Annotated in this window: 48 protein-coding genes and 7 pseudogenes (1 of these 55 running past the window's edge); 7 read left to right on the top strand and 48 right to left on the bottom strand. The window is 60.5% G+C overall.

Annotation, left to right across the window (positions count from 1 at the left end):
* Window positions 1-188, top strand: the final stretch of a protein-coding gene (locus tag DSM107133_RS23570; protein WP_243253569.1) for an IS630 family transposase. 388 nt of this gene lie to the left of the window's left edge; the window shows 188 of its 576 coding nt (coding positions 389-576); its start codon lies beyond the left edge, outside the window; its stop codon occupies window positions 186-188.
* Between the two features lie 249 nt (window positions 189-437).
* On the opposite strand, the gene DSM107133_RS23565 is transcribed toward DSM107133_RS23570, so the two are convergent.
* The 8 genes from DSM107133_RS23565 to mobC form a co-directional block, all read right to left on the bottom strand.
* Entirely contained in the window at window positions 438-776 is a 339-nt protein-coding gene (locus DSM107133_RS23565; protein WP_114293912.1) for a hypothetical protein, read from the bottom strand.
* A 102-nt stretch (window positions 777-878) separates the two neighbouring features.
* Window positions 879-1175, bottom strand: coding sequence for a hypothetical protein (locus DSM107133_RS23560; protein ID WP_114293541.1), 297 nt, complete (start codon window positions 1173-1175; stop codon window positions 879-881).
* Window positions 1175-2788: an IS66 family transposase gene (locus tag DSM107133_RS23555; protein WP_114293542.1), complete on the bottom strand. Its 1614-nt coding sequence runs from the start codon at window positions 2786-2788 to the stop codon at window positions 1175-1177. The genes DSM107133_RS23560 and DSM107133_RS23555 overlap by 1 nt, the downstream gene beginning before the upstream one ends.
* A gap of 62 nt (window positions 2789-2850) precedes the next feature.
* On the bottom strand, window positions 2851-3198 hold the full coding sequence (gene tnpB / locus DSM107133_RS23550) for an IS66 family insertion sequence element accessory protein TnpB (protein WP_108693086.1): 348 nt from the start codon (window positions 3196-3198) through the stop codon (window positions 2851-2853).
* Window positions 3195-3575 carry a transposase gene (locus DSM107133_RS23545; protein WP_114293543.1) on the bottom strand — a complete coding sequence of 127 codons (381 nt, stop codon included), beginning with the start codon at window positions 3573-3575 and terminating at the stop codon, window positions 3195-3197. The genes tnpB (DSM107133_RS23550) and DSM107133_RS23545 overlap by 4 nt, the downstream gene beginning before the upstream one ends.
* A gap of 308 nt (window positions 3576-3883) precedes the next feature.
* Window positions 3884-5866, bottom strand: a complete 1983-nt coding sequence (locus DSM107133_RS23540) for a type IV secretory system conjugative DNA transfer family protein (RefSeq protein WP_114293603.1) — start codon at window positions 5864-5866, stop codon at window positions 3884-3886.
* Complete coding sequence (locus DSM107133_RS23535; RefSeq protein ID WP_114293602.1) at window positions 5859-8210, bottom strand: relaxase/mobilization nuclease domain-containing protein; 2352 nt, start codon at window positions 8208-8210, stop codon at window positions 5859-5861. Before DSM107133_RS23535 ends, DSM107133_RS23540 begins: the two co-directional genes overlap by 8 nt.
* A complete protein-coding gene (gene mobC / locus DSM107133_RS23530) occupies window positions 8203-8787 on the bottom strand; it encodes a plasmid mobilization relaxosome protein MobC (RefSeq protein ID WP_114293601.1) in 585 nt (194 codons plus the stop codon). Before mobC ends, DSM107133_RS23535 begins: the two co-directional genes overlap by 8 nt.
* 563 nt (window positions 8788-9350) lie before the next feature.
* Here mobC and DSM107133_RS23525 point away from each other — a divergent pair.
* The 4 genes and pseudogenes from DSM107133_RS23525 to DSM107133_RS23510 form a co-directional block, all read left to right on the top strand.
* Window positions 9351-10070 (top strand): ParA family protein, encoded by a 720-nt coding sequence (locus tag DSM107133_RS23525; protein ID WP_114293599.1) that lies wholly within the window; start codon window positions 9351-9353, stop codon window positions 10068-10070.
* A gap of 10 nt (window positions 10071-10080) precedes the next feature.
* Window positions 10081-10737, top strand: a complete 657-nt coding sequence (locus DSM107133_RS23520) for a hypothetical protein (protein WP_114293598.1) — start codon at window positions 10081-10083, stop codon at window positions 10735-10737.
* A 148-nt stretch (window positions 10738-10885) separates the two neighbouring features.
* Window positions 10886-11056, top strand: coding sequence for a hypothetical protein (locus DSM107133_RS23515; RefSeq protein WP_156178428.1), 171 nt, complete (start codon window positions 10886-10888; stop codon window positions 11054-11056).
* Between the two features lie 148 nt (window positions 11057-11204).
* Window positions 11205-11445, top strand: a pseudogene (locus DSM107133_RS23510) (DUF4172 domain-containing protein); the annotation flags it as partial.
* 23 nt (window positions 11446-11468) lie between these two features.
* Here DSM107133_RS23510 and DSM107133_RS25025 read toward each other — a convergent pair.
* The 22 genes and pseudogenes from DSM107133_RS25025 to DSM107133_RS23400 all read right to left on the bottom strand — a co-directional run.
* Window positions 11469-11597: pseudogene (locus tag DSM107133_RS25025) on the bottom strand (helix-turn-helix domain-containing protein); the annotation flags it as partial.
* Window positions 11598-11723: 126 nt separating this feature from the next.
* Window positions 11724-12368: a hypothetical protein gene (locus tag DSM107133_RS23500; RefSeq protein WP_162792034.1), complete on the bottom strand. Its 645-nt coding sequence runs from the start codon at window positions 12366-12368 to the stop codon at window positions 11724-11726.
* A gap of 52 nt (window positions 12369-12420) precedes the next feature.
* Window positions 12421-13500: a PIN-like domain-containing protein gene (locus DSM107133_RS23495; RefSeq protein WP_114293596.1), complete on the bottom strand. Its 1080-nt coding sequence runs from the start codon at window positions 13498-13500 to the stop codon at window positions 12421-12423.
* Window positions 13501-13503: 3 nt separating this feature from the next.
* Window positions 13504-14031: a hypothetical protein gene (locus DSM107133_RS23490; RefSeq protein ID WP_114293595.1), complete on the bottom strand. Its 528-nt coding sequence runs from the start codon at window positions 14029-14031 to the stop codon at window positions 13504-13506.
* Entirely contained in the window at window positions 14028-15701 is a 1674-nt protein-coding gene (locus DSM107133_RS23485) for a DEAD/DEAH box helicase family protein (protein ID WP_114293594.1), read from the bottom strand. The genes DSM107133_RS23490 and DSM107133_RS23485 overlap by 4 nt, the downstream gene beginning before the upstream one ends.
* A 148-nt stretch (window positions 15702-15849) precedes the next feature.
* Window positions 15850-16979 (bottom strand): IS3 family transposase gene (locus DSM107133_RS23480; RefSeq protein ID WP_114293116.1). Its coding sequence is split into 2 segments (ribosomal slippage): window positions 15850-16736 and window positions 16736-16979, totalling 1131 coding nucleotides; the frame shifts between segments, so codons are not numbered across the junction.
* 30 nt (window positions 16980-17009) lie between these two features.
* Complete coding sequence (locus tag DSM107133_RS23475; RefSeq protein ID WP_114293589.1) at window positions 17010-19262, bottom strand: ATP-binding protein; 2253 nt, start codon at window positions 19260-19262, stop codon at window positions 17010-17012.
* Window positions 19263-19553: 291 nt separating this feature from the next.
* The gene (gene istB, locus DSM107133_RS23470) at window positions 19554-20318 is read right to left on the bottom strand and encodes an IS21-like element helper ATPase IstB (protein ID WP_114293590.1); all 765 of its coding nucleotides are present in this window, start codon (window positions 20316-20318) and stop codon (window positions 19554-19556) included.
* A 14-nt stretch (window positions 20319-20332) separates the two neighbouring features.
* Window positions 20333-21871, bottom strand: a pseudogene (gene istA, locus DSM107133_RS23465) (IS21 family transposase).
* A gap of 95 nt (window positions 21872-21966) precedes the next feature.
* The gene (locus DSM107133_RS23460) at window positions 21967-23526 is read right to left on the bottom strand and encodes an IS66 family transposase (protein WP_114294069.1); all 1560 of its coding nucleotides are present in this window, start codon (window positions 23524-23526) and stop codon (window positions 21967-21969) included.
* 54 nt (window positions 23527-23580) lie between these two features.
* A complete protein-coding gene (gene tnpB, locus DSM107133_RS23455; protein ID WP_067629907.1) occupies window positions 23581-23934 on the bottom strand; it encodes an IS66 family insertion sequence element accessory protein TnpB in 354 nt (117 codons plus the stop codon).
* Window positions 23931-24362 (bottom strand): transposase, encoded by a 432-nt coding sequence (locus tag DSM107133_RS23450; protein ID WP_114294068.1) that lies wholly within the window; start codon window positions 24360-24362, stop codon window positions 23931-23933. The genes tnpB (DSM107133_RS23455) and DSM107133_RS23450 overlap by 4 nt, the downstream gene beginning before the upstream one ends.
* A gap of 168 nt (window positions 24363-24530) precedes the next feature.
* The gene (locus tag DSM107133_RS23445; RefSeq protein ID WP_243253654.1) at window positions 24531-24764 is read right to left on the bottom strand and encodes a hypothetical protein; all 234 of its coding nucleotides are present in this window, start codon (window positions 24762-24764) and stop codon (window positions 24531-24533) included.
* Window positions 24765-24936: 172 nt separating this feature from the next.
* Window positions 24937-25812, bottom strand: coding sequence for an Eco29kI family restriction endonuclease (locus DSM107133_RS23440; RefSeq protein WP_205387840.1), 876 nt, complete (start codon window positions 25810-25812; stop codon window positions 24937-24939).
* 2 nt (window positions 25813-25814) lie between these two features.
* Window positions 25815-27032 carry a DNA cytosine methyltransferase gene (locus DSM107133_RS23435; protein WP_114293917.1) on the bottom strand — a complete coding sequence of 406 codons (1218 nt, stop codon included), beginning with the start codon at window positions 27030-27032 and terminating at the stop codon, window positions 25815-25817.
* A 270-nt stretch (window positions 27033-27302) separates the two neighbouring features.
* Window positions 27303-28235: a DUF2493 domain-containing protein gene (locus DSM107133_RS23430; RefSeq protein WP_243253653.1), complete on the bottom strand. Its 933-nt coding sequence runs from the start codon at window positions 28233-28235 to the stop codon at window positions 27303-27305.
* Between the two features lie 371 nt (window positions 28236-28606).
* Window positions 28607-29638 (bottom strand): toprim domain-containing protein, encoded by a 1032-nt coding sequence (locus DSM107133_RS23425; protein WP_243253652.1) that lies wholly within the window; start codon window positions 29636-29638, stop codon window positions 28607-28609.
* 3 nt (window positions 29639-29641) lie between these two features.
* Window positions 29642-31744: pseudogene (locus tag DSM107133_RS23420) on the bottom strand (strawberry notch C-terminal domain-containing protein); the annotation flags it as partial.
* Between the two features lie 100 nt (window positions 31745-31844).
* Window positions 31845-32849: a tyrosine-type recombinase/integrase gene (locus DSM107133_RS23415; protein ID WP_114293633.1), complete on the bottom strand. Its 1005-nt coding sequence runs from the start codon at window positions 32847-32849 to the stop codon at window positions 31845-31847.
* On the bottom strand, window positions 32846-34201 hold the full coding sequence (locus DSM107133_RS23410; RefSeq protein ID WP_114293634.1) for a tyrosine-type recombinase/integrase: 1356 nt from the start codon (window positions 34199-34201) through the stop codon (window positions 32846-32848). The genes DSM107133_RS23415 and DSM107133_RS23410 overlap by 4 nt, the downstream gene beginning before the upstream one ends.
* A complete protein-coding gene (locus DSM107133_RS23405) occupies window positions 34198-35427 on the bottom strand; it encodes a site-specific integrase (RefSeq protein ID WP_114293635.1) in 1230 nt (409 codons plus the stop codon). The genes DSM107133_RS23410 and DSM107133_RS23405 overlap by 4 nt, the downstream gene beginning before the upstream one ends.
* Window positions 35428-35599: 172 nt before the next feature.
* Window positions 35600-37876, bottom strand: a pseudogene (locus DSM107133_RS23400) (strawberry notch-like NTP hydrolase domain-containing protein); the annotation flags it as partial.
* A 175-nt stretch (window positions 37877-38051) separates the two neighbouring features.
* On the opposite strand from DSM107133_RS23400, the gene DSM107133_RS23395 reads away from it, so the two are divergent.
* Window positions 38052-38345 carry a hypothetical protein gene (locus DSM107133_RS23395; RefSeq protein WP_243253651.1) on the top strand — a complete coding sequence of 98 codons (294 nt, stop codon included), beginning with the start codon at window positions 38052-38054 and terminating at the stop codon, window positions 38343-38345.
* A 24-nt stretch (window positions 38346-38369) separates the two neighbouring features.
* Here the strand turns inward: DSM107133_RS23395 and DSM107133_RS23390 are convergent, their stop codons facing one another.
* The 11 genes and pseudogenes from DSM107133_RS23390 to DSM107133_RS23340 all read right to left on the bottom strand — a co-directional run bounded on the left by DSM107133_RS23390 (window position 38370) and on the right by DSM107133_RS23340 (window position 47311).
* Window positions 38370-39392 (bottom strand): nucleotidyl transferase AbiEii/AbiGii toxin family protein, encoded by a 1023-nt coding sequence (locus DSM107133_RS23390; protein ID WP_114294335.1) that lies wholly within the window; start codon window positions 39390-39392, stop codon window positions 38370-38372.
* The gene (locus DSM107133_RS23385) at window positions 39385-39978 is read right to left on the bottom strand and encodes an AbiEi antitoxin N-terminal domain-containing protein (protein ID WP_114294337.1); all 594 of its coding nucleotides are present in this window, start codon (window positions 39976-39978) and stop codon (window positions 39385-39387) included. The genes DSM107133_RS23390 and DSM107133_RS23385 overlap by 8 nt, the downstream gene beginning before the upstream one ends.
* A gap of 57 nt (window positions 39979-40035) precedes the next feature.
* Window positions 40036-40680: pseudogene (locus DSM107133_RS23380) on the bottom strand (antitoxin of toxin-antitoxin stability system).
* Entirely contained in the window at window positions 40673-41092 is a 420-nt protein-coding gene (locus DSM107133_RS23375) for a hypothetical protein (RefSeq protein WP_114294339.1), read from the bottom strand. The pseudogene DSM107133_RS23380 and the gene DSM107133_RS23375 overlap by 8 nt, the downstream one beginning before the upstream one ends.
* Window positions 41093-41188: 96 nt before the next feature.
* Complete coding sequence (locus DSM107133_RS23370) at window positions 41189-41386, bottom strand: hypothetical protein (RefSeq protein WP_114294340.1); 198 nt, start codon at window positions 41384-41386, stop codon at window positions 41189-41191.
* Entirely contained in the window at window positions 41386-41859 is a 474-nt protein-coding gene (locus tag DSM107133_RS23365) for a DUF6878 family protein (protein ID WP_114294342.1), read from the bottom strand. The genes DSM107133_RS23370 and DSM107133_RS23365 overlap by 1 nt, the downstream gene beginning before the upstream one ends.
* A 108-nt stretch (window positions 41860-41967) precedes the next feature.
* Window positions 41968-42486: a DNA repair protein RadC gene (locus tag DSM107133_RS23360; protein ID WP_114294344.1), complete on the bottom strand. Its 519-nt coding sequence runs from the start codon at window positions 42484-42486 to the stop codon at window positions 41968-41970.
* Between the two features lie 109 nt (window positions 42487-42595).
* Window positions 42596-43036 carry a DNA repair protein RadC gene (radC, locus tag DSM107133_RS23355; protein ID WP_114294346.1) on the bottom strand — a complete coding sequence of 147 codons (441 nt, stop codon included), beginning with the start codon at window positions 43034-43036 and terminating at the stop codon, window positions 42596-42598.
* Window positions 43037-43162: 126 nt separating this feature from the next.
* Window positions 43163-44362 (bottom strand): DUF932 domain-containing protein, encoded by a 1200-nt coding sequence (locus DSM107133_RS23350; RefSeq protein WP_114294348.1) that lies wholly within the window; start codon window positions 44360-44362, stop codon window positions 43163-43165.
* A 176-nt stretch (window positions 44363-44538) separates the two neighbouring features.
* Complete coding sequence (locus tag DSM107133_RS23345; protein ID WP_240310585.1) at window positions 44539-46602, bottom strand: AAA family ATPase; 2064 nt, start codon at window positions 46600-46602, stop codon at window positions 44539-44541.
* Between the two features lie 295 nt (window positions 46603-46897).
* Window positions 46898-47311: a single-stranded DNA-binding protein gene (locus DSM107133_RS23340; RefSeq protein ID WP_243253650.1), complete on the bottom strand. Its 414-nt coding sequence runs from the start codon at window positions 47309-47311 to the stop codon at window positions 46898-46900.
* A 429-nt stretch (window positions 47312-47740) separates the two neighbouring features.
* On the opposite strand from DSM107133_RS23340, the gene DSM107133_RS23335 reads away from it, so the two are divergent.
* Entirely contained in the window at window positions 47741-48061 is a 321-nt protein-coding gene (locus DSM107133_RS23335) for an H-NS histone family protein (RefSeq protein ID WP_114294384.1), read from the top strand.
* Window positions 48062-48113: 52 nt separating this feature from the next.
* Here the strand turns inward: DSM107133_RS23335 and DSM107133_RS23330 are convergent, their stop codons facing one another.
* The 7 genes and pseudogenes from DSM107133_RS23330 to repA all read right to left on the bottom strand — a co-directional run bounded on the left by DSM107133_RS23330 (window position 48114) and on the right by repA (window position 57671).
* Complete coding sequence (locus DSM107133_RS23330) at window positions 48114-50243, bottom strand: J domain-containing protein (protein ID WP_114294386.1); 2130 nt, start codon at window positions 50241-50243, stop codon at window positions 48114-48116.
* 420 nt (window positions 50244-50663) lie between these two features.
* Complete coding sequence (locus DSM107133_RS23325) at window positions 50664-50828, bottom strand: hypothetical protein (protein WP_165375273.1); 165 nt, start codon at window positions 50826-50828, stop codon at window positions 50664-50666.
* Between the two features lie 384 nt (window positions 50829-51212).
* Window positions 51213-51687, bottom strand: a pseudogene (locus DSM107133_RS23320) (hypothetical protein).
* A gap of 99 nt (window positions 51688-51786) precedes the next feature.
* On the bottom strand, window positions 51787-53964 hold the full coding sequence (locus DSM107133_RS23315) for a ParB/RepB/Spo0J family partition protein (protein ID WP_243253649.1): 2178 nt from the start codon (window positions 53962-53964) through the stop codon (window positions 51787-51789).
* A gap of 169 nt (window positions 53965-54133) precedes the next feature.
* Complete coding sequence (repC, locus tag DSM107133_RS23310; protein WP_114293708.1) at window positions 54134-55348, bottom strand: plasmid replication protein RepC; 1215 nt, start codon at window positions 55346-55348, stop codon at window positions 54134-54136.
* 213 nt (window positions 55349-55561) lie between these two features.
* Window positions 55562-56494 carry a plasmid partitioning protein RepB gene (gene repB / locus DSM107133_RS23305; RefSeq protein ID WP_090271133.1) on the bottom strand — a complete coding sequence of 311 codons (933 nt, stop codon included), beginning with the start codon at window positions 56492-56494 and terminating at the stop codon, window positions 55562-55564.
* A complete protein-coding gene (gene repA, locus DSM107133_RS23300) occupies window positions 56478-57671 on the bottom strand; it encodes a plasmid partitioning protein RepA (protein WP_090271132.1) in 1194 nt (397 codons plus the stop codon). Before repA ends, repB begins: the two co-directional genes overlap by 17 nt.

Here is a 57671-nt window from a genome sequence, read left to right as displayed (position 1 = left end):
ATCTGCCGCCATATTCGCCAGACCTGAACCCGATTGAGTTGGCTTTCTCCAAATTGAAGGCTCACCTCAGACGCATCAGTGCGCGATCATTCACCTCGGTGTTCGAAGCCCTTGGCGAAATCTGCGCAATGTACTCCCCGCAGGAGTGTACAAACTACTTTCAGGCTGCCGGATATGCCTCAGGTTAAATTAGAAATGCTTTAAATGCGGCCATTGATCTTCGCGGAGTTAAAGTCAGCTTCGTCCGCATTGCGGACGTCAGTGCATTGCGCGGCGAAGGTCAGCTATCGCATATTCGCAACCAGGACCGTCGTTCCGCTTTGGGCTGGGGGCGATCATCGGGGCAAGACCCCGTTAGTGTCAGCGGACGTGGTGTAATTCTGTCACCATCATCGGTCGGCTCCCGCGCGGAGTTTAGTTTTGCCGACACAGGGTCATTAGACCGAGACGAGGCTGTGGGCTGTCTTTGCACCATCTTTAAACGGAATGTTTGCTTGAGAAAACCCTACACCGATTAGGAAAGAGATCACACCAGTCGCCGTTTTGAATTCCCGCACCTTGATGTCGTTATGTGAGGGTCGGTTTCTGGCGGTGACGAGTAGCCTTTCATGGCCGTCAGGGCTGATCGCTCTCATGGTCCAAAGGCCATACCAACTCGGTCCCTTTCGCTCGGCTTCAGCTTCGCAAAGTACTTCGACAGTGTGACCGTTCTCAACCAGTTCCCGAAGACCTTGTTCAGTGGTCACGTTTGGTTCGAAGATTGCTTTTGTGGTCATCGCATATTCCAGAGTAGTGGAGGCTATGATCTTGTGGCCCGATGTATCTACGATCGCAATAGTATATCAGCGCATGTGCGTGAAACGGTAACCGCCCCATTGCTACCGCAGTGATTTAGCTTTGATGCGTGTCACCAGATCGGTGTCATCCACGAAGTTATCAAGGAACTCATGCCATGTTTTGTTGGTGATGCGAGCGGCGCGGATCATTTCCTTCAACTCTTCGATCCCGTCATCGGTCAGTGCGGTGATTGTTTCGTCGGGTCCGACGTAGATGCTGACGATGTTTCCATAGGTCAGGTTGTCGTCGTTGTAGATGATCGCTTCAAGAAGTTCGGCATCCTCACCCAACATTCTGGCGACGTAATCGATAGTGCAAACATGGGTCACCGCAGCCATCAGGCGGCCTTTGATTGTGCAGTTGCCAGCGGCACCCAATTCCACGGCAGCAGTTCATCCAGCCGGTTGATCTTGTGATCGTGGATACGGTCGAAGATGTCAGCCAGATAGGCCAGCGGGTCAAGGCCGTTGAGCTTGGCCGTTTCGATGATGGTCATAGCGCGGGCCAAGGTTTCCGCACCGGTATCTGCCCCTGCAAATAACCAATTCTTACGTCCAATTCCAATCGGTCGCAGGGCACGTTCAGCAGGGTTGTTGTCGATGGCCACACGTCCATCGGTCAGAAATAGGCTGAAGGCCTCCTGTCGACTGAGGCCGTAGCGGAAGGCTTTGGCCAGGTCGCTTTTACCCGGGATGCGCAGAAGCTGTTGTTCGGACCAGACAAAGAAGGCCTCGACTTGTGGGCGGCTGAGCTTTTGACGCGTCGCATAACGGACGTCAGCGGGCTGACCGTTGATGTCTCGTTCAATATCGTAGAACTTGCCGATCCGGTCGAGTGCCTCGCGGGCGATCTCGGACTTGGTCGAGGCCCAAAAATCGTGGAAGTCTCGGCGCAGGTGAGCCCAACAGGCCGCCTCGCGTAAACGCCGCGTGCCATCGGGGTCAGGCTCATAGAGCTTGGCATAACCCTTGTAGCCGTCAGCCTGAAGGATGCCGCGGGCGTTGGCCAGATGGCCGAGAACATGCTCTTCCTTCCAGTCTGGCGCAAAGCGATAGACAGCACCCGGTGGCGATGCCCCCGCCCAAGGGCGTTGATCGCGCACATAGGCCCAGATCCGGCCTTGTTTAACCCCTTTGCCAAGCCCCTTGTCGCGCAAAGAGCGATCCAGCACCCGGATGGGTGTGTCGTCCGCATGCAGCAGGTCGCTGGCCATGATGTCAGCCTCGATCCGCTCGATCAGCGGCGACAGGGTTTTCATGGCGCGGCCACACCAGCCTACCAGCGTGCTTTCGGGAATGTCTGCCCCCATTCGCGCGAAGATCTCGTGTTGGCGATATAACGGAAGGTGGTCGTCAAACTTCGAGACCAGCACATGTGCGAGCAGGTTCGGCCCTGCCATGCTGCCCGGGATCGGACGGCTGGGGGCCGGTTCCTGCACCATCCGCTCACAACGGCGACAGGATTTCTTGATCCGGGCGATCTGGATCACCTTCATCTGGGCGGCGATCATGTCCAGCAATTCGCTGACATCCTCGCCTACCACGCGCAGGTCGCCGCCGCAGTCAGGGCAGCAGGTGCCGGGGTCCAGTTCACGACGCTCGCGCGGGGTCGTATCCGAAACCCGTGGTCGGCGGCGCAAAGCGGGCGCATCAGCAGTGTCTGGTGACGGTTCATCCTGCCCTTCGTCGATGGGGGCTTCATCGCCTTCAGCCACCGCGACCAATAAATCTTCCAGCGCCAGTTCCAACTGTTCGATCTCGCGCTCGATCTTTTCCGAGGATTTGCCAAAGGCCAGTTTCTGCAACTTGGCGATCCGCAGGCGAAGCGCCTGAACCAGCTGGTCATGAACCCGCAACGTAGCCGATATCTTGGCATTCTCCGCTTGCAAAGCCGCGATCATCGCCTTCAACACAGCGGGGTCATCGGGGAGGTTTTCGGCGTGTTTCGACATGCGCCTGACTACCAAAAGTCAGGTTAAAACGCCATATAAATAACGTGAATCCTAGCGCACAATCACCCCACGCGCGCCGGCGGAGCACCCCAATCGGGACGCCGCCAGTCGATCCCTTCCCACAACATCGCAAGCTGCGCCGAGGTCAGCCGCATCGCCCCATCCTGGGCATTTGGCCAAGGGAAACGGCCTCGTTCGAGCACCTTGTAATAGAGGCAAAACCCTTGCCCATCCCAGAACAGAAGCTTGATCCGGTCACCCCGACGGCCTCGAAACGCAAACACCGCCCCACTGGTAGGCTTTTGTCGCAACACGTCCTGGGTCAGCGCCGCCAGCCCTGCGATCCCCTTGCGCATATCCGTGACACCGCAGGCCAGATACACACGCACACCGGTGCCCGGGCCGATCATGCCCCTTCCACCGCGCGGATCAGGCCCGACAGCGCAGCCGGATCGACCGTGCTTTCAAAATGCAAACTGCGCCCGCCACGCAGGCGCAATTCAACAGCAACTGGAGGCGGCAGTTCAGCGACCGGTGCCTGCGCCACCGGCACCCCTGCAGTCACGGGCATGTCCAACGGCAAGAAAAGCGCCCCGGCATCGGGCGACCACAAGCCTTTTTTCTTCAGTTCATGTCGCCACGCGTAAATCTGTTGTCGCTTAATCTCATGGCGCTGCGCAACCTGCGTCACGCTCGCCCCGGCAATCCCAACCGACCCGACAATCTCAAGCTTGTCGTCGTCATGCCAAAAGCGTCGCCGCTCCGCCCCAAGAATTTCGCCACGCATTCCAGACCCCGCATAAGAGACGTCGCTAATGACGTCTTTAACGACGTCTCTTAGATCATCGCCCCAGCCTCAGGCAGGCGGTGCCAATGGCGCGGTTACGTGAAACGTCTGGAAAACATAATTGCGGTAGTGCTTCACTGAGTGCTGTGATCTCATGACGTAGGGCTGATTATAAGAAGCTGTTGAGCCCATTGAGAAAAGATTAACGTATTTTTCTGCAGGCAGCTTGTCCCGTGAAGGTCGGCGTGAAATGTTAGTATAGGTAAAGAGCAGCGAATTACTTCTGACTCAGGACGGCTCAGGGCCGCTCATACATACTCGGCGATAATCGCCCGCGTCGTCTGCACAGCCGCCGCAAGTTGGGTCCTGTCTGCCTCCTTGAGCCCCAGTCCAGCCAGATCGAACGACAATCGACCGGACCCACCGCCACCCGCTGCAGCGCGTGCTGCTCGGCCGCGCGCCCGACCTGATGGCGCTAGCGGTGGACCCTGCGGTTTCGTTTCAGGTGCCTCTGCCGTTGTCGATAGAATGGCAGTCTCAGACCCCTGTGCCCCCGCTGCCAGTCGCACCTCCAGTAACTCCTGCTTCAGCTTCTCCACCGTCTCCCGCGTCTCGGTCATCTGCCGGTCCCGCCTCAGCCCTTCCTCATCCGGATACGGGAAACTCCCAGTCTGACCGGAATGCAGCACCTTCAGCGTCGGGTCCTCAAAGTATTTGATGCGCCTTGCCCGGATCGGCATTTGAGCGTCGATTACGAGGATCACCTCGTCCAGGTCCATGCGGCGTGCCTGGTCCTCGGTTAGAAGCGGGGTGTCCTCCGTCCGCTCGGAGACGCTGCGCCCCTCGAACGGGTTTCGCCCGACCGCTCGCGACCGGGTGACCACGCGCTTAGTGGTCTTGCCAACAGCCTGGCTCAGCTCCTCGATGGTCTTCTGCTCGGACGGGGTAAGGTAGAGCTTCACGCCCGCGCCACCCTGCAGCGAACGACGCGTATTCTCCCCATAGATCTCGTCCAGCGCCGGGATGGTCTGGGTGACGATGGCGAGGTTGCCGCCGAAGGAGCGCAGCGTCTTGATGCTTTCGGCGACGATCGGCATCTTCCCGAGCCGATCGAATTCGTCGAGCATGATCATCACGGGCCAGGGCTCGTCGTCCCCAGGTTCTTGGACCTGCAGCGAGGCGATTAGGTCCGAGAAGAACAGCCGGATCAGCGGGGCGAGGGGGCGGATCATCTCAGACTCGACTACGAGATAGATCGCGTGGGGGCGACGGCGGATATCCCGGAAGGAGAAATCCGAGGTCGCGGTGGCCGCGTCGATCGCACGGTTGTCCCAGGTGTCCAGACCCGAGGTCATCAGGAGCGACAGGTAGGAGGTCAGGGTGTCATTGTTGGTCGAGGCCATGCGCTCAAAGATCAGCTTGGCCGAGGTGTTCTTCACCTCCTGCGCGCGCTTGAGGTATTCCTTCTGCTTGTCCCCACCTGAGGCGGTGATGCGGTAGATTTCGCCGATGGTCGGCACCCCGCGCTCGAAGGCCAGAAGACCGGCCGCGACGAAGAGGTCGATGCCCCCAGCCAGGAGCCCGCTCAGCTTTTCGTTGTCGGTCTGCAGGAAGAGTTTTGCGGTGAGCTTTAGCTCCATCTGCTGCCGGTCGGGATTGGTCATGGCGGCGATACGCGCCAGCGGATTGTAGCGGTTGGTCGGCCGATCCCAGTCTGTTGGCGCGAACCGGAACACCTTGTCGCCCATGCTGGCGCGGAAGCGCGAGGTCTCGCGGAAGTTCTCGCCCTTTACGTCGAGCACCACGGCCGAGCCTTTATAGGTCAGAAGGTTCGGGATCACGAAGCCCACCCCCTTGCCCCGACCCGTCGGTGCCACGATCAGCGCATGCGGGAAGGTCTTCGACACAAGAAATGGGCGTTTCGATTTTGGGCGGCCAAGCTTGCCCAACAGGAACCCACCGCCCGGTTTGGCAAAAAAGCCGTTGCGCTTCATCTCGGCCTTGGTCTGCCAATGTGTCGTGCCGAACCGGGTCAGTGCTTCGCCGAGAAGAGTGACGCTGAGCAGCAGTGCTGCGACGCCAAAGCCGCCCAAGATCAGGTTCACCCAAAGGAAGTCCTTCGGGGCGGTGGCTCCAAGCGCGCGGTATTCTCGCGCGAGCAATGTGAAATCGATGCGCTCGGTCGACAGCCCATAACGCAGGATCAGATAGGCTGTGGCCACGACATAGCCGATGGCAAGGCCAACCAGCGTCAGGCTGAGGATACCGCCCGCGATCTTGCCCTTATCCATGGGTGATCCCCTTTTCGCCATGGGCCGCGGCATGGCGGGCGCGCTGCGCCTCGATCTGCTCCTCGGCCAAGGCATCCAGCACCCGCTCCATCGCCGGCCCGTGGGCGGTCACCTCACTACTTTCCAGATAGGCTTTGGCGAGCTCCAGCTGCCGCAGCGGATGTTCGGTGAACTTGTCCAGCACATCTGCATGGCCGGCGCGGAGGGCGGTCACCGCGTTCGGTGTGAGGTTGCGGTCGATTTGGGCGGCGAGGCGCTGCCCATCCGTTTCGGTGAGCGGCTTCACATCCTCGGCCTCGGCCCGCTGGAGGAACGTCATCACATCAGGGGCGGTCTCGACCATAAAGCGCCGCTCGGCATAGTCTTGCCGCGCCTGGTCCTCGATGTCGAAACTACGCTCACTGATATAGGCGCGCGAGGCGCCCGTGGCGCGCAGTCGATTGATTTCCTCCTGCACCGCCGTCCCGAATTCTTCATCGGGCATTTCCGCGCGGTAGCGCGCGAGGGTGCGGTCATCTTCGGTGATCGGACCAAGATGTTGCGAAGGATCGCGCAAAGCCAGGTCCATATCGCCCGCGTGGAGCCTGCGATCCTTTTCCTCGACGGCGAACTCCTGTGGCTTGCGGCTGTCGGTGATCTTGTCCCAGGCCATTGAGGCCAATTCGGCGTGATCGGGCGACCTCTGTGCATAGGTGTTGAAGGCGGCGCGGGCTTCTTCCACTTCGACGGCACCGGCCCTGCGCACGGACGGGTCGTCTGAGAACGGGTAGGTGAAATCTGTCCGTCGGAATTGGGCAACCAACTGCTGAAAATCCTGCCGCTCGGACGGGGTGAAGGCGTCCGGTCGCTCGTCAGCCAAATCGCGCTCCGGCAAGGTCAGACGCTCGGCCAGCGAAACTTCGGCGTCCTCTGCCTCATCGACATCGTCCACCGCCCGCAGGATGCGCGCATCGGTCAAGGTATCGCCTAGGCGGACATGAACGGCTTCCAGCCTGTCGAGCGCTTCCTCGCGATCTTCGCCCTTTTCCAGATCGAGGTCGCCCGCCTTGGCGATGGTGCGCAGATCCTGCGCCAGCCACTGCCGTTCGAGGACTGCATTGCCTGCACCCTCGCGCATGCGGGCGGCAACCGCTTCGGGGTCGATGCCCGTGCCCTGCAGCGCCTCCGTAAGCCGTGCCTTCACATCCCCGTCGTCGAGACGCATCATCTGGTCCTCGCGTATATTCGCCCGCGCGTAGACGCCGTCGCGGGACGGCGCATCAAGCAGCGCGGCCGAGCGGTCCCCCAGCGGATTGAGATGCGCGACCGAGGCCAGGACATCGGTAAGCTTGCGCTCGATTTCCGGCCGCTCGGCTGCGGGTGCCCGGTCAATCGCAGCCTCGATCTGGCGGATGTTTTGAGAAAACTCGGTGATCAGCGTGTCGAATGCTGGCTCAATTTGGGACATGTAGATGACTCCGTCAGATTGGATCTGACCGCCACTGGCAAGGATGGTGCTGGCCCGCTCGAGCGCCTCGGCCACGTCATCGAAGTTCGACCGGGACGCCTCGGCCGCCAGACCCCGATAGGTCAGCGCGTTGCGCGCCACCGTCTGCAGGGCGGCGACCAGGTCGGCCCCGGTGCGCTGACGCTCGACCGGCGGCCGCCCCTCATCACGGGCCTTGTAGACCTCGTCTATCTCGGCGCGGTAGGTCGTGACCCCCCGGTCAAGACGCCGTGTCGCCTCGAGCCGGATCCCGTAGACCCCTGCCGCCTCGACCATCGCCACCCGGAAGGCGTCGTAGTTGAAGTGGTGATCCTTCCCGAGAAAGAACATTTCGCCATCCTTGCTGCGGCGGTTCAGAACGATATGCGCATGTGGATGCGCGCGATCTTGGTGTATTGCAGCAATATAGTCGAATTGCGACCCCTCACCTTGAAAGAACTTTTCACAGACGGATTCCGTGATCGCGCGCACCTCCTCACCGCTGGTGCCGACGGGAAAGGCCATCAGCAGATGCGAGGTATGGCCGAGCTTCGGGCTGTGCCGCTCGCCCCACTGGTTTTCAAATCGGCGCACGACCCGGTCGATCTCGGCCTCGGACAGGGTCTTCTTGCCATCATGTGTGCCACGGCTGTCGAGGATGTGGCTCGACTTGGTGGTGAGGTAGGTGAGCTGAGCCTTCAACTGTGCCCCGGTGTGGCACCCGCCTTTGGAAATCGGCTTGAAGATGGCCGGCGAATAACCCCGCGCCGCGCGCACCATCTGCGCGTTCCTGGCGAGTCCCTGCCAGCTGCCGGAGACCCGGCTCCAGTCGCGATCGAAGAGGGCAGGCCCGACACCGTGGGCAAGGCGCTTACCCACGCTTTAGCCGATCCGGGACGAGCGGGGCCCATGCCTTTGTGACCTTGAGCGCCAGATCGGCACGGCGCTTCAAGAGAAGCGCCTGCAAGCGATCAGTCAGATCGAGGATCAGCCCTGCGAATTCGCGAATATGCCCGTGGCTTTCAGCAGTGTAGGACAAAGGCTGGCCCTTTAGCCTGGCTTCGTTCAGCCGCCGTGCCACCTGATTGATGTTGTTGCCGATACGGCTGATGTCGGCCGCACGAGCAGATAGGGCCTCAGTCAACGCATGATCGGGCTCCAGGATTTCATCAGCAGCCAACACCAAATGGCGCAAGGCATCTGTGCGATTGGTGATGCCATGACGGGCAAGTGCTGCATCAAACGCGGCCAACTCGCGTCGGCTGACCCGCAAACCAATGACGATCGGCCGGCTGCCATTCGCGTTTTGCCGGTCCAGAGCGTGGTTCACGGCATTGTAGATCGTCTTCAGGCTGACCCCATACCGCTGGGCCAGATCAGCAGCGGCGACGCCCTGCGTACGCTCTTTGGCGATGCTCAGACGGTCTGTTTCGGTCAGTCTTCGGCCGCGTGACATTTTGAAGTTAACGTTCCTATTTCTTGCCACCTTCGTACAAGCCCGCCTTCTCCCAGCACAAGCGGAGAAGGCATTAAGGGCTTGTACTCAATGTAGAAAATCGGCCCCAAGGGCCGATTTGACGTCCTTTGGCAAATGCAGCGCGCAAGGCGCTCAATGTAACGCGTCCCGCGTTCCCTGCACCGTGCATCACGTCCAATGCACGGTGTCTTTCGCGCTCTGCAGCGCGTCTTCGGGCAAGTGTCCCGTGTCGACTGCAGCCCGCATCGCGCACCCTGCACAATGCACGGCGTCGCGTGCGCCTCGCGTCGCGTTCCGCGCTTCACGTGCTTTGGTGGATGCCGAATGCAGCACGTCTTTTGGCAAAAGCATCGCGCAACTTGGATCGCGGCGTCTGTCCCCTGCGCCCCGCTTTCTGCTCGCCGCAAAACGCGTAACGGCGAATGCATCCTGCCCACCGCATCGTGCATCCCGCCTTCCGCTTGACGCCGATGCACCAAGAGGTTAGCGACATTATTACATCTTTGTAGCGTTTCACCATTTTTGCAGGAGGTCTGCGCCCCATGCCCAACGACAATCTCGTGGTCATCGCCGCGATGGCCCGGAAAGGGGGGAGCGGCAAAACCACGCTCTCGCGTGCCCTGATCAGCGCTGCCGTGGCTGCCGGGCGTCGGGTTTTGCTGATCGACACTGATAGCACCGGAGTGCTTGGCGCCTGGCACGAACGAGCCGAAGCGGCGGGTCTGGGATCGCCTCTGCTGCGATCAATCTCGGTCGAGAGTGTGGGGGCCGTCGATCGCAAGATCGAGCAGGTCTATGATGCGGACTCGGCGGATTTCGTCTTTATCGACACGGCAGGCGTCGGCGCGGAATGGTCGGACGGGATCGCGGTTCTCGCCGATCACATTGTGACGCCGGTCATGCTCTCGACCTCAGATCTCGATGTCGGTGCGCAGACCGCCGACTGGTTCGAACGGTTGCGCGCGCGCGTCGATGACCCGGCGAGCTTGCCGCGCCACCATGTCGTTCTGAACATGGTTGACCCGAAAGCCACGCGCGCGGATGCCGCCTTGATCGAAGTGGCGATCGCTCGGTTTCCCGTGGTTGAGACGGTGATGATGCGCCGGAACGTCTACAAGGAGATGGACGAGAAAGGCCTGCTCCACGCCATCGCGCTGCAGAAGCAGGCCGATCCAAACCCCCTCATGCGCCCGCATGTCCGTCATGTTGTCGAGGCCCTTGAGGAGGCCACCGACATCCTCAACAACGTCCTGGCCGCGTGAGGACAGGGCGTTGAGAAAGAAGATTCCAACCATCACCCGGCCCGACCCAGCCTATGCCGCGTCCCTTCGGCCGGAGGGGGAGAAAGACCCGGGAAGGGAAGGGGCGGATCCGGAAGACACCGTCCTGATGCCGATGAGCATGACGGCAGACGTGGCGGATGAAGGCCAAGCGCCGGTGCCAAGCAGGCTTTCCGTGCCTTCGCAGCAATCAGGCCTGGAGGCTGCGGCAGACGCCGTTGCGGCGCCCACGGCATCGCCGCCCAGGGTCCGACGCATTCCGGCCACCCGCAAGATCGATATCCGGGTGAACGCGCTAGAACGGCAGGAAGAAGCCCTCATCGACTGCGGCGTCGACCCCGCCCATGTCATCCGGGCCGCTCTGCGCCGTGCCGTGAAGACCTGGCAGCTGGGGCCAGAGTTCGTCCCACCATCCGATGAGCAGAGAACGCGGATCACCGAATGGCGTGCGCGGACATCCCTGGCTGTCGATGCCAATGCGCTGAGAGCCCTCCTGCGCGCGCATGACCCCCTCGATGTGCTCAGCAAGTGGGCCTTGATCCGCGGGCAGCTGGAACCGTTTGTCTGGGCCGAAATCGATGTCCTGTTGGACGAGATCGCCCAACGTATTGCAGAGCCGCAAGAGGCACCAGACGAGCCAATAGCTTGACTATAAAGATAACTTCCATTTCAGACTATTTTTGTCGGCTTTTATCAATTTCCCCTTGAGGTTGTTTTTCCTGCGCATTAGCAGTGCTCGAAAGGATTAAATAGCCTCTCACATCTCCAGTGACTGGTCTGGTGAAAAGGAGCGCATCATGACCCCAAAACCCCGCCTCACCGGCGAACCGATCATGCGCATCCTCTGCAAGAAGACCGACAATCTGGTGGGTTTCCTCTACCAATGGAACAATGGCGATCTGCAGCCCGCGTGGCTGGACGATGCTTTGGCCGAGGTTCGCTACGAACCAATAAGCGACGCCGCCTGACCTCTGTCTGATCAGATACAGTACGGCTAATCCGGGCCGTTACATGGAGATGGATCCAACCTTTGGACTCGCTGGTGGTGCATAGAACCCGCTTCCATAAATCATCTGTTTGCCATATAGTGAGTTATAGAAAGGGATTCTATAGCTCATGCGCTGGAACTGGACACAACCCGACTGGCCGAACTTCCGCTATGACCGCGCTGCGATCGAGGCACTCGAACGGCGCTTTCTGCTGTCCTCAGGCGAAATCCTTGGTGCGGTCCGCCATGCGACAGGCGAGGAGCGCGACCGGCTGCGCATCGAGCTTCTGAGTGATGCGGACAAGCGCCATCGAGGGCGAGGTTCTGGACCGGTCCAGCGTCCAGTCCTCGTTGCGGCGGCAGTTCGGATCCGCGAAATGATTGCGCTTCAGTTCGCGGAATATCGTTGATCTGCAGCGCTTCAAAACGCGCGCCATCTCATCGACAGGGACCTTTGCGTGTCTCCAGCGTTCTATCTTGCGTCGTTCTGTGATACTCAGTTGCTTGTAAACGGCTCCCATACCGTTTCCTCTCGTTAGATAAACTACTGTTTTCTAACAAGAGTCGCAGTTGAGGATAGCGCGCGCCTGCATCCACAAACAAAACGCATAATTCTTTTTATGTAAATTAATGTTACATCCGGAGCGTCACGACCATCGAACCTCGGTCAAGAGATACTCCCTAATTATGCTGCGCACGACGATGCCATCGTTCTCAAAAACTGTAAAAACATAGACACCAGGTTGCACAATGATCCACCCGGCCGCCATGTCTTCTCCGGAGTAAAGCCGCTGAAGCAATCGACTGCCGACTTCCGGCCAGGCACTGCCATGATCGACGAGCAGAAATTCCGTGATCCATTCCTCAGGTGCCGTGATTAGCGGCTGAAGAAGAACGTGTTCAGGCTGACCGAAGCAAGGCTGTCCCAGTTCGTAGTGGGCGTGACCGCGAGCGTTTTTCACAACGACCTTTTCGATCCGTTCAAGTTCGGGACGCCAAATGAGCCGCTGGGCCCCATCTTCATCCACGTAGGCTTCCGCGGAGCGACTGATCTCGGCCGCCAGTTTCGAATTTCCAAAAAGTGCGCGGCGAGCGCTCTCAAACATTTCAGGAACGGGTTCGACGCTTCCAGACATGGTGGCGCCGAGAAAGGCCGCGAAGTATTCCTCGTTAGTTGAAAATCCATTGTTGCATTCCCCGCAAATCTCCACGACGTGAACATTGACCGGTAGCGGACGATCCAAGAGCACTTTCGAGGGAACGTGATCACGCGTACTCGTCGTCTCGCTCAACGAGGCTCCGCAGTGCAAGCAGAATCCTCTGTACCGTGCGTCCGTAAAGTCCCTAATCGTCCTCATTCAGCTGTCCAATTTGCTCGTCTATCTCCTTGAGGCGCAGTCTAACTGACGCGCGGTCAGACATCGGACCACGCGATGCGCGGTGATCTGGAGCACCGGATAACAATGCGATTAGATCGTCGCGCTCGTCCTCCAAAGTGGCCAACTGCTCCACGCGATTTCGTTCAGATTCGCTCTTCGACAGACGCTCCTTGGCTTCACTATCTTGCCTCAGACTTTGTTCCACCGCATCCAGATCTTTCTGAATTTCGGGATGATGTTCCGCGGCGATCCGTATGAAGTTACCAAACTCGTAGATGTGAAAGTCCTGATCGCTTTCGCGCATAAATTCTTCTACGAGTTCGGGCCGCGGACCAAGCTTCTTGCCCTTATGGATCCACCACCAGTCTTCCTTGACATCATCCGATATGAAAATGACTGGCCGTTTCTCTGTTTTCGCCTTCTCGATCATGTCCTTCCAGATGATCAGGTCGCCGTACTTGCGGTACTCGTCGCCATCCTTCTTGGCGTCTAGGTAACCGGGCGGCACCTTGGTCGCATATCGTGTTTCGCCCTCTTTCTTGATCTTCCCAAGTTCCGCTTCTGGCCACCGCTCACTGACACGATCCTCCAAGAGCTCAGTCAAGCGATTGACCACAGTCCCAATCTCCGCGTCAGGGTGTGCGTTTCGCGCGGATTCGATCCTATTTTTGAAGTCCGTCAGATGGACGTCGAGCGCTGAAACCTCGCGTTCGATGTCGATCGTGGGGTGGGCTCTCAACTGTCGCAGTTGTTCTCGGGCCTGTCGGATCGTCTTTTCATGATCCCGTAAGATCTGATCGTATGCGTCTAAGCCCGAGCGCTCCACGTCGAGCCGGTTTCTATGGAACTCGAGTCCGACCTGATAAGGCACCCAGAGGGACGGTCGTAAGACGCCGAAGAGGCGAAGCAGCTCCTCACGCACCGCTTTCGGGTGTCGCACGCAGTGCAGTAAGATGTTCGCGTCCGGGACGAAGAGCGCGTTCTTCCAAATCTCGGCAAGTTCCTCGGCCGTCTTTGGATACCATCCCTCAAGCGCTTTTCGCATCCCTCATTCCCACCAAACAATCGGGTCGACACCTAGGCGAGCGGCGGCGTCCCGAACCAGCTCTCGCATATCGAGATCAAACGTTTTGCCATTCTCTATCACCACGACCGAGCAGGCTTTCGCACGGGACGACGCCCGTTGCCGTTCGAAAGCCGCCATCAGCAGATGTTTCCAATCCCGACTGTTCCCCCAGCAGACCACCCTTCCGTCGCTCAAGAGCAGCCCGTGGGGTTTGATGTATTTCCGGACGATCGTGTGTTCCGGTGAGATGTTGAGCGCACGAAGAACCTGATCGGCGCTCTCAAGCAGCCGTTCGCGCGCATAATCCTTGACCAGAGTATCTTTGATATAGACCCGCACCGCACGCGGGTCCATGAAATGCCCGAGCTTGTCACCGATCTCGGGCGCGCGTGTCCACTGTTCGTAAAAGTTCGAGTGGTCCGCGTCTGACATGGTGAGCCAGCTCAAATCGTCCAGCTTCCCCCATAGCGCCTCCTTGATGGAGCGCCTGATCTCCTCGGGCATGTTCATTGCACGGTGCCCCCGCCATGGGGTGCTGGGAAGTCAAAACGGGGCAGTTCAAGCATCGCGTCACCTTCACGTGAGAAAAGATCGGCCTGATCTTTCATCCATTCCAACATAAAGCTCCCGGCACTGGCGTCGCGGAACTCAACGACGCCGGGCAATCGAAGCCGTTCGATGTCGCCCTTTGCGCCTCGCTCCAGCTCGATCACCTCCGCAATCCTGCGAATGTCGCTCACGAAATCCAGGACCACCACCTTGTCTTTGGTTGGGCTCGTTCGCAGGCCTCGCCCCAACTGTTGCACGAAGATCCTTCGGCTATGGGTCACCCGCATGAAAGCGATAAGATCCACGTCCGGCACATCTACTCCCTCATTGAAGAGATCTCGAGTTGTGACGAGGTCAAGGACGCCGCTCCTGAAACGGGCCATCACCTCGTCGCGCTCACGGGCCGACATCTCTCCGGTGATCGCCTCGCAACGTAAACCGAAGAGCCCGAGCATCGCCGCAAAGCTTTTCGCGTGCAAAACGGTGGAGCAAAACACGATACCAGACCGGCGACTTTCGGCGTCGAAGACCTCTCTTATCCTGCGGGCCGCCTCCTCGTCGCGTGTCGGCAGCAGCAAACGTTTGTTCAACTGTGTAATCGAGTATGCGTTGCGGGATTGATCACGCACGAATTGCCAATCGATGTCGTCCGCGAACATGCGGTAGTCGGCGTCGCACAGAAAGCCACGCCTCAGCCCTTCCGCGATTCCGACACGAATTACGGGTGGGCCCAGAAGTGTGTCGATGTCATAGCCATCCCCCCGCCAAGGGGTCGCGGTGACACCGCCAATCATTGAATCCACCATTCGATCAGTCACGTGGCGGAAGGTGTCGGAGCCGACATGATGCGCCTCGTCAATCAAGACAAGCCCGAAGTCCGGAAGCTCGTCGAGCCGCGTGACGGCACTTTGAACGGTCGCGAATGTTATCCCCTCCCAGAATGCCGGCGCCTCGCCTCCGATCAGGCGATGGGTTGGAATTGTTTTTGGTAGTTGATCCCAGAACGCACGCTGCAGCTGGTCCACGAGCTCGCGTGTCCCCGCCAACACAAGGGCCCTGCTATCTGGGACACGCGCGTCCGCGAAGAGACGCGCGGTCGCCTCCGACATCACCACGGTCTTGCCAAGACCGGTGGCGAGCACGACCTGCCCCCTACCCGTCTCCCGAAGCGCGCCCACGAAAAGTTCTACAGCGCTTTCTTGGTAATCTCTCAGATCTCTGCGCGCCGGCGGGAACTCCGGGCTCTTTTGGGCCATGGCGAGGAGCGTGGCGGGCTCAAGAATCCCAATCTTCAGACCAAGCTTGCCCCATCGTTCAATGGCCGCGCGTGTCGCAGGGCCCGCCGGTCGAGAAGTCGCAACGTACATCCGTGAGGCGCGGTAGAAGCGGCCGGCCTCGGCGACTTCGTCTACCGCCGCCGCCGTCGCGTAGCCATTGGTGGTGAACTTGCATTGAATGACCCAAAGTTCGTCATTCTTCCGGCCTAAGACATCCGCACCGCGATCTCCTGATCCGCCTACGACCCGCACATCCTGAAAACCATTGCAGATCAACAACCGAGCCACGTCTCGCTCGAAGGCCTGCCAGGGCCCTTTCAGTAATCGCCTGGAATCCAAAAAGGCGTCCGTCATTCGAAGTCCACGTCGGGCTTCAAAAGGCGAAGTGAACACGTCGCTCGAATGACCTCGTCGCGGTTCGCCGTTTCGAGATCACGAGACGACTGGTTCGCCAACCAGAGCGTTGGACCTGTCGCGCTTTTGTGCCGCCCCAAGTGCTCGTTTAGGCCACTTTCTTCTCGAATGCGACAGGGCTTTTCCAGCCAAGTGCTGAGTGACGTCGTCGCGGATTGTAGAACCCGTTTATGTATTCGAAGATCGCCATCTTTGCTTTCCGCCGCGTCTCCCAAGGATGCCGCCAGATCAGTTCAGCTTTGATGGTTTTGAAGAACGTCTCAACGGCGGCGTTGTCGTAGCAATTGCCCTTGCCGCTCATCGATACCTTGAACCCGTGTTGACGCAGGATCTTCTGGTAGTCGTGTGAACAATATTGCGACCCGCGATCCGTGTGATGAATGCAGCCTTTGGGCGGCTGGCGGAACGCGATGGCCATCTTCAAAGCCCTGATAGCAAGGTCGCGTTTCATGCGATTGCTCACCGCCCAGCCGATCACACGGCGCGAATGCAGATCAAGAATGACAGCCAGATACAGCCAGCCCTCCCGGGTCCACACATAGCTGATATCGCCAGCCCATTTTTGGTTTGGCTGATCAGCGGTGAAGTCCCTATCCAGCAGATTGGGTGCAATGTTGAACTTATGATCGCTATCTGTCGTGACCTTGTGTTTACGTGTCCGAATAACAGATATGCCGTTCTGACGCATCAAGCGGCCAACGCAGCGATGACCGACATTCAGACCAATCTCTTTCAGCTCTTCGGTCATCCGTGGCCTGCCGTAGCTACCAAGGCTAAGGCGGGACTGTTCCTTGATATGTGCAAGTGTGACCAAGTCAGTCCGTTGCCTGCGACTGGCGGGACGGCCGCGAAAGGCCCTCAATCCACGCGAGCTGACCTGCATCACTTGGCACATACGCTGGATGGAAAACGTAGATTGGTGCTCTTCGATGAACTTGAACCTCACGGCTTTTGGCTCGCGAAGAACACCGTGGCCTTTTTTAAAATCTCCCGCTCCTCCTTGAGGATACGGTTCTCGCGCCGAAGCCGGTCATTCTCTTTCGCGAGTTCTAAATCCTCTTTCGACAGCACATCTATGCCTCGATGCGCCGTGATCCATTTGTTCAGCGTCGACATGCCAACGCCCAAATCATCTGCCACCTGCTTACGCGTAAGCCCGCTGGTCAGTGCGATCCGCACCGCATCCTGGCGGAATTCGTCCGTCCGTTTCAGTCCCATCGTCAATCTCCTTTGTTGCAGTAAATGCTATCAAAGGAGCGGCATCAAACCGCGACAGGTCCACGTATCGCCAAGATAAGCCTCATAGCGAGTGACGAGACGCCGCCGCGCCTCCTCATCGATGTGATCGGCGCCAAAACTCAGCGTCTCAAAGGGATCCAACCAATACTTTCCATCGAAGAACAGCTCCGGATGCTGACTGAAGGTCGCGGCGACCGCTTGAGGATCCATATATTCCCAGAAACGGCCTTCAGAGATCACCTTGGGCACATCCACGACCCCGCGCGCGGCCATTCTTTTCGCCACATGTTCCCGGTCGGGTTTTGAGAGTTCGGTGTAGAGCGCTTGGCCCTGACCCTCCGGGACCAAGTTCGCCACCGCCTTCGCGAACTCCTCGAGTCCCGTGTTCGCCATCGATATGACTTCAGATGGCTCCAGCCGTGTCGCGCTGGCATAACTCGAGCGGTAGTCGGCGAGAATATTCGCCAGCGTCACGTCATGCACCTGACCTTTCAGGAAATCCAGGGTCTGTACCGAGAGCTCGGTCAGCAGCGCGTCCATGGCGGTCATCGTCATCGACCGAAACACGTCATGGGCCGGGTCGATCACGAATGCGTAGGTTCGGGTCGCCACGTCATCGAGTTCAAAAGACCAGGGAAGACTGCCCGTGAGCGCCTTGTCTGTTGAATCCGAGGCGAAGGCTTCCACTTGGAACTCCACGCGATAAGTGGGGTGCACGTATTTGCGCGATAGCTCATGAATCTGATTGCGCTCTGCCAGCTTCTCGGCGGGTTCCGGCTCTGGAGCGACACCCGCGCCATCGGTATCTTTTTGCGAGCCGCCGCCGGTCGACCCGCCCTCCTCATCGTCCAGGAAGCCATCAGGAAAGTCGGTGTCGCCACCTTCGTCCAGAATTCCATTGTCTTGCTCCTCTACCAGTTTCCACCATCGCTCGTCGTCAAGATAGTCGGCGTCGTTCTCATAAAACGACTGGGCCATCTGCTCGGACCGGTCGTTGTCCTTGACCACGAGCACCCGTGACCAAAGACCGTTCTTTCCTTGCGGGCTGGAGCGCCGGAACGCTTGGAACAATTTGTAGAGTGGGCTCGTGTTCCCGTCGAAGCCACTTTGCTTCGCCGCTTGCGGCCGCAATGGGCCTTCACCCCGGACGACACGGACCATCTCCTCCCAAGACGGGTCGTCCCGCTCGAAACGATCTTTGGTGTAGCTAACGCGGCAGTGGTCGAGATGAACCTCCCCCACAAAGCGGCCGCGGCTTCGCGGATCGTCAATCGGATACTCTATCTCCGCATTGTCCCCGTTGTTCCAAGCGAAAAGGTCTTTCGAGCCAATCTCGATCTTGCGGCCGTTGCGGACGAAATCGATACCGAAGTCAGATTTATGCAAATAGCGCTGGAGTCCAACCCATCCCCTCACCCGGCGTTCCGTCGTCACGATCTCGCAATTCGGGCCGTCGTTCGGGCATTGCTCCTCATCGCCGTTCAACGCCCGCATGCAATGCGTGCAATATCTCCTAGGCGCGAGCGCGACGTCGAAACGCTCAACCGCATGGACAACCGTCCCGTCGCTCAGCTCCACCGAACGATCGGGATCCCAATGACAATGGCGCCTGGGTTCCAGCTTCGTACCGTTCACCTTGAGTCTGATCCGACCCGCCTCGGACTCGCGCAAGATCGCGGAGTAGGCGCGAGCAAGGTGCTTGCGGATTGTACCAAGATTGGCCGATCGCGCGAGATAGGCGCGCTGGTCGGGCTTCAGCTTCGTAATGATGATTTCGGTCCCATGTTGCATGTGGTCCGGCTTCACCCGTGTTTGCCGCGGTGTCTTGTAGCTCTGACTCGCCCTCAGGCCCTCGAGGTCGATACGCACACCGACCCATTCTGGCTCGCCAGCGCGGGTGGTCCAGACTTCTGTTACCGTGCCGAGCCGAGCGGTGGCAATGTTGAAACCCATGCCGAACAGCCCGAGGTTAGTCAGAGGATTGTTGCCCGACCACCCAGCTCGAACCGCGCGTTCCAATACATCGATCGCCATCCCGGGGCCGTTGTCTCGGATGGAGAGACGTGCGTCGCTCTTGTTCGAGGTGGGGATCGTGATCGTGATTTCAGGATGTTCTATCACCGCGCCAGATCGAGCCGCCCCTACGAAACCATCAATGCTGTTGTCAATCAGTTCGGCGATGCAACGCCACTGGTGAAGATTGATCTCGCCGAGCATCTGCAAGACGCGGGCATCGGGAGTAAGGTCAAATTCTTGAGTCATGTTTTCCACCGATCAGGCTCCACTCACTACGAACTACTGGAGTTTCGTGTGTTAAGAAAGCTTTGCCCGAGGAATCTGGAGTTTAGCGATGATTTTTGAGCACGACGGGCAAACGTGGGTGCCTTCGCTTGGACGGGACTTATTCCTCGTTCTCAATTTTCATGAGCGGGATGCCCTGCGCATTTCGCGGAAGTTGGGCAGTGATTTCGCGTGATCTCGGGCACGCATTTCACGGCATCGCGGGCAGCCATTTCATGCCCTCGGGCAGGCTGGCCAACAGGTGATATAGAGTCAGGGCGCGACGCCCTGGTCAAGCGTTTTCATCGTGCTCATTTTTCTGCGCATGCTGTCGCCGGTGAGCGTCAGGCGGTGTGCATTATGGACAAGGCGGTCAAGGATGGCATCTGCGAGGGTAGGATCTCCGATCACCTCGAACCATTGATCGACAGGCAGCTGGCTGGTCACAATAGTCGAGCCACGACCTTGGCGATCATCGAGGATTTCAAGCAGGTCGCGACGCTCGATCGGTGACAGAACTGACAGCCCCCAATCATCGAGGATCAACAATTCAGTGCGTTCGATCGCCTTGAGGACACGGGCATGCCGCCCATCGCCTCTGGCAATGGCCAGCATCTGGAACAGGCGGGGCACGCGGTGATAAACGACGCGCCGATCATCGCGGCAGGCCTTGTTTCCGAGGGCGCAGGCAATCCAGCTTTTTCCTAAGCCTGTTGGGCCAGTGATCAGCAGATTTTCATGGCGGTTGATCCAGCCACCATCGATCAGATGCGCCATGACACCTGCATCGATGCCGCGCGGGCTGCGCATATCAATATCTTCAACGCAGGCTGCGTGACGCAGGGCGGCAAAGCGCAACCGGGTTGCCAGTCTCTTGGCGTCACGCTCTGCTGTTTCGCGATCAACAAGCAGGCCCAGCCTTTCTTCGAAGCTGAGGCTTTCGAACATGGCGCCAGCGCGGCGCTGCTCGTGCAGGGCCTGTGCCATACCGGTCAGTCCGATCGCCTCCAGGCGGTCGCAAGTGGGATGTGTCAGCAAGGGTAGTCTCCTTTTCAGTGGTAATATTTCTGGCCGCGTATGTTGGGGTGTTGCAGCGGCAGTTCATCGGGTTCGGGCTCCATGAAGGCCTGATCAAGCCCGGTCTTCAGGATGGAACGGATGGATGAGACCGACCGGGCCTTGATACTGATCCCGCGACGACACGCAGCATCAAGCCGTTGCGGCTCAAAGCTTCTGGCCAGCGACAGTATGCCAAGACAGGTCCGAAAGCCCTGCTCGGGATGCGGCCTGTCCTGCATCACGATGTCGCAAAACGCAGCTACCGATGGTCCCAGCTTTGCAGCACTGCTCAGGATCCGCGCAGGCGTCCATTCCGCATAGCGGCGGTGGGCCGAAGGCATATGCTCTGGCGCCGTGATATGGCTGCGGCGTCCAGGGTCGCGCATGTGACTGGCGACGCGCGTGCCACGATGGAAGACCTCCACGGTCCTGTGGGTGATGCGCGCGTCAACCACCTGCCGGATCAGGCTGAACGGTACGGAATACCAGCAGCGATCCACCTCGATATGGTAATCCGGCGCAACACGGGCGCGTTTCCAACGCGCAAAGACATAAGGTTCAGCGGGCAATGGCTGCAAGTTCGGCCGATCGAGCGTCGCAAACAGATCCGCCCGGCTTGCCCCATAATCGCGCATGACACGCATGTTCAATGCGTCCAGCAACGGCCGGATGGCGGCATTCAGCTCTGCCAGCGAGAAGAACCTGTGATTGCGCAGCCGTGCGAGGATCCAGCGTTGGGCAACCTGAACGGCCACCTCGACCTTGGCTTTATCTTTGGGTTTGCGCACGCGCGCAGGCAGGATGGCCGTGCCGTAATGTTCCGCCATTTCAGCATAGGTCCGGTTCAAGCCGGGATCATACCGGTCTGCCTTGATCACGGCCGACTTGAGATTGTCGGGCACGACGACCTGCGGCACGCCGCCCAGATAAGCGAACATTCCGACATGGGCTGCAATCCAGTCCTCAAGGCCTTCGCTGGCGACAGCCACAACATAAGTATAGCTCTAGGCACCCATCGTCGCGACAAACAGCTTGGTCTCGCTGACCTCACCCGTGGCCGGATCAACAACGTCGATCGTATCACCCGCAAAATCGACAAATACCTTCTCACCGCCGACATGTGTTTGCCGCATGCTAGGCCGGACACGCCCCTTCCACGCCTCAAAATGGGTGCAAAACCAAGTGTAGCCAAACCCGTTGGGATGCTGCGCACGATATTCTTGCCAGAGCAACATGCGGGTCACGCTGCGCCGGCGCAGCTCTTTATCAATCACCGCCCAATCCGGCACCGGGCGGTCTGGGTCAGATACATCTGACGCGTTTGGAAACAGCAACAGCTCGAGGCTGTCGTCATTCAGACCTTCCGGCAGTGGCCACGTCAAACCCGCATCACGCGCGCGGCGCAGATAGGTCCCAACACTTCCTTTCCCAAGCCCCAGCGACGCAGCAATCGCACGCTCGCTCAGCCCTTGGGCAAATCTCAATCTCAATACGTCCCGAATACGGCGCATGGTCAAACGTCCTGTCGGCATCCCAATCCTCCTGTTCTTCAGGAGGCGGAGTAACTGCAGTTCGTTGGCCAGTTCTGCCCATGATCGGTAAGCGTTCCCAGGAGGGCACTGTCGGTTCAGCTTGACGTCTTGGAGTTCCACGGGAGCAGATCGTCGATGGCGCTCTGTGGGTGACCATTGGCGATCGCTGTGAGGGTTGCCTTGAGATAGGCGAAGGGCTCGACGCCGTTGATCTTGCAGGTTTCGATCAGTGAGGCGATGCGGCCCCAGGCGATACCACCCTCGTCATGCCCAGCGAAGAGGGCGTTTTTCCGATTGAGGGTGATGGGGCGGATCAGGTTTTCGACGCGGTTGTTGTCGATCTCGACGCGCCCATCGGCCAAGAAGGTCTGCAGTCCGTCCCAGTGATTGTGGATGTAAGTCAGCTTTTCACCCAGCCGGGATTTGGCGGAGATCTTGCGGCGCTCAGCCTCCAGCCATTCACCGAATGCTGCGACCAGCGGGGCACTGCGGGCCTGACGGGCAGACAATCGCTGGCCGGGGGAGATGCCACGAATGTCAGCTTCGACGATATAGATTTCAGCGATGCGGCGCAGGCCTTCGGCGGCGATCTCTGAGCCATCGCGGTCAAAGACTTCCTTCAGCTTGCGGCGCGCATGCGCCCAGCAATGGGCCACCCGAATGGGGGCACCGCCCTTGCGCGTGGGTTTGGTCAGCCGGTTATAGCCCTGATAGCCGTCGATCTGCAGGATGCCGTCGAAGCCTGTCAGGAAGGTTTCGGCATTCGCGCCCGCCCGACCGGGGGCATAGAAGTAAACCACACCGGGCGGATCTTCACCGCCCCATGGTCGGTCATCGCGGGCCAGTGCCCAGAGATAGCCAGTTTTGGTTTTACCGCGCCCCGGATCCAGCACCGGGGCCGTGGTTTCGTCCATGAACAGTTTGTTGGATCGTTTCAGGTGTTCGGCCAGCCGGTCGACGACGGGCTTGAGGTGGAAGGCCGCCTTGCCGACCCAGTCCGCCAGCACAGCGCGGTGCAGATCAAGACCCGCACGCGCCAGGATCTGGCTTTGGCGGTATAATGGCAGATGATCCGCATACTTGCTGACCAGCACATTGGCGATGGTGGCCTCGGTCGGCAGGGCACCCATGATCAGATGCGATGGTGCGGGAGCCTGGGTCACGCCGTCGGTGCAGGTCCGGCAGGCGTATTTCGGGCGCACGGTGACAATGACGCGCAACTGCGCCGGCACGATGTCCAGCCGCTCACTGCGGTCTTCCCCGATCTTGTGCATGACGCCGCAGCCGCAAGGGCAGCTCAGGCTGTCAGGTTCGATGACTTCTTCGATGCGCGGCAGTGCGGCCGGTAGATTGCCGATGGTGCGCTTTGGCGCAGATTTGGTTGTCGTCTTGTCACCTGTCTGAGCGGCCAGTTGGTCCTTCTGCACCTCGACCTCAGCCAGGGCGATGGACAGATCCTCGAACGCCAGCTGCCGCTCATCCTCGGTCAGCTTTTCCGACCGTTTGCCATGTAGGGCATGGTTCAGCTCCGCAATCAGGTGCTCTTGCCGTTGGGTGATTTCCGTAAGCGCCGCTACCTTTTCCATCAACGCCAAAACCGCCGCACGCTGCGCAGCAGGGATGGTGGATAGGTCAATGGCGGGTGTCGTGATCATGCCATCAGGATACGATAAAACCCCATTAAAAACACACAAAAGACAGCGGTTGATTCACTCTGCCGCAGCAGGTGGGCGCATCTCCAGAGCCTTGACCTTGCGCCAGTCCAGACCGGCAAACAGGGCCTCGAACTGGGCGTGGTTCAGCGCCATCATCCCGTCCTTGATCGCCGGCCAGGTGAAGGTCGCTTCTTCCAGCCGCTTATAAGCCATCACCAATCCGGTGCCGTCCCAATACAAAAGCTTCAGCCGATCCGCCCGGCGCGAGCGGAACACAAAAACCGTGCCGGTGAACGGATCCTTGCGCAGCACCGACGACACGATCGACGCCAGCCCATCATGACCTTTCCTGAAGTCCACAGGCTGCGTCGAGACCAGAACCCGCACACGGTTTGATGGGAACATCATGGCTGACCCTCGATTGCCCGCACGATCTCGGCAACCCGGGTCGAACTGGTCGTGCCATCGAGCCGGACTGTCACACGACCAATCGCAATCTCGATGGAGGTATGGGATGACTCGTCAGGCTTCGCGGACCGCCCCGCAACGGCCGACATATGCGCACAGCCGCCACCATCCGAGACTACGAGTGGCGCAAAACTAAAGGCGTCGTCATCGCCCGCAGGCAAAACCAACCGGCCATCGCGTGCTTGACTCCGCCATTCCGACAAATGGTTCGCCCGAAGCCCATACCGCGCCGCAACTGCATTCACGCTCACGCCCGGCTGCAAACTCTCAGCCACGATCCGTGCTTTGACCTCATTGGGCCACCGCTTCTGGCCATTGGCCCGTATCTCCACCCCGTAGTCCATGAGAAACTCTACCGTAGTCGCCATCGCGAAACTCCCGCCCAATATCCGTCAGAAACGGAGTCGCAGCTCAGGCGAAAACTGGGAAGGTGTTGTCCAGGCAACGCTTACCATGATCGCGTGAAATCACTGCCCGCGATCGCGTGAAACAGGTGCCCACCTTCCCATGAAATCGCTGCCCACGATCAGCTGAAATCAGTGCCCGCCATCATGCGAAACGCGCAGGATGCCCAGCTTATTGGCTTTATTGGCATAGCTCTTCTCAAAGACATTGGTCGTGAAAGTAAGAACGCCGACCGGTAGCGCGTGCAGAAGTGCTTCGCAGCGTTCTAAGGAGGCTGCGTTTAGCGAATGTTTCGTGACGGGCCCGAGGGGATCAAAGGCTGTATTAGCGCCGACAATTACATCGCAATAACCGGCGCGTCGCATGCGACCAAAACCCGAGACCTGCAATTTCCCCTGGGGGTGGGCGCTAACTATAGAACCAGTGGGCTACAGCACACGCGATATTGGTTAAATCTACTCAGATAATCGTAAACTCACTTTATCAACCACATACTTACATGACAGCATGACCGATAATGGTGGGTCAAAGCAGCATCTAGTCGGTGTCGTTGGGCCGCTCTTCCATTTCTGTCTCCCTGTCCGGATCGAAACGATCAGCTTGGCGAATACCTTCAGCGAACGCGTTAAAAATGGCCTCCGTCGTCCTGAAAATAGGCTTGATCCGGAAATGCTCGGCGACATCTAAGCGAATACTTTCAGTAGACTTGGCCTCGGGGTTGCCAACCGCCCAAGTTCGACCTGGATGTATCGTGTCCCATGGCGACTTGTTGTTTGCGCGGGTGGTCGCTGCGTCACCATGCTTGCCGATCCCGAAAAGTATCTTGGTCTCGTTGTTCCATATCGGCCAGAACAGACGGATCAGATGGTTTTCGGCAGCGGCTTGGTAACCACTCTGCACGGCCAAGGCTCGGCATTCGAAGTCCTTGAGGTCGATGCCCGCCACTTTCTCTATGTTTTTACGATGCTCATTCAATCTACCAAAGAGTTTTGTCTCTTGTTCTACGACAGTTTTGGCACCGGTCGGAGGATCAGCTTTCCCAACGTAGATCGGGGTTTCGGTGCCGGAGATCGGCGCGTAAATATCCGCAGGCCCTTTATAGTATATCGCATACACGCCTGAACCGTAGAACGGCGTGATCGCTCCAAGCGGTAATCGTTCTTGTGATAGCAGAGCCAAGGCCACAAAATGCCCAATCAATCGCGGTTCCGAGGGATCGAAAAACGCATCCGGCAATCTTATCGGATCAATGTTCCGCTCCAGCTTGCGTAGCGCGTCCTTCATATCGGTGATGGCCGCCAGAACGCGCTTACGCGAAGGTGGAGTCAGCTCCGCTACCCGAACCATTTCTGCGAACTGCTCCAAGGCAGCAGCTGTCTCATCCGCTTTTTTGAGCTCGGGTCGGCGTGCCATCGCTAAGCGACCTCGGACTCGTTCAGCCTGGCAGCAACGCTCTCGCCGACAACTCGCGCAAGCTCCGCTGGAACGGCGTTCCCCAGTTGTCGCATGCATTCAGTCCATGCGCCGTGGAATTTGTACCCATCTGGAAACGTTTGGATTCTAGCGCCTTCGCGGACCGTGAAGTATCGAACCGAGCCATCGGCCCTGCGCAGCATGTTCTCTCCGCCGGGCACGCCGTGAACTCCCGCCTTAAGAGTTTTTGCTGGCTCGTCAAGATAGCTCCCGGTATGGCCTGGATAGGCCTTCGCGTTTGGCTGAAAACGATGATCCGAGACCATTTGCGAAGTTTTTGCTCTCTCCGGGTCCGGCAGATCTCCGATCGCGTCCCGCGTCGTGCGCCACGGCAGACTTTCTGGTTTTTCTTCGACAGATAGGCGCTTCGACAACTGCAGCGCCCGCCCTTCGAGAACCCGGTCTTTCTTGGCAACGCTGTGACGCTCCCAGTAGCCACCGAACATCTGATCCCAAACGAGCGCGTTCTGCGTGAAGTCGCCCGGCCCAAATGACCACCGCGCGTCCACATCGTCACGGAACCCAACAAACAGCACGCGCTCACGTTTTTGCGGCACACCGTAATTTGCCGAGTTGAGTAGCTTTGTAACCACCTGATAATGGAGTCCCGGACGTCTCGTCGAGGTATGGTGTTGCTCAAGGCGGCAAAGGTGCTCCTGCCACTCCTCATCAGGTCGAGCCACGAGTTCAGGGTGCTCCATCTGGAGTTTCACATATTCAAAATAGCTAAGGAACGATGCCCGGGTTAGTCCTTTCACATTTTCGAAGACGAACGCACGAGGGCGAGCTTCCCGAAGCGCGCGCACAGCCTGCGGAAACATGTCCCGAGCGTCATCGTATGCACGATGTCGGCCTCCCAAGCTGAACGGCTGACAGGGTGGACCGCCGGAGATCAGATCGAGCTTTCCCGCAAACTGCATAAAATCGACCTTGCGGACGTCGCCCTCGACGACGCGCCATGGACGCTCTCCCTTTGGCCGACGATCATCACCAAGAATTCGGTGGTTGTCGCGAAGAGTATCGCAGCACCATTTGTTGTACTCGACAACCATTTGCGGAACGAAACCCGCCTGCGCGAGTCCTATCCCAAGTCCGCCTGCACCCGCGAAGAGCTCCACCGATTTTCGGAACAAGGGCTTGGCAGGCTGTTTGCTCGACATGATGCTCCTCCTGCAGGGCTTTTCGTCGACTTAGAACAAAATCCCCGTCAAGTATCAAGAACAGATTGACAACATCTGGTTAAGGTTCGAGCCGCGACCCCCACAGATTGACCGAACCTAACAGCAGGTAGGCCTTGCCTCAAGGGGGGGGCGAATTCAGCGTTCTACCCTGATAAGTAGTAGATAGTTCGCCGGCCCTTCGGCATAGAGTTTGACGTAAAACCAAACCTGCCTTGAATTCATGTATAACCATAAAGGAAAATAGGGGGCTCATGCCCCCTTCTCGAACTTCATGACCGGGATGCCGAGCTTCTTGGCTTTGTCGGCAAGGTTCTCCTGGATACCGGTTCCTGGGAAGACGAGGACACCCACGGGCAGCACATCCAGCATCGCGTCGTTGCGCTTGAAGGGGGCTGCTTTGGCGTGCTTGGTCCAGTCAGGCCTGAAAGTGACCTGCGTGACGCCCCGGGCTTCGGCCCATTTGGCCGCGATGAGTTCCGCGCCCTTGGGGCTTCCACCGTGCAGAAGCACCATATCGGGATGTTTGGTCTTCACCTGATCGAGCTTACCCCAAATCAGGCGGTGATCGTTGAAGTCGGTTCCACCGGTGAGGGCGACTTTGGGGCCTGCGGGGAGCATCACCTCGGTTTCCGCGCGGCGCTTGGCGGCCAGGAAATCGCGGCTGTCGATGAGCGCCGCGGTCATGTGCTGGCGGTTCACCATCGAGCCCGTGCGGGGGCGCCAGGTCGATCCCGTGTGATGGACAAACTCGGTGGCGGCGTGATCGCGCATCATGTCCATGCAGTTGCGTCGTTCGATCAGCGTCAGGCCTTCGGCCGTCAGGCGCTCGAGTTCGGTGGATTTCACCTCCGAGCCGTCCTGCTCGCGCTGAAGGCGGCGCTGCGCCTGTTCGTTCTCATCAAGCGACCGCTCAACCCTCGCCGTGGCGCGGTGGAAGAGGTTGACCTGGCCCCAGAGCACCTCTTCGAGGTCGGGTTCCATGCGGGTGTCTTCCAGGGTCGCAACGAGGGCATCGAAGATGTCTGCGACGGCGACCGCAAGGCGCTGCCCATCGGGCATCGGGCGCGGATCGGGCTCATCAAAGGGACGGAAGCCATAAAGCTGCAACTCGTCGAGCGCATGGGCGGTCTGGGATGCGGTGTGGGCGGGTTCATACGCGTCGTCGTGGGTGTGGATCGTCATCTGTTCTTGCCTCCGGGCCTGTCTCGTCCGCACGTCATCCCGTGCGGCCTTCGTGGGCAGCGAAAGCCGTCACTGGGGACGCCCCCTCACCCCGCCTTCGGGGCCGGAACGCATGTGGAGGAGGGCGGCAGGCAAGCTATTTGTTTCGCGATGCAAAGCGGGGGCTCGTCCCCCGCGGCGGAAATAGCTTGCCTGCCGCCCTTGATGGGGCGTCCTCTTTGACGGCCGCCTGCCCATCTCTTGAAGGCCGCTCGGGTGTCGGGTGGATGAGATTTACCCGGGAAGAGGCAAAGGTGATGATCCACACCCGCGACAGGACTGCAGGACCCCTACCCCCCCTCTGCCCCTGACCGCCCCCTGCGCGATGCTGCTCAGCCTGACAGGCGCTGCCGATCCTCAAGCCCGATCTGCCCTGCCAGATGCTGGCGCAGCGCCTCTTTGCCGGTCGCCCGGAGATCATCGTTGAAATCCCCGAGCAGCGGTTCCAACACCCGAACGGCAATCCCGACCTCGGTTGCTCTGGCGCTCAACCTCTCTGCCGCGCGTTGCCCGGCCGGATCGCGGTCTATGGCGATGTAAAGGCGCTGCAGCCCCTCCGGCAACTGGACCGCCCCGAGGTGACCCGACGAGAGAGCCGCCCAGACAGGAAGGCCAGGGGCCGCCTCGGACAGGGACAGCATGGTCTCGATGCCTTCGCCGACCACAAGGATGTCCTCAAGCGGGGTCAGCCTGACTGCATTGCCCAGGAGGTGACCCATGGCCCGCCGCTGCGTCTCGACCTCCGCCTTCCCCTGTCCGTCAGGTGCCAACCAAGTGCGATGCACACCCTGCAAGGCCCCTGTCCCATCGGTGACCGCAGCTATCAGCGCCGGTCTGGGGATGCTCCGGGTCTGGCCCTCATCCCGATGCCAGCACTTCGGTTGGAAGCGCAGCGCGCTCATCGTGCCGCCTTGGGTGATGCCCCGGGCGCGAAGGTAAGTGTCAGCAAGCGTGCCTGCGACCGGCACCGAGGCTGCAAACAATCGCGCCGCCGCCGCTGGTGTGCCGCCGGGGGGTTTGGCCTTCTTCGGCACTGGCGTATTCGGGAGGACCGGCTGGGGACGGCCAAGATGCGCCCGGGCCTCGGCCAGAAGATCGGGAAAGCGGGAGATCCCGGTTCGCTCGCGGATGATGTCGAGGAGATCGCCATGCAGTCCGACAGCCGCGTCCTGCCATTTGCCACGGGCTCCCGGTCCTGATGTGGGTCCAGTCAGCCGCACGAAGAGCGACCGGCCGGGGTTGTTCTGCAAATCGCCGACGATCCAGTAGGACCCTTCCCGCCGTCCGGCGGGAAGGTAGGCGCGACACACGCTCTCTGCGTTCTCCGCCAGAGCACGGATCACATCTTCAGTCTCGGAATACATGGCTCAGGACCCTCCACGCGCATGTAGTCCTGTCACGAGACAACGTGCAAGCAGACGATCAAGCACTGCGATGCCGCTGGAGTCTGCTGGGCAGAAGAGCCGCAGCTTCCAGGCGATGATCTCCGAGAAGAACCCATCTGCCTTGAGCCGGTCCTTGGCGGCACCCAAAAAGCCCGACAGCTCGATCCGGTTGACGCCCATGACGCGCGAGCGGTGCAGCTCCATCCCTTCGGCCAAGCGCACGACCGTCTTGCCCTCCAGAACAAGGGCATGGACCTGCGCCGCCGTGAGCTTCGGCGCATCGGCGGCAAGTGTGGTCGCGACCCACGACGGCGAAACGCGGCGACCGATGATGCGCTGACCGTCATCGGTTTGTAGTCGGTAGACGCGGGTTTCGTCCTGTGGGAGCTGCTTCCAGATCGGCAACAGTAGGCCAGCGACGATGTGCAGCGTTGCTTCCGAAAACTCCGGCACCTCGGCCAGTTCCGCAGTCCAGGCGGCGGTGAAGGCCGCGCGGTCGGCCTCCAGCCAGTGGGTGTCCTCCATCATCCTGGCAGAGACCGTGCTCGACTCCATCGGGCGGATCAGCCGCAGGCGGGGTTCGATGGTGCCGTCATCCAGCATCAGGCTGGTGGCGAGCACCTGCACCGCCGCCCGGCCAGAGCGGCTGTTGACCAGAAGCCGGGCCTTCGGGTCATCGAGCCAGTCGAGCGCATCCGCCAGTGACAGCGGTGTATTGCGCTGCTTTTGCGCGATGCTCAGCAGCTGGGTTTCCGCGCCGGAGCCGGGATGGGTGTAGATCACCCGTGCGTCCGTCACCTGAAAGCTCTCGGCGCGCAGCGTCTCCAACCCCAGATCATAGACCCCGGCTGCGATGGCCCCCTCGATCCGCTGCGCCAGCAGTTCCTCGAAAGCGGTGAACAGAGTGCCCTGCATATGAATCGTCAGCGCCAGCAGCCGATTGAGGAAGGTCGTAATGGGGGGCAGGTCGTCTTTGAGACCGTTGTCATCGGTGAGGCTGAGGCCCGTCGCATCCTCGAAAGCTACAAGTGAACAGCCCGGCACATCGCCACGATAGATCCGGCGGTAGAGCTGGCGCAGGGCATCGCGGGCATAGGGCGATTCCAGATTATCCTCGGGACGAAACAGTCCCTGCCCGCCAGTCTGGCGCTGGCCGCGGGTGATCGCCCCAAGCGTGTCGAGGCGTCGCGCGATGGTCGACAGGAACCGCTTCTCCGCTTTCACATCCGTAGCCACAGGTCGGAACAAGGGCGGCTGCGCTTGATTGGTGCGGTTGGTGCGGCCCAGACCCTGAATGGCCGCGTCGGCTTTCCAGCCGGGTTCCAGAAGGTAATGGACCCGCAAGCGCTGGTTCTTGGCTCCAAGATCGGCGTGATAGCTGCGCCCGGTGCCGCCGGCATCCGAGAAGATCAGGATGCGCTTATGGTCATCCATGAAGGCGGCGGTTTCCGCCAGGTTGGCAGAGCCCGCCCGGCTTTCCACAACGAGGCGCGCGGCATGCCCCTCGCCCTTACGCACGATCCGGCGCGAGCGGCCCGTCACTTCCGCCACCAGATCAGTGCCGAAGCGTTGGACGATCTGATCCAGCGCGCCGGGCACCGGCGGCAGCGAGGCCAGATGCTCGATCAGCGCGTCGCGCCTGCGCGCAGCTTCGCGACATTCCACCAGCTGGCCGTCGTGCGCGACGGGCCGCGAGGAGAGGTTGCCTTCGCTATCGGTGAAGGGCTCATAGAGCTGCACCGGGAAGGAATGGGCGAGGTAGTCCAGACAAGCCTCTCTTGGCGTGATATCCACCCGCACATCGTTCCACTCGTCCGTGGGGATGTCCGACAGGCGGCGCTCCATCAGCGCCTCGCCTGTCGAGACGATCTGGATGACGGCCGCGTGGCCTGCGGCGAGATCGGCGTCGATGGCAGCGATCAGGGTCGGGGTTTTCATCGAGGTGAGCAGATGGCCGAAGAAGCGCTGCTTGGCGGACTCGAATGCGGAGCGTGCTGCAGATTTGGCCTGGCGGTTCAGCGTGCCGCTGTCACCCGTGATGTTGGCCGCTTCCATGGCGGCCGTGAGATTGTTGTGGATGATGGCTAATCGCGAGGACGCGATAATGCGAAGGAACGCGGCGCCATCGCTATTGTTCGGGGATTTGAGGGCTACGTCCTTCACATTATCTCTCCTTGGTTTGGGGTCAGAGGGTATCGAGCCAGGCGAGCAGGTCCGCGTCACGTTTCCATCGCGCGGGTCGATTTCCTGCTGTCGGAACGCCGACCTGTTCGAGCGCCTTTCGCTTGGTTTCGAGATTGGCCTGGGCGTAGTGGTTGGTCGTGTCGAGACTGACATGTCCCAGCCAGCTTCGGATGACGGTGATGTCGACGCCCGCCGCGACGAGGTGGACGGCCGTTGCGTGTCGGAAGCTGTGCGGCGTCACATGCTTCGAACGAAGCGTGGGTGTCGTTTTCGCCGCCGCCGCGACGTAGGCCGCCAGCTTGTACCGCACGCCCGAGGCTCCCAGTGGTTCGCCGTAGCGATTGACGAAGATGCGCTCATCGGGTGCGCGCGGCTGCCGCTCCAGCAGTTTCTTCAGCAACGTCACAGTTTCCGGCCAGAGCGGGCAGATACGTTCCTTTCGGCCCTTTCCGTAAAGACGCACGCAATACGGTGCTTCGAACCGGATCGCCTTGGGACAGAGATCGAGCGCCTCTTGGATGCGTGCACCACTATTATAGAGCAGCGACAGCAGCACATGGTCTCGCATCCCTTCGATCGTCGATCGGTTCGGCTGCGCGAGGATGGCCTCGACCTCTCCCGGTTCAAGGTAGCAGGGTGCGGCAGAGGGTTTGCGCTTGAGCGGGATCGTGAGGACCTCGGCGCATTGGGCGACATATTCGGGGCTCTTGTCCGCCACGAAGCTGAAGAAGCTGCGGATCGCGGCAAGCCGACAGTTGCGCGTGCCGATCGTGCCCTTGCGACCATGCTCAGCATGGTTGAGGAACGCGCGCACCTCGCTGGCGGAGACGTCCGCCAGGGTGACCCGTGCGACACCAACGCCGTTTCGCTCCGCGACGAACCGGAGCAACAGCCGCCAAGTGTCCCGATAGGACTTGATGGTATGGATCGAGGCGCTGCGCTGTTCTGCCAGCCATTCCTGGAAGAAGGCCCGCAACAATTCGGGGAACGGATTGGCCGATTTCACGACAGTGCCTCCCCGTTGAGGCAGGGGGCGCCGACGGCGCGGAACCGCTCGCTGGCTTCCTGCAGCAGATCCTGCGTGACGGTGATGTAGACCAGCGTGGAGTTGATGTCCCGGTGACCCAGATAGGTCGAGAGGAAGTGCAGCCGGTCCTGCGGGTTGATGCCGATCCGGTACCATTGAAGGATCCGGTTCACGACCATCGAATGCCGCAGGTCATGCACACGCGGCCCCGTCCGCCCGGAGGGCGGCTTGAACCCGGCGCGGCGCATGACGTTGGTGATCATCGTGGTGACCGTCTCCGGGGTGTGATGCCCCTTGAAGTGGTTCTGCCAGAACAGCCCCGATTGCGGGTCCTGCGGAGCGCCAGCGCGCTGCCGCGCATCGAGATAGATGCGTAATTCGGTCATGACGCTGCCCGACAGCGGCAGGATCCTGGTCTTGTAGAACTTCGTTTCCCGGATCGTGATCGTGCCGGATCGAAGGTCGACGTCGCCCAGATCGAGCCGCGCAATCTCACTACGTCGAAGCCCGGCGCAATAGGCCAGCAGGATCATGGTGTAGAGGGTCTTCGGCCGCAGCGGGGCATGCGGCGACGGATAGCGTCGGGCCACATCGAGCATGTGCCGGATGTCGACCGGGCTGAAGATATGCGGTCGCCGGTGCTCCCGCGCCACCTCTCGTTCCGGTCGCGGGTTGAAGCGTTTCGGCGGGATGTTCGGATCGAGCCGGTGTCGCGCCTTTGTCAGGATGCGTCCCAGCTTCTGGCATTCCGCCGCGTGATTGCGGGTGGACTTGGCCGCCGCCCAATGGGACAGCATCGTCTCGAGCGACTCGTCGGCCAGTTCCGGATGCGATTGCAGGAATCGGTCGAACCGCAGCAGCCAGTGAGCTTGCGCTTCGTATTGGTAGCCCCGGTTTCGCATCAGCGCGACATGGTCACGCATGACGCCGCCCAGAACGCTGCCGTAGGGCGCAGGCCGGTACAGCCCGGCGAGTGCCTCGTCGGGATTGGAGGAGGCAAGAGCCCGCCAGATCGGCTTGTTCTGTTTGATGTTGTGCTGCCTGCGAAGCTCTGCGACGGGATTGCCGGGGATCAACTCGTTCTGGACCAGATAGTCGAGGAAGCGGTCAACGATGCAGACTTGGTTCAACAGCGTCGACAATTTCCACCGCGTTGCCATTTCACCCAGCCAGTCCTCGAGCATCTGGCGATCCACTGCTGAGTGCCGGCGCGCAACATCCTCGAAGCTGCGAAGGATAGACCGGTAAGTGTAGCTGCTTCTCTGTCCGAACCGGGACGTGCGGAGAAAGTCCTCGACAACGGTGTGATCGGGATCGTGCCAGGCGCTCATGACAGCACCTCCGAACCGGGCACGTCGAGCGCCACAGCCCGCAAATCTTCGGTGGCAAGTTTGAGATAGGCATTCGTGGACTCGGTCGATCGGTGCCCGAGCACGTCGCCGATGATCTTTTGCGGAACCGACGCCCGTAGTAGTTCAACCGCCCGCGCGTGGCGGAAGACATGTGGCCCCCGTTTCCCAACCGGGGTGACGCCCGCTGCCGCCAGACGTCTTTTGACCATGCCATACAGGTTCGTCATCCGCGTATAGGGCGCGAGGGAGCGGATGAAGACTTCCCGGCTTTCGACTTGCGGGCGCCCGAGGCGCAGATAGTCGAGCACCGCATCGCCGACCGGCGTCAGTAGTGGCATGTAGGAACAGGAGTTGGTCTTGGTGTGACGGATGCGCAGGGATTCCGCGCGCCAGTCGATGTCGTCGAGCCGGAGACTGCAGATTTCGCTCTGACGCAGCCCGTAGATGGCGAGCATCTGCAGAATCGCATGGTCGCGCAGCCCCCTCGGCGACCTGTCCTTTCTGGTGGCCTCCAGAACTATGTCGATCTGGCTGCGGTCCAGGGTCGAGGGAATATCCTCGTAGGCATAGAGCATGGGGCCGATGACCTGTGCACTCAGATCGGTCGGAACTCGCCCTGACTGATGGAGATAGCGCAGCAGTGAACGGAGCCATGCGGCAGAACCCGCGAGCGATATCCGTCGCAGCCCGATGGCGCGCATGTCCATGTAGTGATCGATATCGCGCACGGCCATTGCTGAGAGATCGTCGGCGCCCCTGCGGCCGAAGTACCAGTCCAGAAAGCGCCGCGCCTCCCGGAGCCGTGCGTCGATTGTTTCATCTGCCAGCCCGCGCTCGTCACGCATCCAGGCGCCATATTCACGGCAGATCGCATGCCGAAGCGCTGTATCCGGCGCAATTTCGGCGACCGGTGGCCATGTGCCTTGGGCCAGCCGGAGCAACTTGCAGATCGCCGTACGAGGCACCCCATGCCAACGCGAACTGGGCGGACGGCCATAGCGTGAATGAAAGCAATGGACAGCGTGGCGGAAATACTGATCGACCTGCGATGGCGTTACCAGCGCCACCGGCATGTCGCGCTCGGCCAGGTAGTCCAGGAACCGGCGGGCATAGAGCCGATGGTTGGCCACAACCACGGGATTGTAGTTCTGCTCCGTGAGCGATTGCGAGAGCTCTTCGATCAGCTCGTCGTGCGACTTCAACATGAGTGTCTCCTCAGACGGTTGGAAAGCCGCTGAGGTCTGCAATCAAAATAATGCGCAGCAAAGGTTGCGCCGACACCCAGAAAACAAGGAAAACAACGATAAACCTCGGACACCTTCGCATTATCGCGTCCTCGCGATTACGGACGTTATGCGCAGCTGCGCATAACGTCCGGAAGGCTCCGGCATAGGCATCGTAGATGCCGCGCTGCTCTGGGGTCAGCGCGTGCTCGAGCATTTCGTATTCGACGCCGTCATAGGAAAGCGACCGGGCGGTATAGAGGCCCAAGGACCGCAGGTCGCGGGCAAGCACCTCCATCGCGGCGACGCCACCGGCTTCGATCGCTTCGACAAACTCGGCGCGGGTTGCGAAGGGGAAGTCCTCCCCGCCCCAAAGACCGAGGCGCTGCGCATAGGCGAGGTTATGCACAGAGGTCGCGCCCGTGGCCGAGACATAGACCACGCGGGCATTGGGCAGTTTGTGCTGCAGGCGCAGTCCTGCCCTGCCCTGCTGCGAGGCGGTGACATCGCCGCGCTCGCCTTTCGATCCGGCGGCATTGGCCATGGCATGGCTTTCGTCAAAAAGGATCACCCCGTCGAAATCCACCCCCAGCCAGTCGACGATTTGGTCGACGCGGGACTTTTTCGCGCCCCGCTCCTCGGACCGCAGCGTGGCATAGGTGGTGAACAAGATGCCCTCGGCGAGCGGAATACCCTTGCCTTGGGCAAAGCGCGACAGCGGCGTGACCAGCAAGCGCTCCTGCCCGAGTGCGGACCAGTCGCGCTGCGCATCCTCCAGTAGCTTGTCGCTCTTCGAGATCCAAAGCGCCTTGCGCCGTCCTTGCGCCCAATTGTCGAGCAAGATCCCGGCCGACTGGCGTCCCTTGCCCGCACCGGTGCCGTCGCCAAGGAAGAAGCCACGACGGAATCGGACGGCATCATTGGCGTCCTCAGGTGCAGCCGAGACCATATCGCCGGTCTCATCCACGCACCACGCGCCTGCGAGCTCCGCGCCATGCGCTTCGCCCGCGTAGATTACCGTCTCAAGCTGCGCGTCTGACAGAAGGCCATCACTCAGGACGGCAGCGGGCAGTTTGGGGCGATAGCTGGGTTTTGGGGGCGCGACCGAGGCCATAGCCGCCGATTGCACCAGCTTAGTCGGGTGCGGTTCCGCCCCAGGGATGTCGATCGCCTGCAGGCGGAAGGTCTCATAAATTGCGTCCGATAGGCGCGCGCTGGCACCGTCCTCGGTCGCGTCGCGCAGGCTATAGGCAAGATCCTCAGCATCGATCTGTATTGCGGTGCTTGTGGTGGCTGTTGCGGACGTAGCGTGCGACCTGCCATTGGCGGTTCGCGTGGCATGGGCAGAATTTCCCGAAAAGGGGGAAAGAGAAGTTTGCGCGTGCAATACTGGCGTTTCCAGCGTCAGGCGCGGTGGGACATGGGCAGTGATCAGCGAGAGCAGGCTGGTCACATCAGGGCCTATAGGACGCGTCAGATCAGCGGTGATGCCACCTGCGTCACCACCGCGGCATTTGTCGAACACTGAAATACGCGTCTCGAAACTGGTGCCGTGCTTGGCGAAGGCCGCACCGGACACCGCGCCGGTGAAGACCAGACGCGCGGACTCGGTCAGGCGGGCGAAGGTCTCGGCCCAAGCGGGCGCATCGGGCGCGAAGCCCGCACCGGTGATAGCGACCAGCCGTCCGCCGGGGGCCAGCCGCGCAAGCGCCGAGCGCAGATGCCGGGCTGTCGCCTCGGTGGTGCGGGCGTCGACATTGGCCACCGCCGAGAATGGCGGGTTCATCAGGATGACGCTCGGGCGCAGATCCGCTTCGAGATGATCGTCGATCTGGGCTGCGTCGAAGCAAGTGACAGGCCGGCCCGGAAACAGGCGGCGGAGAAGATCGGCGCGGGTGTCGGCAAGCTCGTTCAGCGCGAGACTGCCGCCCGCGATTTCCGCGAGGATCGCCAGAAGGCCTGTTCCGGCCGATGGCTCGAGAACCAGATCACGCGATGTGATCTGCGCCGCGACAAGTGCCGCAAGCCCCATAGGCAGCGGTGTCGAGAATTGCTGGAAGCGCTCCATCTCTTCAGAGCGCCGGGTATGAGTTGGCAACAGGTTTGATACCTTGGCAAGGATCGGCAGCAAGGCTGTAGGCGATCCAGCCCGGGCCAACAGCGCGCGACCGAATTTCCGCAAGAAGAGGACCAGCGCCACCTCGCAAGCCTCATAGGCCAGCTTCCAGTCCCAGGAGCCTGTCGCATCTGAGCCGCCAAAGGCGTGCTCCATCTCAAGGCGCAGGCGCAGCCCGTCGATTTGGAAGCCCTGTGCCAGGTCGGGTTGCAGAGCTTTAGCAACGGCGATGATCGCTGCAGCAGTGTCTGGGGAGGGGATTGAGGCGACGGGCGTAAGCGCGTGCGCAGGCGCAACGGGGGCGAGGTGGGTCATTTGGAAACTCCGGATGAGGGACAGGATCAGGCCCGGACACCCTCTTTCGGGCACCCTCAGGCCTGACCTTCCCCGGCCCTCCTCTTCCTCTCAGACCCCATGATTTCCTCAGGTGGCTTGCCTTTGTTCCTGTTATGTTCTATTTTGAGAGCCAAGCTAGGAAGGGAGATCCCCGATGGAAAGCACCACTTACGCCCTGCCCGCGACCCCTAAGCAGATCGCCTATGCGCGCGCGCTGGCCCTGCGCAACCAGACGCTTTTGCCGTGGGAGGTTCAGCAAGATCGGCGGTCCCTGAGCGCATGGATTGACGCGCAAGCCAAGCTGAACCCGGGCGCGCAGGACAGCCGCCCGACATCAAAGCAGGTCGCCTTTGCCGAGCGCCTCGCCCGCATCAAGCGCCGCGCCGTGCCGGATGAATGCTTCCGTGACAAGGGGCTGATGTCGAAGTGGATCGACCGGAACAAGTAAAGCTGAGTCCGATGTCCCTGTCGCCTATTCCGCTTTGAAAGCTGAGTTCACCCTGAATGCAATGTCAGCACACCGCTCCATCAAGACGTCAAATGGCTCTGGTGCCGTGGCAAGCAAACCATCTTCAGTCATCCGTCGATAATCGTCCGCGAGTAGGTCAAAGGCGTCACCACTTGGGACCAGTTGAAGATGTCCAGAAATCGCTGCGTCGTAGTTGACTTTTTCGCCATCGGCGGCCTTTTCAGGGAAGAACATCGTCTTATGACGAGCCACTGCGGCGGCGAGCGCCCGATCTTCGTTGGCGGCAGCGGCAATGCCTGCCTCAGCGAGCCTGGAAAGGTCGTGCCAGTGGCGCGAGAAGCGATCACTGCGCAGGCGGTTCTGCAAGCAGAAGACGTGGATCGCTGTCGCCTTCTCCCAGAACGTTCGCTCGGCATGCATGACATGGGGACGCGCCACCGGAAACTCCACGCCTTCAATCGCAGCAGCAGCATCGCAGATAATGTCGCGCGCAGATGCAGGCTCGCCGGTAGAGCGCGCCCCGAATTCCAGCATCACGCTCGGCGAAACATATCCCGTACCTTGAGCGAGGTTGGGATAGTTGATGAACAACTTGTCGCCGTCGAGGCGAAGCTCGGCTTCGATCCCATCCTGCTCGAGGGCTTGCTGCAAGATCGGCTGGACGGTCCCTGCCACCCATTCGGGCAACGCCTTTCGGACCCGCTTTGTCCAACGCCGCTCTTCGCTGGATGAGACTGGCATGGCATCCTCACGACCATCCAGCAAATCCGGGATCAGCGCGCGGATATCAAAGGTCAGATCTACATCTTCGGAAAACCGGTCAATGACCTGATAGGCCTTCGAGAGCGAGGTGCCACCCTTGAAGACAAGGCTGGCACCGATGGGCGATCCGAATAGCTGCTGGATCGCCCAGACAACCCAGACGTCCTTTTCGAGCAGATGGCTTGGCCGCCCAAGCTGATCGGCTGCGACACCAAGCGCATCCAGACGATCGCCAGCGCTGAGGCGGAGGAACGTCTCAGCCATGGACCAGTTTTCCGATCACTCGTGCCAGCCAGGTCGGAAACTGCGGCGCGACAGTGATCAACTCCATCTTCGCTGTGTCCGTGAGCTTGGAACGCAGGATAGGCAGAGCGCCGGTCGCTTGCTCCGGCCCAAGCCAGGCAAGAGCACGCACGACCTGCCCGGAGGTCTTGTTCCCAAGGGTCAATTGCCAGCGCGGCGCGTGGCGCAGCTCGACCACTTGACGGCCAAGGCTGAGTACACGACTTCGACCAGAGGTGAGATAGACCGACTGAACCGGCACCTGCGTCGTCAGGCCCAGGGCATTCGCAGCAGAAGCGCCGCTTGGGACGATCGTCTCGCCCCTCTGTGCAGCAAGCGCCTCGATCGCCTGTTCGGCCGAGGGGCTACGCGGGCCAAAGCGCGTCTGGACCGGGCGCATGTAGATCCCGCGTCCGGCCCGGATCAACTCTCCACGCGCGGCCAAGCGCGACAGGGTCTGATCGACTGCCGCGCGCGAACCGAGGTGCAAAAACCCCTTCGCTGCCAAGGGCACCCCCTCCGGCAACGTTGTTGCGACTTGCATAATGCTTTCAGTCATGCGCTCCATGATCGCTCCTTTGTCAGAAACATAAGCAGTTTTCTGACAGGTTTCAACTCTGCGTTCTCACCCAAACCGCCGCCCCCCTTCCGTGAAGGTGTATTCATCGGCGATGATGCCGTCCTCAACGGACTCGTCCGAGGTAAGGTGGTCGTATTCACTCTGTAGCTGACGGTAGAGCCAGCGGGCGAGATCGCGGATCGCCTCGGTCACAATCTCTTCGGCATCCTGGGTGGGCGGTTGCCAGGTCGGGCTGTCGCGGGTGACGTCCACGGACATGGTGTATTCGTGGTAGTAGCGGCCCCGATGGCTGACCTCAGCAGCAAGCTGGTAAAAGTTGCGCCGCTGGATGGCCTACAGCCGGTCGGCGATACCGTGCAGCGTCGCATCCTGGGGCGCATAGTCCCGGATGCGCGCGGCCGCGCCCTTGGCATGACTGAGATAGCCCTCGAGCGATGCGCCATCCCCTTGGCTCCAGAACCCCGAGAACCAGATGCAGGGCTTTTGACGCGTGCCGCCGCCCATCAGGCGCACGGGCGTGGTTTTAAGACGAATGCCGAGAATATCGCAGATACGCTCGAAATCCTCGTAGACCGCATCCCACCAATCATCATGGGGACCAAGCTCGCGATACCAGCTGCGCGCCTTTTCCTTGGCCGCATCCGAGAGTTCGGGGAACTGGTAGACTGTTGTGCAAATGACCTCAGGCATGTGCGTCCTCCCCATTCAGCGCGGCGGCCAGCCATTCTTGCGTGCTGGTCGCGCCGATCAGTTTGCGCGCGCCTAGATCGATGACATGCGCGCCACCGCCGAAAGCCTCAATGCGTGGCCGTGAGCAGGTCAGGGCGTAGCTGAACCCCCATAGGCTGGTGAGGTCGAGCTCTCCCGCAAGGCGCAGCACGAAACGGATGACCGCCTCAGGATCGCCGCTGTCACCATCGTGGATCCAGAGGGTCGATCCTGAAGAATCGGTCTGGATCGACAAATCAAAGCCGCAACATAGCGCCTCGGTCTCGGAATAGGCGTCGTTGCGCAGAGCGAGAAACGCTTCATAGGCGCGCGCCGCCTTGTCGGGCGTACCGACATCCAGCAGGCAGGAAAAACGGGTGAAATAATCCGCCATTGGGGTCTCCATAAGGAAAGGCCCGACCAATGGCCGGGCGTGTGGGTGTGATGGTGATGGTGATGGTGATGGGTTGGGGAGATCAGGGGGGCGGCGTCAATCCGCGCCCACTGGCGTGGTCTCAGCCTGCAGGTTCGCGTGACTGGCCAGCATGGCGCGGTAGAACCGGTGGCGCGACGCGCGCAACGGGTGCATGCGCCGCAGGCTGGGATGCAGCGCCCGGATCGCCGCGCGCAGCACGGTGCAGGGTGTGGCGCTGACAGCCAGGCCAAGGCGCGCATAGGCCGGGTCCATCAGCGCGCGCCTGTTGGGTGTGGGTTGTAATCCAACAGGTTCGCGCGCGCAGCCGCATCAAGCGAGAGACTCCCATCGGCAGCCGGGGTCGTGCCCGAGGCTGCGCGCAGGTCCTGCAGCACATCGCAGGCCAGCCGCGTGATTGCGTCTGATAGCGGCAGCCTGTGAAGTGCGTCACCCGGAGTATCGGGGTCCAGATCGACATAGGGGATGTCCATATCCGGGCAGGCCACGCGCGTGGCATCGGCGAAGGCCGCGATGCCGGTGATCAGGCAGGTGTTATCATCACAGATGAAACTGGCCGCGACATGGGTGATGCCTGCACCCATCAGATGATCATAAAGCAAGGCCATATTGGCCGCGATCAGTGCGGCAATGCGCGCCTCGTTCGACGCATGGCCGGCATGGATCGCGCGAAAATCCGCGCGGGCGGGGGGCAGTGGGGCCATCAGCGTGGGCTCATTCTGGCGCATGGGTCTCTCCTTGACATAGCTGCGGGTCGACGCGCCCTTGCGAGGGGATGCACTCGGCTCTCCCCCGCAAGGCGCATCTCTCCTCATCCCTCCTCTGTCTCTCGAGCGTCACGCCGCGATCTGCAGCGCCCGGGCGGCAAAAGCGCGCCAGAGCGGGTCGACAAGGCGGGCATCCAGCAGATCGGCACGGTGACGCAGCCGCTGCGCCAATTCAGGCTCGTGCCAGTCAGTGGCGCGGCCAGCCTGGGCACGCAGCTGAACCGCCTCGGTCACAATGGCCCGCGCCTCAAGAGCATTGGCGACAGGGTGGCACCAAGCCACAGCGCCATGACTGGCGGCCCCGGCAAGAACCAGGCGCTGGTCGCAATCAAGGATAGCCAGAAGCTGCGGCGCTGCATCGGGGCCGTTTTCCTCGGCAAGCTCAAACGCCCCCTGCATGGCATCGGCCAGCGTCGCAAACCGGTCAACGACCACGGGGGCAGCAGTGCCCGACATCAGGGCTGCCGGCGTCCGGCGCATCCGCGTCAGCGCGAAAGGCATGTTGGGATCAGGAGCGACAGTCGGGCAATTTGGAACGGGCCCCATCGGACGCGGGCTCGGCTGGATCGGCAGGGGAAGGTCAAACATGGCAATATCTCCGACGGCGTGGGAAGCCTCTCTCCCCGCCTCATCCGTCAAAGACCAAACCGCCGCCCTCTTCCTCGAAGGGGTGACGGCAGCAAGTCTGGTGCCACGATCAGAGCTTGCCGAGGGCCCGCAGGCTCTGCTCCGTTCCGGCACCGACGATGATGTGGTCATGCAGCGTCAGGCCGAGATACTTGCAGCCCTTCTGGATCTCCTTGGTCATGCTGAGATCGGCGTCGGACGGCGTCGGATCGCCCGAAGGGTGGTTGTGGATCAGGATCAGGGCGCTGGCGTTCAGCATCAGGGCCCGCTTGATCACCTCGCGCGGATAGACAGGGACATGATCGACAGTGCCGGTCGACAAAAGCTCATCGGCGATGATGCGGTTCTTGCGGTCGAGATAGAGGACATGGAACCGCTCGATCGGGCCACGCACGGTCAGAGCGCAATAGTCCATCAGCGCCTGCCAGCTGCCGATGACCGGGTTCTGGCTAAGGTAGCGGCCGAGGATGTCGCGTGCCTCGAGAATGACGGTTTCTTCCTGGGGAGTCATGGGTGTCTCGCTAAGATGCGCACGCCGACGCCCCCTGTCCTTTCGGGGCAAAGCCAACGGCGTGCATGTTGAGAAATAGCTGCAGCGACCGCTTCGGTGTCGGGCGATCGCTGCGTGGGGGCTCTGTCAGCCGACCCGGTCGAGGAGCTTCTTGGCGCGCCCTTCCATGTCGAGGCGGGCATCCTGCTGGGTCTTGTCGCGCGCAAGCCGCGTGATGCCCTGCACGAAGTCGAAGATACTCTCGGGCGGGCGGCCTTCTTCCATCAGCACTTTCTCGATGATCTTGCCGGACTCCGCCTTCGAGAAGCCCCGCTTGCGCAGGAAATCCGCGCGATCCTCATCGCTGCGCGCCACGATCTGCTGCCGCGCGGCCTTGATGCCGTTCACAAACCCCTGCGGCGAGGAATTGGCGAAACGCGTCAGCGCCGGGGCCGCCTCATGGGCAAAGCGGGAGGCGGCGTATTTCGAATGCCGGATCCGGATCTCCTGAAAATCCTCGACGCCCCAGAGGTTGCGGTTCTGGCACACTGCCCGCAGGTAGAAGCTCGCCATGCCGAGGGTCTTGGCGCCCACCTCCGAATTCCAGCAGTAAAAGCCCCGGAAGTAGAGGTCGGGAGAGCCGTCCGCCAACTTGCCCGCCTCGATCGGGTTGCGATCATCGACAAGAAACAGGAAGACATCGCGGTCCGAGGCATAGAGCGTGGTCGTGTCGCGGCTGATTTCGACATCGGGGTTATAGACGCCGGTCGACCAGTCGAGCACTCCCGGCACCTTCCACCGCGTGTCGCCCGTGCCGTTGCCCGCGATGCGCTGCACCGCCTCGACCAGCTCGTGGTCGTGGATGCGGCCATAGTCCGGACCGGTGACCGCGCGCAGCTCCGTGCGGCCATCTTCCGTCTCGAAGGTCTTCACTTGCTCGGCGCGGTGGTTGGTCAGACCGTATTGCAGGTTGATCCCCGCCAGCGGCGCGGGCAGTTGCCGCAGGTAGGAGGCCGGCGCGCCGACGATGCTGGCAAGCTGGCCGAAAGCCCAGTGCGTGGGCGCGACAGGCGCCTCGGCTTTCGGCAGCATCAGGTGCAACCGCTCGGGGTTGTCGCGCGCGGCCTCGACGCGGATATCCGCCGTCTGCACCACCCGGCTGCGGCTGCGCTCGGAGCGACCTTTCACATTGGCCCAGAGATCGTCGAGCGAGAGATACCGCTCGTCATCGGGCCGGTTGAACCATTCGGACGACACCCGCCCGTTCCGCTCACCCCGGCTCACATCCACTTTCCAGCCACCAGCCCGCGTCGGCTGCATCGGATCCAGAACTTCTACAACGCCCATCGGCATTCCTCCGTGACAGGCGCGGGGAGCCACTCTCCCAACCCTCAACCCGTCACCGGGAAACCGGCACTCCTCTCACTCTTCAAAAGTCGTGCAATGCAGGACCGAGCTGGTATTCATGCTATTTCGAACCGAAGGTAGCTTTTTGCGCTTACCTCGCGCGCCTTCAGGCGCCACTATGGAGCGTCTTGTGGCGAGAATGCCTCGAACAACCGGACCCACCTATCCACCACATCCGGCGGAATCGTGTTCAATCCCCGTGTCAGCATCCGTTGTTTAACCTTGATCGACAGCGGCACTTTCCAATGTTCGTCAAGTTGCACGCCCTGGGCCTGTGCCCAGGCTTCGATCTGGCCCACAATTGGCAGGCCTGCCTGTACAACGTCCGCGAACCTCTCGTCTGGTTCGCGTTCCATTCGGTCCAGTTCGTCGGCAATGATGTCGAATGGAATCAGGTCTTCGATCTCGGCACGCTCGTAGCCAACGTGGGCTGCGACGCTAAGCACCTTCTCCGGGCTTTCCGCATACAGACCCTGAGCCAGGTTGGCGCGCATCTGTCGGCCAGGTCCATCGTCGTCGAGCAGCATCATCGGAAGCACTTCGTCGCGACCAGTGAGGATGCTGGCCACTACCCGCGCGGTTTTCGTTCCGCCAGACGGTGGGAAGACCAGTTCTCGTTTGGGCGTAATTTTCGCACCGGAGACCAAGAGAGCCTTGATTGCTGTCAGGTAATGCTGATCTGACGGGCCTTCGACCAGCACGGGCCGACAACCAACAAGTAGGCTCTCAGCAACGCTCAGGTTCAGTGCAGAATGGACTGCATACGCCGCTCCTGCCTGCTCATCCCGGCCCTCGCTATGCCGCAGGTTTGGCGTCGCCTTCGTGGTGCCGTCGGCTGCTACATAGACTTTCCGAGCCCGCTCAAGTCGATCCGCGTCGACCAGGAAGGGCGAGTGCGATGTATAGATGATCTGGTTGGTCTGGGACAGACTTTCAAAGAATGCAGAGAGGTCACGTTGGGCAAGCGGGTGCAGCGACACGCCTGGTTCGTCTAGAAGCAGCACCGCCTTTTCGTGGTCGCCTCGGCTTTCGACAAGGAAGACGAGATAGAAACTCAGGAACCACTGCAAACCCGTGCTTCGGTTCTCAAGTTCTACCTCAGTCGGACGCCGGTCGTCAGCAACCCAAATACGAAAGTGATTTCCGTCCGCCTCAAAACGGAAGCGGTAATCTCCTTGCTTCCACCAATCCCGAAAACGAGTGGTCAGAGTTGCGCCAGCGGATTGCAGCAGGATTGAGCGCGTCCGTTTCTGCTCCGCGATTGCGGCAATTTCATCTGCGGTTGGCTCTCGGTTCTGGCCATTCACCTCTTTGAAGTCACGTCCAAGTTCTAGGATTTCCTTTGCCTCCAACTGCACGAAGCTGAATAGCACACGCAGCGTTCTCGCCTTTGCGGCTTCTTTCGCCCCCAAATCCTGTCGCGCGAGGTTCTCAACGACATGCGGCAGGTAGATTTCTGAATCGAGGTTGCCGTAGTTGGAGTAATAGACAAATGGCGGGATTGCGTTCACGACTACTGCTTCAACGCCTTCGACACGGCCTGGTGGCGGTGTCATTAGCACGCGGAGCTGGTCGTCTAGCTCTGACGATAGCTGCCTAACCATCGGGACAATAACACTGGTCTCTGCGGGCTCTTCGGGTATTAGCGCATCGACTGCCTTGATGGCCGCGCGCAACTGAACTGCTCCAAGGTTCTCCGTGTCGGGCAGCGCGTCGGAGGTGGCCCTGAGGCCCTGAACCAACTGAGGCTGCAACTCGGCTTCTTTCCTGAGCGCCTGCGCCGCTTCAACTGCGCCTGCGGCCCCGGTTAGCTTGCCCGCGAGCCACTCCTGCGCAACGGTGGTTATCCGTTGGTGCTTTGGAAATTCGATGTCGTAGTGACCGTCGAAGAAGCGGGTAACACGGACCGTCTCAGCGATCTCAGCCGAGATGCCAGCCGCTTGCGCGATGGCAGCTCCTGAAGCACCGGTATCAAACTCGGCTTCAATGAAGTGGTAGTCGCCCGGCGCGTTGCGGATTTCTCCGAACATCGTTTTGGGATAGTCGGACGTCGGTTGAATCTCACCATCTTGGGCAGGCTTGAGCTTCCAAAGTGGCAGCAGCAAGTTCGTCTTGCCAGACTCGTTGACCCCAATCAGCGCTGTCACGTCGTCGGCCTCAAGCCAACCGCTGTCGGACACGGACCGGAAATTGGAAACTCTGAACCTGGTCAACTTCATATGCGAGCACTCCTAATCAGGCGCAATACTACTGGTTGTGCTGCAGCAAATCAATGCAACAGAATGTGCTGTCACTAACAACAAGAACGCAGGAGGATCGAATGATCTGTACCTACAATGTTTAGTGCCCGGTTACTGCGGCTCAAAGGGTATTTGCGTTTTGTGCTGAATCAGGAAGATGGGCTCTTATCTGCCTTGCGGAATTGCCTCGAACCCGGCGGGTTTCCCCGCCGGACCCGTGGGGAGACCCCGTTCCTCAGAACGGGATCTCGTCGTCGCGGTCGACCAGCTCGGGGTTTTCGTTCTCGGCCGACTTCGGGCGGCTCAGGAAGTCGACCTTCTCGGCGATGATCTCGCAGCCGTAGCGGTCGTTGCCCATGCTGTCGATCCACTTGCTGTAGTGGATGCGGCCGTGGACGAGGACCTTCATGCCCTTTTCGCAATGCTCGGCGACCGTCTTGCCGAGACCGTTGAAGCAGGTGATGCGGTGCCATTCGGTGTCCATGATCCGGTAACCGTTCTCGTCGCGCAGGACGCGACCTTCCGAGAGGCGGGGGCGCGAGGTGGCGAGGCTGAAGTTGGTGATGTTGGTGATGTTGGTGCCGCCCTGAGTGGTGCGGGTTTCGGGTTTTTGACCGATGTTGCCGGCGAGGATGACGATGTTTTGCATGATTAGCTCCTGTGTTTCCTGTCTTCGGGACCGTCCCTTCGACAAGACCCTGAAAAAGCCCGTCGGGTGACGCGTGCACGGTGGACGGAACGGACACCGGAAACCCCCAAAGGACCGGGGTGGAGCGGGCAGGACGCCACAGGCGGCCAACTCGGCCCGGGCTGACGCGGGGTTGCGCGCAGGAGGCCGAACGGGATTAGGGGATTGTCAGTCGAAGGGATGGACCAGAAGGCAGAGAGGCGCGGGGAGCCCATGCCAGACCCTGTCATCTTGCCAATCGGGACTGCTGAAATCAAGCCCAGCAACCTTAACTGGCGGCAAAGACTATGGATCAACCAACCCTCATCACCTGCCCCTGCCTACGGGAGTTGCGGGCTCATGGCCCGGCGGGCTATCGATATCGGAACATTCAGGACACGGATCGCACCAATTGCTGATTACGATCTCGAGGCGTTGTCGCTTCCCGAGCTGAAGAAAATGCAGAAGGACATCGCCAAGGCGATCTCCACCTGTCAAGATCGACAGAAGGCGGAAGCCCGCGCCAAGGTGGAAGCTGTCGCCCGGGATCTGGGCTACTCCTTGGCCGAACTTTTCGGCACCGAAACGAAATCCTCCCGTGCGCCAGCCGCGGCCAAATACCGGCACCCTGAGAACCCGGCGCTCACCTGGTCGGGTCGGGGGCGGAAACCGCAGTGGTTCGTGGACGCGCTGGCTGCCGGCACAACTGCCGGTGATTTGGAAATCCGCTGAAAGATCACCAACCCTGCGGCTAAAGAGTCCGAGGCAGATCGTTGCTCGCGTGCTACCTCAAGAGGCCGCTGAACCGGCCGCGATGAGTTCGCGTTTCGACTACAAGCACACCATCTTCAATCCCGGCTCGCCGGATTGGCGCCTTGGTCAGCGCGACGCCCAGCGGTCGGCCCGCTTCCGTCAGCACCCGCACGCCCTTGTTCTCAACCAGCAAGACCAAGCCCTCGTCGACTAGCAGGTCACATTTGGTCGTGCAATCCTGCAGCCCCACAAGGCGATCTCCCTCGAGCACATAAAGGCGAGTGAATGTCTGGATGTAGAGGTAGCGATCCGTCTCCAAAATCCGGATAGGCGTGGTGCCCACATCGTAGAGGGCAGTCGGCTTGCCAGAACCATCGATGCGCAGGACCCGCCCTTGGGAAGTTCCCAGTAGCACCGTGTCGCCACACCCTGAGAAGGCCGCAGACTGAAGGCGGTCAGGACCGCCACCGGTCATGAAAGTCACTGTGGCGGAGAACTTTAGCAAGTCCTCGGCGCTTTCCTTGCCCTGCAAGTCATCATTGCTGGCCCCAGTCAGCGCCTCGTAAGCCGCGTTGACCGCCTTCATCCGCTCTTCGTTGCCAGGGTTGAGGTCCGGGTGCAGCTGACGGACCAAGCCGCGGTATTTCTGCCGAACCTCATCCGGCGTTACCGGCAGCGCAAGCTCAAGCTCCTTGAGCGCCCCCTCGATTTCCAAAGCGGTTCCCGTATGCCCGCCCGTGCCGCCCACTTCGAAGGTCTGATGATAGGACTCCACGGGACGCTCAGGCATGCGGACGCCCCAGAGGCGCTTTCCGTCCCGGTCGATGCACCAAGCCTCGTCAACAAGCGTGTAAAGGTAACGGTCCCTGCTGGGGCTGAGCGCGATGCAGTTGAGCGCCAAGTGGGGTTCACCCCAAAGGATACCGCCTTCCTCGTCAAGATCAAGGCGGCGGCGACCCTCTGCCACTTCCGCCGTGGCGGAAAGATCGGTCTCGAAGTCGACTTTTAGGTCTGCATCATAGACGGTCAGGATATTCGTTTTCGACCGTGTCGCGAAGCCTTGGCCCTCAGGATGGACTTCGAGCGCATAGATGGGGCGCTCCAGTCGTTCAATCACTGGGGTGCCGCCCTGCTCGGAGGTGAACATCACTGCGCCTGGCGCACCGAGGCTTGCCTCAGACTTTGCAAGGTCATCGAAGGAAAGGATGCCACCACGTGTGGTGAAGTGCTTTCGGAAAGCAGGATCCGGGCGATCCGCGGGCGCGATGGCCTCAACAGTAAGCTCACGCCAAGCACCTTCAGTATCCTCGAATGTTTCAGCAGTCGCAGGCAGCGTAACCTGGTTGGCCCAAGCCTCCGGAGATGGTGGCAGCGGCACCAAGGTCAGCGTGTCGAGGTTGAGCTCGATGGGCTTCCCCGGCTTGGATTTCGCCTGATGAGACCCGGGGAGCGATGGCTCGGTGTAGACTGCCGAAGCGTCCTTGGCGCTCATCTCGACGCCATCTACGTAGAGCGCGTAGGTCTTTCCGTTCCTGGCGCGGCTGATCTCACCAGCCTTCTCCAGCCACGAGATCAGATTGCTGACAAAGCGACCGTCCTCGGCACCCACTTCCGACTTCATACTGCTCTGCAGGATGCCGGGCTTCGCTGCGACGACTTTGCGAATGGCGTCGAAAAGGTCGATGGTGGCAAAATGCTTCTCCGCATCAGCACGGTATTCCTCGAGATGATCAAATTCTGATACCAGATCCTGCAACATCGTTAGTCCCTTCCGATCACCGGTGAGGGCCAACATGGTGCCACCCTGCGTAAGCGCGGGCATGCTCAGGCTTAGCCTTTTGCCGTTGCCCTTAGGATCCTCGAGCCACTTGCGAATGAGCGGTAGGCTCTTGCGCGCTGCAGTGGCCGCATCAGTGTATCTGCGATCCGAGATACTCTCCTGCAGGGCCTGCAGTTGGCTAAAGTAAGCCTGTCCCGGCATCTCGTGGGAATGTGCTTCAAGGCGTTCCCTCGTTTCCTGTTCAAAGTCCTCGAAGCGGCTCTGGCGTTCATTGCCCGCACGATCGTTGCCAAAGTCGACCGCCTCGCGGACTGCGGGAAGTTCCTTGTCGCGCCCTGCGGCTTTTTCTCCCCCGAATATCTTCCTGAAAATGCCGAACACCACGCCCCCGCCAAACTGATTTATGTGCGGCGATAGGGGCACCCTTCACTCAGCGTGTCAATCTTCGGCCCTCAATGAGAGAGGATGCAGGAATTCTTATAATATAAATTTCCGCACCATTTTCCGCTCTTCCAGAGCGCTTAGTCCGCATGCTAGGCCTTAATGCAGCAGGCAACTTTAGGCTTCCTTCGATCAAACGCTGCTTTGCGCACGAATGGTAGATATAGAGCTGGATACGTCTATCATCTTGACCTTGTGGTGGTCGCATTGCGACTGGCGCATCCGCGGCCTCGGGCCGTCTGGCGATGCACCATCAACGGACCGCTGTGCGGGGTCCTCGCGGGTGGCGTGCGCGAGGGCGGCACTGCGGCAGGAGGCGCGTCTGCGCCACCGCGTGAGGCTGCCGAGGTAACCGTGGGCCTAAGCCCACGGGTCAATCTCAACCAGCACCTGAACCTCGTCGCCGTCGATTTCATCGGCTGGGACGGCGCCGAAGGTTCCATCCCCTGCCTGGAAGACGACGATCGAGACCATGAGCGTGGCGGCGAGGGAGGCTGCGAAGGCGTGTGCATCTTTGCGGGACATCTGTTTGGCTCCTGTCTGGGAGGCGGGGGACCATCCCCCGCGCGACAGGACCCCGCAGGCCCGAAGACTGGCTGACATCACCGGGTGCGTTCGGCTCGTCCGAATCCGCCCGGCGGCACGGGCTTGCCCGTAGTCCGACCCCTCGCGGGTTGATCTCGAAGACAGGATTCGGGGCAAGGAAGGGAGTGGCGAGCGGGGGATCCCCCAACGTCAGGAGCCGATTGTCCCGCTGATGCTTCTAACGCCGCCAGCCTCCCGGGCAGGCTCTTGGTTGAAGACGTCCTTCCTTGGGGATGGTTCCTTTGGCGCTCCGCGACATCGCGGGACAAGGTTGTGATGGATGAGAGGCCCGCGCTTGGGCGGGCCCCTCGGTTTCAGTTGGGCTCAGGCGGCCAGGTCCGCGCCCCCTGCCCTTTCGCCCTCTTCATCAGTGACGATTTCGAGCCGCGCATTGCGGTATCCTTCCTTGGCGATCCAAAGCTCGGCCGCAGTGACGGACTCCGCCAAATGCAGCAGCTCCGTGTTGCCGCCGAAGTCGAGAAGCACGCGCACCTGCCCGGGCTTCGGTTCCTCGGCCACCTCGAAGACGAGGGCGCTGTCAGCGGAATGGCTGCGCATGATGGTCACGAGGATCACCCCGTCCGAGGAGAAGTTACCCTCATGCAGCGTGAACGACGCGGGAGCAGTCCAGGTCGCGTAAGGCCGGGGTGGCTCCTTTTTCACAAGACGGCCCACGCCGTTCGAGCGCTCCCAGGCCGCCAGCTTCTTGGTGAAGCGTGCCGGTGGCTTGGGGCTGCCGTCGGTGTAGCGGATCAGCGCCCCGAGGGGGGGCAGTGTCGATGATGGTTGTTGCAGACATGATTCCTCATTCCGAATGCGAGTAATCGCACTCATCATATTGATATTGTTATGTTATAGGGTAATTGGGGGCGGAATCTCCGCCCCCCGCTGGATCACGTTATTCTGCGGCCAGCATCGACGCGCCTTCAGCAGGCAGGTCATCCGTCAGAAATGCAGGAAGGTCAGCTTCACTGACGCTGTCAGCCACTTCGACACCCACCCCCTGCCCTTCGGCACAGTCCTCACCGTCCAGCGCCACGAGATCGTTCCGGCGCAGGACCTCGGGCAACCAGCCGCTGCCTTTCAGCAAGCGCTCGGCCTCACTGGCCATCTCGCCTTTCTTCAGGTGATCGAGGAGCTGGGCAGTCCCCTCCCCTTTGGCCTCACGCACGGCCTCGAGGATGCGGGCCTTGGGCACGCGGTTGAGATAGGTGTCGACCGTCGGCTCCCATCCCGCCTCGACCATATCGAGACCTGTGGCGCGCGCCACGAGATCGGCATGCCCCATACGCCGGGTCAGACCGCCAGCAGAGATGCCTGCCCCGTAAGGGTTCACCTTCTCATGCAGCGCGTTGACGCCGAAGCTGAGGCAATGCGCCAGCAAGGCCAGCCGACTGCCCTGGTCGAGAACCGTCAAATAGTCCCAGAGTGCCGCATCATCGCCAAGCGGCAGATCGGCTTCCCATTCCGCATGACGCTCGTCGACCAGCTTTGCCACCTCGCTGTCCTTCAGATCGGGCGCCTGCGCCGACATGTAGACGTGACGCACCGAGGCTTCGAGACAGCTTCCCGAAGCAGAGGAGGTGCGGAAGGTGTCCGTCACCAAATTCAGGAGCAGGAGTGTCAGCGCGACATCCGGCGAGCGCCCGATCGCTTCACGCAGCGCCAGCGTCCGGTGGGCCGTCAACTCCATGACCAACCGCTCGGGCAGTGGCTTCAACGCCCCGTCATCCTCATCCTCTGGCAGGTCGCCACCAATTGGCTGACCACCCGACATGATGATGGTTCCGACATGAGCGGCACTGTCATAGCCATCGGGGAGATCACGATCATCCCCCTGCCCCGCCACCGCAGGATCAGTACCGTCCTGGACCGCGGTCTCGTCAACAGGCTCATCCTCTGGACGCACATACCCGCGATAGACTGCCAGAGCGCCGTAGCGGTCGAGCGTGACGAACGCCCCGGCTCGCCCGATCTCCTCCGCGTGGAAGATCAACGGCCGGGTCTCGATCTTTTCCATCTCCGTTTCCAACACGCCAAGCCGCGTGTCGATCTCGTCGGGGATTTCATCCTGACCCGCGCATTCCTCTTCCAGCGCCCGATACTCGGCGAGCAGCTTGGCATGAGCCGCACCTTCGTCATCCGTCATAGGTGCCGGATCGCCGGATAAGGACCGCAGGCCGTAGCTGTAGCCGTAGGGCAGATCAAGCGCGACCTCGATCCACTTCCAGCCCGCAACCGCAACCGTCTCAGCCTCGGCCTGGAGTTTTTCCGTCACCAGCCGATCGAGAAGGGCAGGGTCCTCGAGCCAGCCACCGTCATCGCCCTGAAAGAGATCATGCAACATCGTGCCGCCCGCCGCTTCATAGGCCTCAACACCCACAAAGACTGCACGTCGGTCGGACGCCCGGACCGAGGTCTCGGTCAGCATGCGCCGGATCTGGAATGGCTCCTTGTTCCAGGATGAATGGATCACATCCCAGACCTGAACCTGACGCGCGTGATCGGGGTTCACGGTGAAGGCCATAAGCTGCTCCAGCGTCATGCCATCCTCGGCATAGACCTCAAGCAGGGCAGGAGCGACAGAGGCAAGTTTCAGGCGCTGTTTCACGATCTGCGACGTCACGAAGAAGGCCGCAGCAATCTCTGCATCGCTCTGACCCTTATCCCGCAGGGACACAAACGCGCGGAACTGATCGAGCGGGTGCAGGGCGACGCGCTGCATGTTTTCCGCAAGTGAATCGTCCTCAGCCAGGATGTTGGACGCAGCATCGCGTACGATGCAGGGAATGGGCGTCGTCTTGGCCAACCGCTTCTGCTTCACCAGCAGGGACAACGCTTGGAACCGCCGTCCCCCGGCCGGGATCTCAAACTTGCCGGTCTCGGTACCATCGTCAGCCAACACGGGCCGCACGCTCAGGCTCTGCAACAGGCCGCGGCGGGCGATGTCTTCGGCCAGTTCCTCGACGGACACGTCGGCCTCGATGCGCCGCACGTTGGACTGGCTCAGCACCAGCTTGTCGAAAGGGATATCCCGGGACGGGGACAGGGTGATTTTCTGGACAGCTTTCGTCATCAGTTCTTCTCCACGACGGGCGCCGGAAGCCACTCTCCCGATCTCACTTCCCGTCACCCTCAAACCAACACTCCTTTCCCTCTCGATAATCGGATGGTTGCCAAGAGGCGACTTAACAGCTGTTAAGTCAGGCCAACTGAGCACCGACGACGTCGAAACTTAACAGCTGTTAAGCCGCACTTCGCCGTCCGGTCAGCGCCATGACCATCGGCCCGCAGGAAAACTCGCCAGCCGCAGCCTTGGACGTCAGCGCCCGCAAGTATCCACCCGGTGATCTGATGTCGGAAAAACGTTCCAGCATGGCCACGACGACGATCGAGGCTTGCTCTGGTCCCATACAGCGCTGCGCTTCTTCCCAAGCGGAAACACTGATCCCCATGGCCGGCCGTATATGACAAGCCGCGTCGAAAAGCTGGTGCCAATGTCGAACGTCGTCCTGATAGAAAGTCTTGAGCGAGGGACAGCTGGCAATCACCAGGTGAAGTGGGATTTTCGGCACCCGCCTAGTGTCAGGCTCTTCAACGTCAGCCACAGGCTCACCCGTATCAACATCAAGCGCGCTGCCCGCCGTCGCCCCGCCTTTTTCTAAGGCAGGTTCAAGATCTATAGATTCTTTATTTGAATTATGATGGTGACGCTCAAAATGGGCATCATTGGTGTTCATTTCTTCTGTTTCTGGGCCGTCAATGACATTGCGCGCCTGGTCAAGGAGGGTCTCCAGTTCAGTCCGGAATGCCGACAGATCCTCAAGCGAAAGCTTACGGCGAAGAGCGCGGGCTGTGAGGGCGGCCGTATCGCTGAGCTGGTCCCATAGGCCAAGCCCGGGCTGGATCTCCTCGCCGAACTCCGCCAGAGCGGCTAGGTCGCGACGCATGAGGCTCACCACCTCCCTCAGTCGCCGCACACGGTCCTCAGCCTCACGCACAGCCTCTGCGGCCCGTGCAATCTCCTCTGCCCGGCAATAGAGCGGGGAGAGATCAAAGCCGAAAGCCACGCGATCTTCGCCACGCTTGCGCACATACCGCTTCCCGTTGGGGCTATCGCGCCGCATGAGCAAGCCTGCGTCGACCAACCGGGCGAGGTGACGGCGCATCGTCGAGCAAGGCATGCCGTTCAGCCGCTCGCAGATCGCCTTGTTGGATGGGAAGACGACCATTTCGGTGTTCCCGCCAAGCGCATCGTCCGGAAAGAAGCTGAGAAGTCCCTGAAGAACGGTCAGATCGCGCTCGGAAACCCCAAAGGCTGCCTGCGCCTTGGACAACTCGCGGAGGAGCTCCCACTTGTTGACGGGCTTGCCTGGAACAGATGCCTCGGGCCGCTCGATCACGCGCAGATGGGCGTGCGATATCGGCCGCATAAACGGCGAAATTGGTGTGTACTCCATGAAAATATTCACGAAGGCAAAATTTGAGTGGCCCGCGAATCGCTTTGCGCTTGCGGGAGAGGGGCCAGATCGCTACATTCAGAGGTGCGAAAACTGAAGTTTTGTAGCGGGCTGGTCCCGTTCGAAACCTAATTAAGGTCTCGTGAAGCTAGCTTCTCGGGGCCTTTTTCATTCTTGCCTGTATCGTGCCTCCTTTTTGTTGGTTGCTCTTCCTCAGTCTTCTGAGCGCTTCCAGCGCTCATGAAGCTCGGTAAGCAGCTGCGGGGCGTTGCCCTCAAGCCAGCTGACAAATTCAGTATCCTCGGACTTCAACTCGAGCTTGAGTTGCTTGCCACGGCGTCCGGTCGTGACGGTTGCAGCACCGACCCCCGGAATGACCATTTCAGGCTGGCTGCGCGAGCGAATCGAGGAAGTGGAGTGCTCGGTCTTCCCTGCCGCAGAAAGGACTGCCAAAAATGCCCGGTCGGACTTCTCATCTATTCCACCCGAATGGATTGACTTGGTTTCATTGGCCAAGGCTGCGAGTCGCTCGTGGTCCACATCTGCAGCCCCAATACACTTCTTGAGTTCCTCCCATCGGGGTCGGCCGATCCCAGGTGCCGCACCGATGGCCAGGACAAGATCTTCTCCTACGGTGCGGACAACGCTTAACAACTGCGAAACCCCAGCCTCGGTCAGATTGAGAACCTCGGCAACGCCCTTGTTGGTGCGCTCTGACTCGCCCAAGTGATCTCCATCAAGCAAGGCAGCGGCTACGAGCGCGCGTTCGATAAAGCTCAGATCTCGCCGCTCCTGGTTTTCCAGCAACTGATCGCGAAGCGCCTGATCACCCTCCATTTCCGTGACAATTGCGCGGACCTTGATCCCAAGTTCTCTGCAAGCCTCAAGGCGACGGCGGCCATAGATCAGGCTGTAGCGATCACTCTCAAGTGGGCGCACTAGAATCGGAACACGTTGGCCGTTCTTGAAAATCGATGCCCTCAGACCCTCGATCTCGATCTGAAGTCGGTCATCTAACCGACCTGCAGTCTCGATATGACCGGGGTCGATTTCGAAAACACCACCTCGGAGCCTGCGCCCCTCAAGAGCGTCGGGCGCGTTGCGCAGGGTCTGCAAGGGCAGACCAAGTTTAGGCTTTCTTGCCATTGCGTCCCCACGTGTTCTGAATGATCGCAGCGATCTCGTCGTTGACGCCGTTCATGGAATCGATCGCGCGATCGAAAGTCTGGCGCGTGAATTCCTTCTTGTCGGCCTCATAGAGCGTCTGCTTTGTGAGCCCCGCATCCGAAATCGCAGTCGATTCGACCATGTGATTGGTCAGGACGGACCTGCCGAAAAGGCCCCGGATGAAGGCAATGACCTCAGTTTGCGGTGCGTCGCCCACCTTGTAGCGGGTTGGCAGGAAACGCAGCCAGTCAAAGCGAAGGTTTGCGCCGGCGTCCCGGATGACGCCAAGCAGATCAGCGGTCATGCGCAAAAACTGCGACATAGACATGAGATCAAGCATCTGTGGGTGAACGGTGACAAGCACCCCGGATGACGCCGACAAGGCAGACATGGTCAGGAAGCCAAGCTGCGGCGGACAGTCGATGACGACGACGTCATAGTCTGCTTCAACACTATCGAGCGCATCACGCACACGGGCAAAGAACGCGCGGGCGCCGCCTCGCTGGATGGCAGCCGGCGTCTCATGTTCGAATTCCATGAGCTCTAGGTTCCCGGGGATAAGGTCGAGGCCTCGGATGTAGGTTTTACGGATTACTTCAGAGATCGGGACCGGTTCATCATAGCGAACTGCGTCATACAGCGTTCCACCCTCCATCAGGTCCAGCTCAGGCTGGATGCCATGCAGCGCGGAAAAGGATGCTTGGGGGTCCAGATCGATCGCAAGGACACGATATCCCTTGAGAGCCAAGCGCTGCGCAAGGTGAGCTGATGTTGTCGTTTTCCCGCTTCCGCCTTTGAAGTTCACAACGGAGACAATCTGAAGCTCGTCACCGGCACGCCGCCCCGGCACGTAGGTCCCAGGCTTCTTCGCGTTTGCCTCTAGGGCGTGGCGGATCTCCCAGATATCATCGAGTGTATACCGACGGTGGCTGCCCGCGGTGGTTTCGACGTCAGCGATCTTTCCTTCTCGATGAAGCTTGCGAAGGTAGGTATGATCGACGCCAAGCAACTCTGCCGCCTCGCCGCTAGTCAGGCTGCGCATGACTTTCTTGGCGTCGGGAGGGAAGTGGGCCGCACGTTGCGCATGAAGGTTTGACGCGAGAAGCTCTGCGTAATGCCCGATGGCAATGTCCAGGTCCTGCTCAGCTTCGCTCAT

It is taken from the genome of Pseudosulfitobacter sp. DSM 107133, from assembly GCF_022788695.1.
Lineage (GTDB): Bacteria > Pseudomonadota > Alphaproteobacteria > Rhodobacterales > Rhodobacteraceae > Pseudosulfitobacter.
This window is presented reverse-complemented; position numbering and strand designations above follow the sequence as displayed.

Coding starts and splice junctions, on each gene's coding strand:
- DSM107133_RS23565 (WP_114293912.1), bottom strand. CDS start 776: ATGACCACAAAAGCAATCTTCGAACCAAACGTGACCACTGAACAAGGT.
- DSM107133_RS23560 (WP_114293541.1), bottom strand. CDS start 1,175: ATGGCTGCGGTGACCCATGTTTGCACTATCGATTACGTCGCCAGAATG.
- DSM107133_RS23555 (WP_114293542.1), bottom strand. CDS start 2,788: ATGTCGAAACACGCCGAAAACCTCCCCGATGACCCCGCTGTGTTGAAG.
- tnpB (WP_108693086.1), bottom strand. CDS start 3,198: ATGATCGGCCCGGGCACCGGTGTGCGTGTGTATCTGGCCTGCGGTGTC.
- DSM107133_RS23545 (WP_114293543.1), bottom strand. CDS start 3,575: ATGCGTGGCGAAATTCTTGGGGCGGAGCGGCGACGCTTTTGGCATGAC.
- DSM107133_RS23540 (WP_114293603.1), bottom strand. CDS start 5,866: ATGGATAAGGGCAAGATCGCGGGCGGTATCCTCAGCCTGACGCTGGTT.
- mobC (WP_114293601.1), bottom strand. CDS start 8,787: ATGTCACGCGGCCGAAGACTGACCGAAACAGACCGTCTGAGCATCGCC.
- DSM107133_RS23525 (WP_114293599.1), top strand. CDS start 9,351: ATGCCCAACGACAATCTCGTGGTCATCGCCGCGATGGCCCGGAAAGGG.
- DSM107133_RS23515 (WP_156178428.1), top strand. CDS start 10,886: ATGACCCCAAAACCCCGCCTCACCGGCGAACCGATCATGCGCATCCTC.
- DSM107133_RS23495 (WP_114293596.1), bottom strand. CDS start 13,500: ATGCGAAAAGCGCTTGAGGGATGGTATCCAAAGACGGCCGAGGAACTT.
- DSM107133_RS23490 (WP_114293595.1), bottom strand. CDS start 14,031: ATGAACATGCCCGAGGAGATCAGGCGCTCCATCAAGGAGGCGCTATGG.
- DSM107133_RS23485 (WP_114293594.1), bottom strand. CDS start 15,701: ATGACGGACGCCTTTTTGGATTCCAGGCGATTACTGAAAGGGCCCTGG.
- DSM107133_RS23475 (WP_114293589.1), bottom strand. CDS start 19,262: ATGACTCAAGAATTTGACCTTACTCCCGATGCCCGCGTCTTGCAGATG.
- DSM107133_RS23460 (WP_114294069.1), bottom strand. CDS start 23,526: ATGATCACGACACCCGCCATTGACCTATCCACCATCCCTGCTGCGCAG.
- tnpB (WP_067629907.1), bottom strand. CDS start 23,934: ATGATGTTCCCATCAAACCGTGTGCGGGTTCTGGTCTCGACGCAGCCT.
- DSM107133_RS23450 (WP_114294068.1), bottom strand. CDS start 24,362: ATGGCGACTACGGTAGAGTTTCTCATGGACTACGGGGTGGAGATACGG.
- DSM107133_RS23445 (WP_243253654.1), bottom strand. CDS start 24,764: ATGCGACGCGCCGGTTATTGCGATGTAATTGTCGGCGCTAATACAGCC.
- DSM107133_RS23440 (WP_205387840.1), bottom strand. CDS start 25,812: ATGGCACGCCGACCCGAGCTCAAAAAAGCGGATGAGACAGCTGCTGCC.
- DSM107133_RS23435 (WP_114293917.1), bottom strand. CDS start 27,032: ATGTCGAGCAAACAGCCTGCCAAGCCCTTGTTCCGAAAATCGGTGGAG.
- DSM107133_RS23430 (WP_243253653.1), bottom strand. CDS start 28,235: ATGACGATCCACACCCACGACGACGCGTATGAACCCGCCCACACCGCA.
- DSM107133_RS23425 (WP_243253652.1), bottom strand. CDS start 29,638: ATGTATTCCGAGACTGAAGATGTGATCCGTGCTCTGGCGGAGAACGCA.
- DSM107133_RS23410 (WP_114293634.1), bottom strand. CDS start 34,201: ATGAGCGCCTGGCACGATCCCGATCACACCGTTGTCGAGGACTTTCTC.
- DSM107133_RS23405 (WP_114293635.1), bottom strand. CDS start 35,427: ATGTTGAAGTCGCACGACGAGCTGATCGAAGAGCTCTCGCAATCGCTC.
- DSM107133_RS23395 (WP_243253651.1), top strand. CDS start 38,052: ATGGAAAGCACCACTTACGCCCTGCCCGCGACCCCTAAGCAGATCGCC.
- DSM107133_RS23390 (WP_114294335.1), bottom strand. CDS start 39,392: ATGGCTGAGACGTTCCTCCGCCTCAGCGCTGGCGATCGTCTGGATGCG.
- DSM107133_RS23385 (WP_114294337.1), bottom strand. CDS start 39,978: ATGGAGCGCATGACTGAAAGCATTATGCAAGTCGCAACAACGTTGCCG.
- DSM107133_RS23375 (WP_114294339.1), bottom strand. CDS start 41,092: ATGGCGGATTATTTCACCCGTTTTTCCTGCCTGCTGGATGTCGGTACG.
- DSM107133_RS23370 (WP_114294340.1), bottom strand. CDS start 41,386: ATGGACCCGGCCTATGCGCGCCTTGGCCTGGCTGTCAGCGCCACACCC.
- DSM107133_RS23365 (WP_114294342.1), bottom strand. CDS start 41,859: ATGCGCCAGAATGAGCCCACGCTGATGGCCCCACTGCCCCCCGCCCGC.
- DSM107133_RS23360 (WP_114294344.1), bottom strand. CDS start 42,486: ATGTTTGACCTTCCCCTGCCGATCCAGCCGAGCCCGCGTCCGATGGGG.
- radC (WP_114294346.1), bottom strand. CDS start 43,036: ATGACTCCCCAGGAAGAAACCGTCATTCTCGAGGCACGCGACATCCTC.
- DSM107133_RS23350 (WP_114294348.1), bottom strand. CDS start 44,362: ATGGGCGTTGTAGAAGTTCTGGATCCGATGCAGCCGACGCGGGCTGGT.
- DSM107133_RS23340 (WP_243253650.1), bottom strand. CDS start 47,311: ATGCAAAACATCGTCATCCTCGCCGGCAACATCGGTCAAAAACCCGAA.
- DSM107133_RS23325 (WP_165375273.1), bottom strand. CDS start 50,828: ATGTCCCGCAAAGATGCACACGCCTTCGCAGCCTCCCTCGCCGCCACG.
- DSM107133_RS23315 (WP_243253649.1), bottom strand. CDS start 53,964: ATGACGAAAGCTGTCCAGAAAATCACCCTGTCCCCGTCCCGGGATATC.
- repC (WP_114293708.1), bottom strand. CDS start 55,348: ATGGAGTACACACCAATTTCGCCGTTTATGCGGCCGATATCGCACGCC.
- repB (WP_090271133.1), bottom strand. CDS start 56,494: ATGGCAAGAAAGCCTAAACTTGGTCTGCCCTTGCAGACCCTGCGCAAC.
- repA (WP_090271132.1), bottom strand. CDS start 57,671: ATGAGCGAAGCTGAGCAGGACCTGGACATTGCCATCGGGCATTACGCA.